Source organism: Pseudomonas sp. GW823-FHT02C02, from assembly GCF_058797635.1.
Map to the genome: position 1 here is coordinate 112805 of NZ_JBXAJV010000011.1, position 54914 is coordinate 167718.

Below are 54914 nucleotides of genomic sequence, written 5' to 3' on the forward strand. Positions count from 1 at the left end.
ACAACCTGCGCATGAATTGGGATGTGGTGCGTGACGTGGTTGCCGCTGAAGATGGCTTGCCGGTTGAAATCGCAGTGCCGAACGCTTCTACGTCGATGGTGACGAGTGCGCCGATCGATCCGCTGCAGTAAGGCTTGAAAAGAACCCGCCGACGCAGGCCGCGTCGGCGGGTTTTTTATGGCCGGCAGGAAACACCGGGCAAAAAAAAGCCGACCCAAAAATGGGTCGGCTTGATAACAACCCCGAAGGATTATTACTTGCGGCTAGCTTTGTCCAGCATGCGCAGAGCACGCTCGTTAGCTTCGTCAGCAGTCTGTTGTGCTTTTTGAGCAGCAGCCAGAGCTTCATCAGCTTTACGGTAAGCTTCGTCTGCACGAGCCTGGGAGCGAGCTGCTGCGTCTTCAGTAGCAGTCAGACGTGCTTCGGTTTCTTTCGATACGCTGCTGCAACCGGTAGCCAGAACTGCGGCCAGAGCCAGAGCAGAGAATTTCAGAACGTTGTTCATCGTGTTCCCCTTCAAGGACTTTCTATTAAGTAGCTGTCTCCTCAGAGTGAGGAAATAGCCGGCGTACATACTACCCATTACTTCTAGTAAGTAAACTGACGTGTAGCAAGAAGCAAAAAAAATTGTAGGCGTTGATTCTTTTTCGAGCAACTTTTAACTGCGTTGTTTAAAAAATATCCAGCCAGGAGGCCCGAGATGAGCGAGCCGCCGAAAAAAGTTCCGTGCACTCACCGCTGTTTTTCTCATTCTTGGCTAAAGTCCGTCTATATGGATTCGTCCATACTTTTGTTCGGATTTTGCGCCGTGGCTCTCATAATCTTTATCCATCTTGATGGTGACTTTAAGAGCGCGCGTTCGTCTTAAGTCTCAACATCCGGCAATGTTCAGGCTATCGACCCGCAGATATCTCCGGTCGAGCCGTCCCTGCGTCACCCGGAGCAGCACCCGCCACTGAGCGCGATGACGAGCGTACCTTGAGCATTTCTGCCAATGGTGCCTACTATTTGATACGTGCTCGGTTGCGCGAGATCGGTGCCGCTCTTCTCGGTGTCCATTCAGGCACGAGGTGGCGTAGATGTTCCTTCGCCGGAAAAACATCGGTAAGGTAGGGGTCAGAATTCAAGACCCGCGAGGAGTAGTGATGAGCGAGGCGTTGTCCATCCACCATGACCAGGCTGGTCATCAGTTCGAGACCAGTGTGGACGGTCATCGTGCCTACCTGACCTATATGGATCTGGGGAAACAGACCCTGGATATCTATCGCACCTTTGTGCCCAACGCACTGCGTGGTCGCGGCATTGCGGCAGCCTTGACCGAGAAGGCGTTGGAGTACGCTGAGGAAATGGGTTACACCGTCATTCCATCGTGCTCTTACGTCGAGCGCTACATGGAGCGTCACCAGCGGCATGCCGCCAAGCTGAGCCAGTAACCTTAAAATACGAACACAAAAAAACGCCGGGTTTAGCCCGGCGTTTTTGTGTGCGGCGAAACGTGATCAGGTGCGAGCGCGTTTGGGCAGCACATCCTTGAGCTTGGCGTGCATGCTGCGCAAGGTATTTTCGGTAGCGGACCAATCGATGCAGGCATCAGTGATCGACACGCCGTATTGCAGGTCGGCGAGGTCTTTCGGGATGGCCTGGCAGCCCCAGTTCAGATGACTTTCGACCATCAGGCCGATGATCGACTGGTTGCCTTCGAGGATCTGGTTGGCGACGTTCTCCATCACCAGCGGTTGCAGGGCCGGGTCCTTGTTGGAGTTGGCGTGGCTGCAATCGACCATGATGTTCGGCTTGATCTTCGCCTTGTTCAACGCTTGCTCGCAGAGCGCGACGCTGACCGAATCATAGTTCGGCTTGCCGTTGCCACCGCGCAGGACCACGTGGCCGTAGGCGTTGCCCTTGGTGGTGACGATCGACACGCCACCTTCCTGGTTGATACCCAGGAAGCGGTGAGGGCTGGAAACTGATTGCAGGGCGTTGATAGCGACCGTCAGGCCGCCGTCGGTGCCGTTCTTGAAGCCGACTGCCGAGGACAGGCCGGAGGCCATTTCACGGTGAGTCTGGGATTCGGTGGTGCGCGCGCCGATGGCCGACCAGCTGATCAGGTCCTGCAAATATTGCGGGGAGATCGGGTCGAGGGCTTCAGTTGCGGTCGGCAGGCCCATTTCGGCCAGGTCCAGCAACAATTGACGACCGATGTGCAGACCGTCCTGAATCTTGAACGAGTCGTCCAGGTACGGGTCGTTGATCAAGCCTTTCCAGCCGACGGTGGTGCGTGGCTTCTCGAAATACACGCGCATGACCAGATACAGGGTATCGGACACTTCAGCCGCAAGCGCCTTCAGGCGCTCGGCGTATTCGTGGGCAGCCTTGATGTCGTGGATCGAGCAAGGCCCGATGACAACAAACAGGCGGTGGTCGGTGCCATCAAGAATATTGCGAATGACTTCACGGCCCTTGGTGACAGTGCGCAGGGCAGCGTCGCTCAGAGGGATGTCACGCTTTAGCTGATCGGGAGTGATCAGGGTCTCGTTGGAAGCGACGTTTAGGTCGTTGATCGGTAAATCAGCCATCGTTTACTCGTCAGGTCACGGGTGCCGGCCGCCAGCGAACCCGCGCGGCGGAGCACAGCAAATTAAGCGCGTCGGGGAGCCGAACCTTAGCGCGTTACGCGCCTGCTCGACAATGGGCAGACGCTGGTTTTAGGGGCATTCTCACTAATTGAGAGCGTTGCCTAACCCAGCGCAGGCTGTGCAAATGCCTTGCGAACCGTGTCGTGAGAGAACTCGTCGGCATGCTGCTGGACCCAGTCGAGGGCCAGGGCCTGAATATCCTGCAGGTCATCGTGTGCGTCACGCAGGCGGCAATAACGTTCGATCTGGCAAACCTGCTCGCCCATTCGCGCACTGAACAGCATCTGTTCGTCGACGAAGGCAATGCCCACCAGGTAACCGCGTTTGCGTCGCAGGCACCAGGCCACATAACCCAGATAGCGCAAATCGGGATTCAACGTTGGCATGCGCACTTCCAGCGCCGTACCGTGGCGCCAGGCGCGGTGGTAATTGCAAGCCATGCCGCCGAGGCTGATAGTGTGCAGCCGTTGCCGCGAAATGCACTCATGCTTGAGCAACGTTAACTCGACGGGCACATCGTCAGGGTGAGGTAAAAAACGTCCCATGAACACAAACTCCCTGTGTCGGCCATTTGACATTGTTCCCCCCAGTATAGTGGTCGAATTGCAACTGACTGATTTCGACGCCGACCAGCGGCTGCTGGCGATGAGCGGTGTGTCGCTGGTGATTTTCACCAGTGTCGGCTGCGCCAGTTGCCGTTTTGCCCGCGAGCAATTGCCAGGACTCGATCTGGCGATCGACCGGCTGTGCTGGATCGATGCCGGAGACAATGGCGGGCTGGTCGAGCGTTATCAGGTTTTTCATTTGCCGGCGCTGTTTGTAGTGCGCGACGGCGAGTTTTTCGGGGCAGTACAGTCGCGCCTGACCAGCACCGGGCTCAATGAAGCCGTGCGCCAGGCGCTCAGTCGACATGCAGAGGAGTTGCCATGATGGGGGCAGTTGCCAAACCGACAATCGGGATTATCGGAACCGGCGCGATCGGCGGGTTCTACGGGGTGATGCTGGCGCGTGCCGGGTTCGATGTGCACTTCTTGTTGCGCAGCGAGTTTGCAGCGGTCGCCGAACGCGGGCTGCACGTTGACAGTGCGGTGCATGGCGCATTGACGCTGAACCCGGTCCAGGCCTATTCGTCTGCTGAGGACATGCCCGCTTGTGACTGGTTGCTGGTCGGCGCAAAAACCACCAGCAACGCGGACCTCGCGCCCGCCATCATCCAGGCCGCCGCGCCGAATGCCAACGTCCTGCTGTTGCAAAATGGCCTGGACGTCGAAGACAGCTTGCGTGAGTTACTTCCCGATTCCCTGCACCTGCTCGGCGGGCTGTGTTTTATCTGCGTCCATCGCGAAGGGCCTGGCGTCGTAACCCATCAAGCGCTCGGCGCGGTGAACGTTGGCTACCACAGCGGTCCCGCAGCCGATGAGCAGGCGCGAATGACGATTGTCGAAGAGGGCGCCGGACTGTTCCGCGCGGCCGGCATCGACTCTCAGGCCATGCCGAATCTGCACCAGGCACGCTGGCAAAAGCTGGTCTGGAATATCCCTTACAACGGCCTGTCGGTTCTGCTTGGGGCCAGCACCACGCCGTTGATGGCCGATGTCGACAGCCGGGAACTGATCCAGGCGCTGATGGCCGAAGTGGTTCAGGGGGCAATCGCTTGCGGTCACGACATACCGGCCGGGTATGCCGAGCATTTGTTCAAGGTGACCGAGAAAATGCCCGACTATTGGCCAAGCATGTACCACGATTTTCTGCACAAACGACCGCTGGAATTGCAGGCAATTTACGCGCGACCTCTGGCGGCGGCCAAGGCGGCGGGTTGCGAATTACCGCGAATCGAGGCCTTGTATCGCGGCTTGAGTTTTATCGATCGACGCAACACGTAAGTCGATCAACCTGAGGGGGAAGGGCATGGCAAAGACTATCGACGACAAACTGGTGCTGGCGATCTCGTCGCGAGCGCTATTCGACCTGGACGAAAGCCACAAGGTTTATGAGTCGAGCGGCGTCGAAGCCTACCGGCAATATCAGATCGAGCACGAAGACGAAATCCTCGCGCCCGGGGATGCGTTTCCGTTGGTGGAGAAACTGCTCAATCTGAACGCCAGCCTCGGTCGGGCCCGGGTCGAGGTGATCCTGGTGTCGCGCAACAGCGCCGACACCGGCCTGCGCGTATTCAACTCGATTAATCATTATGGCCTGGCGATTTCCCGCGCGGCGTTCGTTGGCGGGCGCAGTCCTTATCCGTACCTCAAGGCCTTTGGCTGCGACCTGTTTCTCTCCACCCACGCCGAAGACGTGCGCAGCGCGCTGGATGCCGGATTTGCTGCAGCAACCATTCTGTCGGGCGGTGCCAGCCGTGCAGCCAGCGATGAATTGCGCATCGCCTTTGACGGTGATGCCGTACTGTTTTCAGACGAGTCCGAGCGGATCTATCAGTCTGGCGGCCTGGAAGCGTTCCAGGCCAGCGAACGCGAATCGGCCCGCGAGCCTTTGCGCGGAGGTCCGTTCAAAGGCTTCCTCGCCGCCCTCAATCTGTTGCAACGCGAGTTTCCCGATGACGCCTGTCCGATCCGCACCGCCCTGGTGACGGCGCGGTCGGCGCCAGCCCATGAGCGGGTGATTCGTACCTTGCGCGAGTGGGACATTCGTCTGGACGAGTCGCTGTTTCTTGGTGGGCTGACCAAGTCGGCGTTTCTCGAAGCGTTCGCCGCCGATGTGTTTTTCGACGACCAGGCCGGCCATTGTGAACTGGCCCGCGAAGTGGTCGCCACCGGCCACGTGCCCCACGGCATCAGCAACGAGCAAAAAGTTTAAGCCCTCCGTTCAACACGTTACGCCGCACGTCGCACTCGCCAAGGCACTGCTAAGCTGAATCAAATCTCCGCCATGTTGGCACGCGAGGAGGTCATATGATTCATTCGATGCTGTATGCCACGGACCTCGGGCTGTACGCACCGTTGGTGATGCAGCATGCCTTGGCGCTGGCGCGGACATTCAATGCTGATTTGTATGTGGTGCACGCCGTTGAACCCATGGGGTTGTTTGCCGAATCAGTGCTGCAGAGTTACCTCGATGAGCAGGCCTTGAACGAGTTTCACAGTCAGGGCTTGAATACGGTGATCGCCAATATCGAGCAGCGGGTGCTCGACAGCTTTCGAGAGGAGTTGGGGGATGAAGGGGAGCAGGATCTGGAGCGGATCAAAGCGGTGCGGGTGCTGCAGGGTGACCCGTCACAGGTGATTCTCGACCAGGCGCAGAAACTCTCCGTGGATTTGTTGATCGTAGGTAGTCATAGCCATGGTGCAGGTGCGGAAACACCCCTGGGCCGGACCGCTGCGCGGGTGTTGCAACTGTCTCGGGTGCCGGTTTACCTGGTGCCGCTGGTTGAACGTCGCCGCCAAGGGGATCGCTAGAACAACAGATAGTGGCAATTTGACAAAAAAGTTCTAGATTTATTCTTCGAACCATTAATATAGTTATATATCGTCGCTGATGCCCGTGGCGTCTACCTTGCTTTGAGGGATTCATATGAAGCTTCAACAACTGCGCTACATCTGGGAAGTGGCGCACCACGACCTCAACGTTTCCGCTACGGCCCAAAGCCTTTACACCTCGCAACCGGGCATCAGCAAGCAGATCCGTCTGCTGGAAGACGAACTGGGCGTCGAGGTTTTTGCCCGCAGCGGCAAGCACCTGACCCGCGTCACCCCAGCCGGCGAGCGCATCATCACCACCGCCGGCGAGATCCTGCGCAAGGTTGAAAGCATCAAGCAGATCGCCCAGGAATTCTCCAACGAGAAGAAAGGCACCCTGTCGATCGCCACTACGCACACTCAGGCACGTTATGCCTTGCCGCCGGTGATCAGCAATTTCATCAAGCAGTACCCGGACGTTGCCCTGCACATGCACCAGGGTTCGCCGATGCAAATCGCTGAAATGGCCGCTGACGGCACCGTGGATTTCGCCATTGCCACCGAAGCCCTGGAGCTGTTCGGCGACCTGGTGATGATGCCGTGCTACCGCTGGAACCGCTGCGTGGTCGTGCCTCAGGGCCACCCGCTGACCAAAGTGTCCAAGCTGACTCTCGAAGCCTTGGCCGAATACCCGATCGTGACTTACGTGTTCGGTTTTACCGGCCGTTCGAAGCTCGATGAAGCCTTCAGCCATCGCGGCCTGACGCCGAAAGTGGTGTTCACCGCGGCCGACGCCGACGTGATCAAGACTTATGTTCGTCTGGGCCTGGGTGTGGGCATCGTGGCAAAAATGGCAGTCGATGCCAAACTCGACAGCGATCTGGTCATGCTCGATGCCAGCGACCTGTTCGAATCCAGCATCACTAAAATCGGTTTCCGTCGTGGCACCTTCCTGCGTGGTTTCATGTGCGACTTCATCGAGAAGTTCGCGCCGCACCTGACCCGCGAAGTCATGGCCAAGGCCATTCAGTGCCACAACAAGCAGGAGTTGGAAGAGCTGTTCGACGGCGTCGAACTGCCGGTCCACTGATCCCTTTTAAATCACCTCGGTAACAGCAAACTGTTGCCGAGCGCCCGCCACCAGAATCTCTACCTCGTCCCCTTCGAACTTGCCCAGCAGGCTTTTACCCAGCGGTGAGCGAGGGGTGATGACGGTGATCATCTGTCCGACCATATCGACTTTCAGACCCGCCGCGTCAGGCGCCAGAAACAGCCACTGCTCACGACCCTTTTCGTCTTCCAGGCCGAGCAGGGCGCCCACTTCGATCCCGCGTTGTGGGTCATACGGGCGCAAGGTCAGGTTTTGGCAAAGCACGAGTGACTGCCTGATTTCTTCGACACGCCTGGCTTGTCCGGCCGCCAGATAAGACGCCTCCAGCCCCAACGTGTCGTACTTGTTTTCGGCGATGTTTTCTTCGTGGGTCGCGGTTTCGTAAGCGGTTTGCGCGGCACGTTCGGCGATGTCGAGATCAATCCGCAGCTTGTCGAGAATCAGTTGGTGGACGGTTTGCTTATTCATGATCAGTCGCAGAATTGCAGGACATTGGCGCGGCTTTTTTCGCTCGGTGCGGTCTGGTCCTGTTGCAGCCAGAACTGGCATTTCGGATTGGACAGGTTGCGACCGCTGCTGCGGGCCTGATCCATGCGTTGCTGCTGCTCGTTCTTGCGCAGGTTCTCTTCGTACTGTTCGAACAGCGGGCTTTGCGCCGGGATGTCCGGCACCGGCTGCACTACCACTGGCGGCTTGGCCAGTTGCTCTACAGCGGCTGCGACCGGCGCGAGTTGCTCGCTGAACAGCAGGCGCGAGGCGAGCCAGCAGGTCAGCGCAATTGCGAGGAATCCAAGCCACAGACCGAGGGCAATGCTGCCGGTCAATTGCAGCGCGTTGAGCTGAATCGGCAACGGGCGGCGCGGGGCGGGACGGTAGGGCATGGCTGCCTCCTGGCGGGTGGTCGCGGGCGAATGGCGATTGTCGCACGAAGATTAATCGCCGTCGGCTCTTCTGCGTGAGGTAATTTATGCGGACAATCGGCGCCTTTGCCAACGGGAGCCTGGAATGCCTGAAATGCCTCAAGTGAAAAACCGCTGGCGCTGGGATATTTTTTGCACCGTGGTCGACAACTTTGGCGACATCGGCGTGACCTGGCGCCTGGCCCGACAGTTGGTGGCCGAGCATGCCGTGGCGGTGCGGTTGTGGGTCGATGACCTGCGGGCCTTTGAACGTATCTGTCCTGAAATCGACATCAGCGCCACGCAGCAATGGCAGCAGGGTGTGGAGGTGCGTCAGTGGCCCACCGAATGGCAACCCGCTGAAGCCGCTGATGTGGTGATCGCCGCGTTCGCCTGCCAGTTGCCGGGCCCTTACATGGACGCCATGGCTTCGCGGGAAAAGCCGCCGCTGTGGATGAACCTCGACTACCTGAGCGCCGAAGACTGGGTGACCGGTTGTCACGGTTTGCCGTCGGTGAAGTACAAGAATGTGCAGAAGTACTTCTTCTTTCCGGGGTTTCAGAAAGGCACGGGCGGCTTGCTGCGTGAAAGCGGATTGCTTGAACGTCGCAGGCAGTTTCAGCAAGACCCCGAGGCGCAGCGAGCATTCCTGCAAGGCCTTGGGATTGATCGCGCGCCCAATGCCCAACTGATCTCGCTATTTGCCTACGAAAATAGCGGCTTGGCCAGTTGGCTGGACATGATGGCCGTTGATTCGACACCCACGCATCTGTTGGTGCCCGAAGGCCGGATTCTCGGGGATGTCGCACGCTGGCTGGGCGTCGACGGATTGGCCGCCGGTGCGCTGCATGTGCGAGATCAATTGACCGTACAAATCCTGCCGTTCGTCCGACAGGATCAATACGATCACGTGCTCTGGTGTTGCGATTTCAACGCCGTGCGCGGTGAAGATTCCTTTGTCCGCGCGCAATGGGCAGGGCGGCCGCTGCTCTGGCACATCTATCAGCAGGACGAAGACATCCACCTGGACAAGCTCGACGCCTTCCTGACGCTGTACACGAAAGGCCTGTCCGAGCCTGCCGGCGAGGCGATCAGCGGTCTTTGGCGTGCGTGGAATGCGGGTCATGATATGTCCGACCACTGGCTTGCGACCCGTAAACACTGGCCCGAGCTGCAAAAACACGCCGAGACGTGGTGTCTGGAACAGGCCTTGCAGGCCGATCTTGCCGCGGCGCTGGTACAGTTTTATGTAAATTGGATATGATACGCGGCCTAGATTTTTGTAAATCCCATCCAAATTCGGATATTCGCAATGAAAACTGGTAAAGAACTGAAACCCGGTACCGTGATCCGTCTCGAAAACGATCCTTGGCTGGTTCAGAAAGCTGAATTCACCAAATCCGGTCGTAACAGCGCGATCATGAAGACCAAGCTGAAAAACCTGCTGACCGGTTACAAGACCGAGATCGTTTACAGCGCTGACGACAAACTGGACGACGTAATCCTCGACCGCAAAGAAGCGACCCTGTCCTTCATCAGCGGCGACACCTACACGTTCATGGACACCACTGACTACACCATGTACGAACTGAACGCTGAAGACATCGAAGCCGTTCTGCCTTTCGTTGAAGAAGGCATGACCGATGTTTGCGAAGCGATCTTCTTCGAAGAGCGTCTGGTTTCCGTAGAACTGCCGACCACTATCGTGCGTCAGGTTGACTACACCGAAGGTTCCGCTCGCGGTGACACTTCCGGCAAGGTGATGAAGCCTGCCAAACTGAAGAACGGTACCGAGCTGTCGGTTGCCGACTTCATCGAAATCGGCGACATGATCGAGATCGATACCCGCGAAGGCGGTTCCTACAAAGGCCGTGCTAAATAAGCACAGCTTCAGGAATGAAAAAGCCCGACCATTGAGTCGGGCTTTTTTGTGCCTGTCTGAAACACCCGCCCCTGTAGGAGCGAGGCTTGCCCGCGAAGGCGTCGTGTCATTCAACATCGATGTCGACTGACACGACGCTTTCGCGGGCAAGCCTCGCTCCTACAGGGGGCGGTGTTATTTCAGGTGTTGCTTGAGTTCTTCGGACGCTTGCAGCATCGCCGACCGTACCGCCGGCACCTGGCTCACTACGTTAAGCAAGCCGTAGTCGTGAATCATCCCGTTGTAACGAACCGATGTGACCGGCACACCCGCCTCGTCGAGTTTGCGGGCATAGGCTTCACCTTCATCGCGCAACACGTCGGCACCGGCTGTCTGCACCAGCGCAGGCGGTAAGCCCTTCAGTTGCGCGGTGGTGGCCCGCAGCGGCGAGGCGTAGATCTCGTTACGTTGTTTGGCGTCGGTGGTGTAGTTGTCCCAGAACCACTTCATCATGTTTTTGGTGAGGAAGTGACCCTCGGCAAACTGGTTGTAGGACGCGGTTTCGAAGCTGGCATCGGTCACCGGCCACAGCAGCACCTGGAACTTGATCGCCGGCGTGCCCTTGTCTTTGGCCATCAGTGCAACCACGGCTGCCATGTTGCCACCGACGCTGTTGCCGGCCACGGCCAGGCGTTTGCCGTCGACGTTGATCTCTTTACCGTGCTCGGCCACCCATTTGGTCGCGGCGTAGGCCTGGTTGATCGCCACCGGATAATGCGCTTCCGGGGACGGGGTGTAATTGACGAACACCGCTGCTGCACCCGACCCCGTCACCAGGTCGCGTACCAGACGTTCGTGGGTCGGGAAATCTCCCAGCACCCATCCGCCGCCGTGGAAGAACATGAACACTGGCAGCTCGCCCTTGACACCGGCCGGCCGGACGATGGTCAGGCTGAGCGGTTGGCCGTCGACCTGGATGGTCTTCTCGCTGACATCGGCTTTTGGCAGCGTCAGTTTCACCGAGGCTTGCGCACCCACCAGCACCGCACGGGCTTCTATGGGGGTGAGTTGTTCCATCGGTTTGCCGGTGCCGGCATTCAGAACGTCGAGGAACGCCTGGGTGTTGTGTTCAACCCCATCACCTGCGAACGCGTTACTGATGGACATAGCGAGAAGGGTGCCGGTCAAGACTTTGCTGAAAGTGTTCATGTTCATTTCCTGTTCGGGCCTGGGAGTCGGCGGTTAGACGGTGACGTGCAGGCGCACATCGACGTTGCCACGGGTCGCGTTCGAGTACGGGCAGACTTGGTGAGCCGCCTCGACCAGGCTTTGCGCGTCGGCTTGTTCAAGACCTGGCAGGCTGATGTGCAGGTCGATGTCCAGGCCGAAACCGCCAGGGATCTGGCCGATGCCGACATGGGCGGTGATCGACGCGTCGTTCGGGATGCTGCGTTTGGTCTGGCTGGCGACGAATTTCAGCGCGCCGATGAAGCAGGCGGAGTAGCCGGCGGCGAACAATTGCTCAGGGTTGGTCGCTGCGCCGCCGGCACCACCGAGCTCTTTCGGGGTGGCGAGTTTGACGTCGAGGATGTTGTCACTGGAAACCGCACGACCGTCACGGCCGCCAGTGGAGGTTGCGATTGCGGTGTAGAGAGTTTGCATGGTGTGAGCCTCGTTCAGATTTGATTTATTTGCGCTAAATGTTTGCGCGCTAAGTAAGTGCGAGATGAATGTATCGCGCTAATAGTTAGCGCGCAAGATAATTTTTTGAAAAAGTTTTGGCTTGAAGGGGGGCGCGGATTGGATGTGCTGAGTTAGAGCGGTCGCGGCAGGATTTTTTAGCGGAAGATTTTTTCGAAGGAAGCAACCCGATCAACTGGGGCACCACAAAAACAAATGTGGGAGTGAGCCTGCTCGCGATGACGGAGTGTCAGTCAGTATCAATGCTCAATGACACACTGCAATCGCGAGCAGGCTCGCTCCCACAGGGATTTGGGGGGATTGAGGGATTAAAGGCTGTCTTGCAGATTGCTACGCAGCTCTTGCAGCTCCGCTTGCAGTTTTTGCAATCTCTCAAGCGTCATTCCGCTTGCACCGAGGATGCACTGGGGAATGCTGCGTGCCTTGTCGCGCAACGCACGGCCCTGTTCGGTCAGCTCGACGATCACCACCCGTTCATCCTCTCGGCTGCGGGTGCGACTGAGCAATCCTTCGACCTCCAGGCGTTTGAGCAAGGGGGTCAGTGAGCCGGGGTCTGTCAGCAGTCGCGTGCTGATTTCGCCTACGGTCAGCCCGTCCCGCTCCCACAACACCATCATCGCCAGATACTGCGGATAGGTCAGGCCCAGCGCTTGCAGCAACGGCTTGTAGACCTTGGTCATCAGCAGCGAGGTGGAATGCAGGGCGAAACAAGCCTGATTATCCAGCAGCAGCGGGTCGCAGTTATCCGGGGTGGTGCGTTCGGTGGTCATTTCAAAGCCTTGATCAGTGATCGTCATGAATCTAGCGGGCGAATCTTTAATGCACCAGACAATTCTAGACTAATGCCGGTCCAGGGTGTTTTGCAGTGCCAGGTCCCACGGCGGAATCGGGCTGAAGCGGGTTTTCAGATACTCCAGCAATAAGCGGCTTCGGGAGTTGGGTTGTTGCTCAAGACGTAATGCATAGATGCCGGTGGTCTCCGGTGGAGGCAAGCCGTTTTCACAAAACAGCGGCAGCAACTCGCCACGCAAAAGGTACTCGCTGGCCAGCCAGGTCGGCAAATGCGCGATGCCCAGCCCCGCCAACGCCCCACAGACCAGTGCTTCGGCATTGTTGGCACTCATGCGGATGCGCGCCGGGCGATGCAGGTGCAGGTGCCCGTCGCGCTCAAAGCGCCAGGCAAAGGGTGGGGCCAGGCCGTCCCAGTCAAGGCCGTCATGTTCGATCAACTGCGCCGGTTCGGTCGGGACGCCGCGGCGTTTCAGGTATTGCGGGCTGGCACAGGCAATGCGCACCATACTTGCCAGCGGCGTGGCCACCAGACGGGTGTCGGCCATTTGACCTGCGCGCAGCACCAGATCCACCTTCCCCAGGTTCAGCCCCTGCATGTCGACAAAACTGTCGATCAAATGCAATTGCACGTCGAGGCCCGGATAGAGCATCAGGAAGTCGGCAATCACCGGCGCCAAGTGCCGTCGGCCGAACGCCGCTGGCGCATCGATGCGGATCAAGCCCTCCGGTGCACTGCTCAGGGATACGGCTTCGGCGCGGGCCAGGCGCAGTTCCGCCACAATCCGTCGCGCCCGTTCGGCGAACGCCAGGCCAGCAGGAGTAGCACGCACCGCGTGGGTGCTGCGAATGAACAACTGGCTGCCGACTGCGTTTTCCAGGCTGTCGATACGTCGCGCCACCGCCGAAGGCGTCAGCGGATGTCGCCGGGAGGCCGCGGAAAAGCTCCCCGTTTCCAGCACATCAAGGAACAGGCCGAGTTGATCGGTCAATTGATTCGGGTTCATGGTGTGTCAGCGCTTGTGCGAAGTTGGCACAGCCATTGTGCGTTGCTGTGCGTTTCCCCGCCAGCGCCGACTGCGTAGGATGAATGGCCTGATAAAAGGAAAATCGCCTGTGATTGAGTTTGTGATGTATCTGGTCTTCGGCGCCGCCCTGGGAACTCTCGGTGGGCTATTCGGCATTGGCGGTGGTTTGATCGCGATTCCGCTACTAGGCGTGCTGTTCGGGCTCGATCAGCAAATTGCCCAGGGCACGGCGTTGGTCATGGTGGTGCCCAACGTGATGCTGGCGTTGTGGCGCTATCACCAGCGCAACCGCATCGAAATGCGCCATGCACTGCCATTGGCCGCAATGGGCTTCTGCTTCGCCTGGATCGGGTCGATCTGGGCGGTAGGCATTGACGCGCAAACCATGCGCGTGGGGTTTGTTGCATTTCTGATTGCCCTGTCGACCTACAACCTGGTGCGCATGTTCACCGCCAACGCACCGGCCTCTGCACAAATGCGTTATTCCTGGCCATGGTTGGGCGTACTGGGCGCGGCATCCGGCACCATGGGCGGGTTGTTCGGGGTTGGCGGTGCGGTGGTGGCGACGCCGGTGCTGACCAGCCTGTTCGGCACCTCTCAGGTGGTGGCCCAAGGCTTGTCGCTGGCCCTGGCTCTGCCCAGCACCGGCGTCACACTGGTGACTTACGCCGTGCATCACCAAGTGGACTGGATGATCGGGTTGCCGTTGGCTGTCGGCGGGTTGATGAGCATCAGCTGGGGCGTGAAGATCGCCCACGCCATGCCGGAGCGGCTATTGCGCGGGTTGTTCTGCGGTTTCCTGGTGCTGTGCGCGGTGATGCTCGCGTTTAAAGTTTGAAGCCTTCGACGATGTGCTCGGCCAGGCACTCGGTGATCGGGGACGGGTTGTGCAGATTGCGCACCAGCATGATGCAGGCTTCCGGCAACAGCGGCAGGTCTTCGGCTTCCCCCAGGATGCGCATGTCCGGCGTGATCAGGCTTTCCAGTTGCGCAGTTACCGCGAGGCCCGCACTGACCACAGCCATTAACGCCGACAGGCTCGAACTGTTGTAGGCGATGCGGTAATCGCGCCCCATGGCGTCCAGCGCATTACACGCCCACAGCCTGCAGAAACAATCACTGTTGAACATCGCCAGGGGCAATGGCGTCTGCTCGTGGGCGTTGAAGCATTGTGCTTCGGCCCAGACGAAACGCTCCTTGCGCAGCAACTGGCCGATTTCAGTACCGGGCTCGCGGGTGACGATGGACAAGTCCAGGTCCTGGCGTTGCAACAGTTGTTTGGTTGATTCGCAGTGAACCTCGATCTGGATCAGCGGGTAGAACTTGGCGAAACGCGACAGGATCCCCGGCAGGAAACGCATGACATAATCGTCGGGCGTGCCGATGCGTACGGTGCCGACCATGTGCGGCTCGCGCAGGGTGTTGAAAACTTCGCTGTGGAGTTTGAGGATGCGCCGCGCGTAACCCAGCAATACCTGGCCCTCGGCAGTCAACTTGACCTGGCGTCCATCACGTTCGAACAGTTGGCGCTGCAACACGTCTTCTTCCAGACGCTTCATCTGCATGCTCACCGCTGACTGCGTGCGGTTGACCATTTCACCGGCACGGGTAAAACCACCCTGGTCGGCAATGGCGACAAAGGTGCGCAGCACGTCAGTATCGATACTTGGGTACGCCGACATCCATCAATCTCCGAGATGGTTACCATCAGAAACATTCGTTGGATTGATCTTAGCGCTGAGGCGAGACTTGAGCCATCCCTAAAGGAGGGCAACAAGATGAAAGGTCATAACGAGCATGTAACGGAAGAAAAATTCTCAATCCACGCGGTATCCGATCTGCTGCACAAGTTTAGTCGCTGGTACGAACTTCACCGTGAACGTGAACTGCTGGCAAGTTTGAGCGACGAAGCACTGAAGGACATTGGCGTGAGTCGTGCCGATGTCGAACATGAATCGGTCAGGCCGTTCTGGGATGATCCGATGCATAAATGATGAGGCCATCGCTACACAAACCCCTCTCTGGTGAGGTAGGTTGCGAGCAGACACGGAGGTATTCATGCCCGCAACGCTGTCCTTTTCCAACAAACAGGCTCGACGTCTGGCGCTGGCCGCCCAAGGGTTCAACGGGCGGCAACCGCCAGCGGCGATCAAACCGGTTCAGCTCAACCGGCTGATCGAACGGCTGGGCATTCTGCAGATCGATTCGGTCAATGCGTTGGTGCGTTCGCACTACCTTCCCTTGTTTTCCCGCCTCGGAAATTACTCCCCCGATTTGCTCGATCAGGCTGCCTGGAGTCAGGGCCGACGTCGCACGTTATTCGAGTATTGGGGCCATGAAGCTTCGTTGCTGCCTATGTCGATGTACCCCTTGATGCGCTGGCGCATGCAGCGTGCAACGCGTGGCGAAGACATCTACCAGCAACTGGCGCGTTTCGGTCGCGAGCAGCAGGACACGATTCGCCGAGTGCTGGCCTCGGTGCAGGAACTTGGCGCTCTGGGGGCTGGAAGTCTGTCGACCCGCCAGGAACGGGCCGGGCCATGGTGGGACTGGAGCGCAGAAAAACATGCGCTGGAATGGCTGTTCGCCGCCGGTGAAGTCACGGTCGCCGGTCGCCGCGGATTCGAGCGGTTGTATGATTTGCCGGAGCGGGTGATTCCTTCAGCGGTTCTGCAACAGCCTTTGCTCAGTGAGGCCGAGGCCCAGCGCGGGCTGTTGCTGCATGCGGCGACGGCATTAGGTGTCGGCACGGAAAAGGACCTGCGCGATTATTTTCGCCTGAACCCGGCAGACAGCCGGCCGCGTCTGGCTGAACTGATAGAGACGGGTGAATTACTGGCCTGCGAGGTTCAGGGCTGGCGTCAACCGGCCTACTGCTTGCCCGAGCCGAAAGTGCCGCGCAAGGTCGAGTCCAGTGCCTTGCTATCACCTTTTGACTCGTTGATCTGGGAGCGCAGCCGCACCGAGCGGTTGTTCGATTTCCGTTATCGACTGGAGATTTACACGCCCCAGGACAAACGGGTCTACGGCTATTACGTACTGCCGTTTTTACACAATGAACGGATTGCCGCGCGGGTTGATCTGCGTGCCGAACGAGCGTTGGGCCGGCTGGCGGTGCATGCCGTGCATGAAGAGGAGCCAGGGCTGGACGAGGTGGGGATGCTGGCGTTGGCGGGCAATCTGCGGCAAATGGCGGATTGGCTGGGGCTTGAGCAGGTTCAGCTCAATTGCCCGCGGGCGAGTGGCGCGCGCTTGCGGGTGGCGTTGGCACAGATTCAGGGTGTCTGAGCGGGCGCCTCCGCGGGCAAGCCTCGCTCCTACTGATTCAACGCAATCCTGTAGGCGCGAGGCCGTTGCCCGCGAATGGCGCGACGCGATTCAGCGCCGAACTTGCTTCAGCGTCTCGGCAATCAGGAACGCCAATTCCAGCGACTGATCGGCATTCATCCGCGGATCGCAATGGGTGTGGTAACGGTCCGACAACCCGTCTTCAGTGATTGGCCGGGCACCACCAATGCACTCGGTCACGTTCTGCCCGGTCATCTCGATGTGGATACCGCCGGCGTAACTGCCTTCCGCTTCATGAACCTGGAAGAATTGCTTCACCTCACCGAGGATCTGCGCAAAGTCGCGGGTCTTGTAACCGCTGCTGGCCTTGATGGTGTTGCCGTGCATCGGGTCCGAGCTCCAGAGCACCTGCTTGCCTTCACGCTGCACCGCGCGGATCAACGCCGGCAAGTGATCGCCAACCTTGTTCGCGCCCATGCGTGCGATCAAATTCAAGCGGCCTGGGTCGTTGTCCGGGTTCAGCACGTCGATCAGGCGAATCAGGTCTTCGGGATTCATGCTGGGGCCGACCTTTACCCCGATCGGATTATTCACGCCACGCAGGAATTCGACGTGGGCGCCGTCGAGCTGACGGGTGCGGTCACCGATCCACAGCATGTGCGCTGAGCAATCGTAGTAATCGTTGGTCAGGCTGTCGCGGCGCACGAAGGCTTCTTCGTAATTCAGCAGCAGCGCTTCGTGGGCCGTGAAGAAACTGGTTTCGCGCAGTTGTGGCGAACTGTCCATGCCGCAAGCGCGCATGAAGGCTAGGGTTTCATCGATGCGATCGGCCAAGTGGCTGTATTTTTCAGCCAGCGCCGAGTTGGCGATGAAGTCCAGGTTCCATTTGTGCACCTGATGCAGGTCGGCAAAACCGCCTTGGGCGAAAGCGCGCAGCAGGTTCAGGGTTGCGGTGGACTGGTGGTAGGACTGGAGCAAGCGCTCCGGGTCCGGTACGCGGCTTTTTTCATCGAAACCGATGCCGTTGACGATGTCGCCACGGTAGGCGGGGAGGGTTACACCGTCGATGGTTTCATCGTTGGCCGAGCGAGGCTTGGCGAACTGGCCGGCCATGCGCCCGACCTTGACCACCGGGCAACCCGCGGCGAAGGTCATGACAATCGCCATCTGCAGCAGGACTTTAAAGGTGTCGCGAATTTTTGCGGCCGAGAACTCGGCGAAGCTTTCGGCGCAATCGCCACCCTGCAACAGAAACGCGCGGCCCTGGGTGACTTCAGCGAACTGACGGCGCAACTCCCGGGCTTCACCGGCAAACACCAGCGGCGGGTAGCTGGCCAGGGTCTGCTCGACATGACGCAAATGCGCGGCGTCGGGGTAAAGGGGTTGTTGCTGGATCGGCAGGGCGCGCCAGCTGTCAGGGCTCCAGGGTTGGCTCATCACGGTCTCGGTTGTTTTACGCTCGGACGTTCATGTTATCAGCAAATTAGTGCGTGACCTGTTCCGGTTGCTTCGCGGACAATCGCGCCTTTGCCGCTTCATGTTGCGGATTATCGCGTTGCCGGGCCAGGCGACGATCAGGAGACGAAATGACTGAGGAGCGCGTCGAGCATTTGCTCGCCGAGGTACAGGATGAGTTCGGCGTGATTCGCGTGCTGGAGGTGGCCGATTACCGATTTCTCGAGTTCGGTGATGCCATCGAGCAGAGCTGCGTGTTCACGGCTGACCCGAGCTGGCTCGAGTACGATTACACCCGGGCGATGCTGATTGGCGCGCTGTGCCACGAACAGCCGGAAAGCGCGCTGTTTCTTGGCCTCGGCGCCGGCACGCTGACCCAGGCGTGCCTCAAGTTTCTGCCCCTTGAAGATGTCGAAGCCATCGAATTGCGCCCCGACGTACCGCGTCTGGCCATCGAATACCTGGGGCTCGATGATGATCCGCGTTTGTACATCCGCGTCGGCGATGCGCTGGAGTTGCTCGATACCGCTGAACCGGCGGACTTGATTTTCGTCGACCTTTATACCGATGTCGGTCCCGGTGTCGGGCATCTGGCCTGGAGCTTCCTGGAAAACTGTCAGAAACGCTTGAATCCGGGCGGCTGGCTGGTGATCAATCAATGGGCCACCGACGACGGCAAACCCTTGGGTGCTGCATTGTTGCGCGGGCTCTATCACCGGCATTACTGGGAGCTGCCGGTGAAGGAGGGCAACGTGATTCTGATCGTGCCTTCGGAGCTGGATCAGGAACTGGACATGAATGGACTGCTTGCCCGGGCCGAAGGGCTGGCGCCGCGGTTGGGGTATTCGTTGCAGTCGTTGATCAAGGCGATTCGCCCGGCGACTTGATGCAATGAGGCCTTGTGGCGAGGGAGCTTGCTCCCGCTTGAGTGCGCAGCACTCACAAGATTTGCATTGATTGCGAAGATTTTGGGGCCGCGTCGCAGCCCAGCGGGAGCAAGCCCCCTCGCCACAAAAGCAAATCTGTCAGCAGCCCTTGAAGATGCCCGGCCGCTTTTCGATCATTGACCGCACACCTTCCCGGGCATCCTCACTCGCCAACAACTTCTTCACCAACGGCGGCAATGCCTGCGCCGCCGCAGTTTCCCCTTCGTATCGCGCCTGCCGGGCAGACATCAACGTCGCCTGAACCCCCAACGGTGCCTGACGGGCTATCCGCTCAGCCAATTCAATGGCCCGTGGCAGCAGATCCTCGCTGGCCATGACTTCCTGCACCAACCCCAAGTGCAACGCTTCATGCGCATCAAATTCATCGCCAGTCAGCAGCCAGCGCATGGCATTGCCCCAGCCGGCGACTTGATGCAGGCGCAACGTGGCACCGCCGAAGGGGAAGATCCCGCGCTGCACTTCCTTCTGCGCAAATCGGGTGTTGCTGGCGCAGAGGTTGATGTCGGCGGCCAGCATCAACTCGATGCCAATGGTCAGGCAGTAGCCTTGCGCGGCGACAATCACCGGTTTGCTCACCCGGGGCCCGGCAAACACGCCCCACGGATCGCAACCGCCGAGCGGTGCCTGCCAGCCTTCGGCCAGGGCCGCACTGGCATTGATCAGGTCGAGCCCGGCGGTGAAGTGCTCGCCATGAGCGAACACCACCGCCACCCGCGCTTCGCTGTCGGCCTCGAACTCGCCGTAAGCCAGGCTCAGTGCGTTGAGCAGATCGAGGTCGAAGGCATTGCGCTTGGCCACCCGATCCAGGCCGATCATCAGGACATGGCCGTGTTTTTCACGGGTGACACGACTGGAGTCGGGCTGATTCATGGAGCATTTCCTCGGGCGGGAAGGGTGTGCCAGGCCGCGGGTCAAAACCGCTGGTCTGCGTCACAAGGATGAACCGTTTTAGCGCCATCGCCAGCAGGGCCGGGCCTTTGAAAAATAGACCGTTGCACGATTATCTGCAAAGCGTGTGACATAACGGTGTATACGTCAGTTTTCCGACAAATAATGCTCCCTTTTTGGGCGATTTCCGGTATAGTGCGCGCCGGCCTTTAACCGGGCCGCGTTTAGGTAGCGCAATTTCCCGAAGTCAGCTTCGGCTGCACGTCCGCACAGCGGACTCTCCCTTGACGAATCTTTTTCATTCATTCGTTTTCGCAAATCCCCGCCGACAAAGCAGCCAGGGCGACTCTTGAGTCTTACACGGCATGCGCAGCTTTGGAGCATGGGTCTTTGCGGATGCACTTAGAGGCAGACCCATGACCCAGGAAACCGGCGGCTTCGCCGCTTTTAATCTTAATCCGAACATTCTTGCAGCCGTCATCGCGACTGGCTACGAAGAGCCTTCGGCTATTCAGCAGCAATCGATCCCGATCATCATGGCCGGTCACGACATGATTGGTCAGGCGCAAACCGGTACGGGTAAAACCGCCGCGTTCGCCCTGCCGATCCTGCACCGCATCGATCCTGCTAAGCGCGAGCCGCAAGCCCTGATCCTGGCGCCAACCCGTGAGTTGGCGCTGCAAGTAGCAACCGCTTTCGAAACCTACGCCAAGCAAATGCCGGGCGTTACCGTTGTGGCCGTTTACGGCGGCGCCCCGATGGGCCCACAACTGAAAGCAATCCGTAATGGCGCACAGATCGTTGTCGCCACACCGGGCCGTCTGTGCGACCACCTGCGTCGTGACGAAAAAGTCCTGTCGACCGTGAACCACCTGGTTCTGGACGAAGCGGACGAAATGCTCAAACTGGGTTTCATGGACGACCTCGAAGTTATCTTCAAGGCTCTGCCGCCAACCCGTCAGACCGTGTTGTTCTCGGCCACCCTGCCGCAGTCGATCCGTGCCATTGCCGAACGCCATCTGCGCGATCCGCAACACGTGAAGATCCAGACCAAGACTCAGACCGTTACCGCGATCGAACAGGCTCACCTGTTGGTTCACGCTGACCAGAAGACCTCGGCTGTATTGAGCCTGCTGGAAGTGGAAGACTTCGACGCCCTGATCATGTTCGTGCGCACCAAGCAAGCGACCCTGGACCTGGCCAGTGCCCTGGAAGCCAAAGGCTACAAAGCCGCTGCGCTGAACGGTGACATTGCTCAGAACCAACGTGAGCGCGTGATCGAATCCCTCAAGGATGGCCGTCTGGACATCGTTGTGGCGACCGACGTTGCTGCTCGTGGCCTGGACGTTCCGCGCATCACTCACGTATTCAACGTTGACATGCCGTACGATCCAGAGTCCTACGTTCACCGTATCGGCCGTACTGGCCGTGCCGGTCGCGAAGGTCGTGCACTGTTGCTGGTGACTCCGCGTGAGCGCCGCATGCTGCAAGTGATCGAGCGTGTAACCGGTCAGAAAGTTGCCGAAGTCCGCCTGCCGGATGCTCAGGCCGTTCTCGATGCCCGCATCAAGAAACTGACCAACAGCCTGTCGCCACTGGTAGCTGATGCTGAATCGACCCACGGTGATCTGCTGGATCGCCTGACTGCCGACATCGGTTGCACCCCGCGTGCACTGGCCGCTGCTCTGCTGCGCAAGGCAACCAACGCTCAGGCGCTGACCCTGGCCGCGATCGAGAAAGAACGTCCACTGGTGCCGAACAACGCGCCGCGTGGCGATCGTCCAGAGCGCACCGGTGATCGTCCGGACCGTGGTGATCGTGAGCGTCGTGCTCCGGTTCCATTGGCCGAAGGTCGTGCTCGTTGCCGTACTGCGTTGGGTGCGCGCGATGGCATCGCTGCCAAGAACCTGCTGGGCGCTATCCTCAACGAGGGTGGCCTGGCTCGCGAAGCAATCGGTCGCATCCAGGTGCGTGACAGCTTCAGCCTCGTCGAGCTGCCGGAAGATGGTCTGGAGCGTCTGCTGACCAAGCTGAAGGACACTCGCGTTGCCGGTAAGCAGTTGAAGCTGCGTCGCTATCGCGAAGATTGATCCGCTCTCGGGCTGATTGATCGAACATAAAAAATCCCCGACTGGTTCGGGGATTTTTTTTGCCTGCTGTTTCTGCCCGGCTTTTGAGCGGAGTCGCCCCCATCGCGAGCAGGCTCGCTCCCACATTGGAATGCGTTTCCCTGTGGGAGCGAGCCTGCTCGCGATGAGGACGACTCGGTCTACCTGTCAGCCAAAGCGGTAAATATCCATGCCCAGCGCACCCATGGTGAAACCCTGATGCGCAATGCTGAACTCACCCCCGGCCGCGCGGGCAAAGTACAGCGGCAGCAGATGCTCGTCACTCGGATGGTTCCGCACAGCATTCGGAGCTTGCTGACGATAGTCGTGCAACGCGGCTTCGTCGTTCGCTTCGAGTTTCTCGATCATCCAGTCGCGGAACGCCTTGGCCCAGGGTTCGACGCTTTCCGGGCCGGCGTGCCAGTCCAGTTCGCGCAGGTTATGGGTGATGCTGCCGGAGCCGATCAACAACACGCCGTGTTCGCGCAGGCTGGCCAAGGCATGGCCGACCCGGGTTTGCAGGGCAGGGCCGCCACGGGTGGGCAGCGAGACTTGCACCACCGGGATGTCGGCCTGCGGATACATCAACGACAAAGGCACCCAGACGCCGTGGTCGAAGGGGCGTTTGGTATCGATCCGTGCCGGCAGGTTGTCGGCCTGCAGTAACTCGACCACCTCGCCAGCCAGTTGAGGATTGCCGGGCGCCGGGTATTGCACTTCGAACAGTGCTTTCGGGAAGCCGCCGAAATCGTGCCAGGTTTCAGGCCGGGGATTGCCACTGACCAGCAAATCGTTACTTTCCCAGTGTGCAGAGACGATCACGATGGCTTTCGGTTTCGGCATTTCGGCGGCCAGGCGAGCGAGGGCGGGCCCGCTGGCACCCGGTTCCAGTGCCAACATGGGCGAGCCATGGGATATGTACAGGCTGGGGAACATGAAAGAGCTCCTGAGGGGTAAGATGGCAGCATCTTCAGTCAGATCATTGATCTAAATCTAATATAAGTTTTAGGGTCTTTTGATCGAATTTTCGGGATTAATTATGCAGCCGGAGTTTTGGCACAAGCGGTGGACGTCGAATCAGATCGGCTTTCACCTGCCGGAAGTGAATCCATATCTGCAACGTTACTGGCCGCAGCTGGGCCTGGAGGAGGGCGCGCGCGTCCTGGTGCCGCTATGTGGGAAAAGCCTGGATCTGCTCTGGCTGGCGAAATGCGGTCACGAGGTGTTGGGCATCGAATTGTCGGAAAAGGCGGTGGAAGACTTCTTCCACGAGCATCAATTTGATCCGGACGTCAGCGACCAGGGGCCTTTCACGGTCTATCGGGCGGGTTCGATCGAGGTCTGGTGCGGCGACTTCTTCGCGTTGACGGCCGGCGATGTCGCCGATTGCAGCGCGCTGTATGACCGCGCGGCATTGATCGCGTTGCCGCCGACGATGCGTGAGCAATACGCCGAGCATTTGAAGCGGATTCTGCCGAAGGATTCGCTGGGGCTTTTGATTACTCTGGATTACGACCAGGCACAGAAGGAAGGCCCACCGTTTGCCGTGCCCGATGACGAAGTGCAACGGTTGTTCGGGGCAACCTGGGAGCTGAAGATTCTGGAAGACCAGGACGTATTGGGCGAGAGCTGGAAGTTTATCGAAAGTGGCGTTACTCGGCTTGAAGAGCGGGTTTATCGGGTTTCCATCCGATAGATTTGTAGTGGCTTCACTGGACCATCGCAAGCTTGCTCGCGATGGGGCCCGAATGAACACCGCAAAAATCAGCAGACAAAAAAAGGCCCGCATTCACTGCGGGCCTTTTCTTTTAAGGCGTAGTGCGAGAGCTATCAGCCCCGACGACGCAACGCGTCAATACGCTCTTCCAGCGGCGGGTGGCTCATGAACATACGAGCGAACCCTTGTTTGATGCCGCCGTTGATGCCAAAGGCATTCAGCGTATCCGGCATGTGCACCGGCAGGCCCTGTTCGGCACGAAGGCGTTGCAAGGCACCAATCATTGCGCTGGTACCGGCCAGACGTGCACCGGCTTCGTCGGCACGGAACTCACGTTTGCGCGAGAACCACATGACGATGGAGCTGGCCAGAATGCCCAGGACCAGTTCGGCGAAGATCGTCGCGATATAGTAGGCGATGCCCTGGCCTTCTTCGTTCTTGAAGATCACCTTGTCGACAAAGTTGCCGATGATCCGGGCGAAGAACATCACGAAGGTGTTCACCACGCCCTGGATCAACGCCAGGGTGACCATGTCACCATTGGCTACGTGGCCGATCTCGTGGGCCAGGACCGCTTTCACTTCATCCGGCGAAAAACGTTCGAGCAGACCCTGGCTGACCGCGACCAGTGCGTCGTTCTTGTTCCAGCCCGTGGCGAACGCGTTGGCCTCGTAGGCGGGGAAAATCCCGACTTCGGGCATCTTGATCCCGGCTTCGCGGGACAGTTGCTCGACGGTTTGCAGCAGCCATTGCTCGTGACGTGTGCGCGGCTGGCTGATGATTTGGGTGCTGGTGCTCATCTTCGCCATCCACTTGGAGATGAACAGCGAGAACAGGGAACCGGCGAAACCAAAGACCGCACAGAAAATCAGCAGCTGATTGAGGTTGAGATCAACCCCGTTGGCCGCCATGAACCCGTTGAAGCCGAAAAGGCTCAGGGTGATGCTGGCAATCAGCACGACCGCCAGGTTAGTGGCCAAAAACAGCAGGATGCGCATCATGGTTGTAGAAATCTCCTCATGCTAAAGATGTAGCGTACTGCGGGGTATATAAGGTGCTGCACCGGGCTATTCAACCGAGTGACTATTTCAAACTGTGTCCTACAGCAACAGTCTAGCTGCTTGCAGGGCAATTCCGACGGCGATGCGGGAGGTGTTTGACAGCCAATTCGCCTCTCAGGCCCCGTCGTTGTTAGACGCGGCCCCAAAACGTGGCTTCAGTAAGCGACAGGAGCAGTGATGGCTGACAGGGGGCAAAGATATGTTGCTGAATTAATCACCGTGCGACCGATGCACGTGTCGCACGGTGAAGTTCAGTTTACTGGCGGTAGGATTTGAGGAAGTTACCGATCCGGCCAATGGCCATGTCCAGTTCGTCCACCCGTGGCAAGGTCACGACACGGAAGTGATCCGGCCAAGGCCAGTTGAAGGCCGTGCCTTGCACCACCAGCAGTTTTTCGGAGAGCAGCAGGTCGAGCACGAACTTCTCGTCATTGTGGATCGGGCAGACTTTCGGATCGATCCGCGGGAACGCATACAACGCCCCCATCGGCTTCACGCAACTCACGCCCGGAATATCGTTAAGCAGTTCCCAGGTGCGATTGCGCTGTTCCAGCAAGCGACCGTGCGGCAACACCAGGTCATTGATGCTCTGGTAACCGCCGAGAGCGGTCTGGATTGCATGCTGACTCGGCACGTTGGCACACAGGCGCATGTTGGCCAGCATGTCGATGCCTTCGATGTAGCTCTGGGCGTGGTGCTTCGGACCGGAAATGGCGATCCAGCCGGAACGGAAACCGGCCACGCGATACGACTTGGACAGACCGTTGAAGGTCAGGCACAGCAGGTCCGGCGCCAGGGAGGCGGTGCAGATGTGCACGGCATCGTCGTACAGGATCTTGTCGTAGATCTCGTCGGAGAACACCACCAGATTGTGCTGGCGTGCCAGTTCCAGCATGCCCAGCAGCACTTCTTTCGAATACACGGCGCCGGTCGGGTTGTTCGGGTTGATGATCACCAGGGCCTTGGTGTTCGGGGTGATCTTGGCCTTGATGTCGGCCAGGTCCGGCCACCAGTTGGCCTGCTCGTCGCACAGGTAATGCACCGGGTTGCCGCCGGACAGGCTCACGGCAGCCGTCCACAGGGGATAGTCAGGCGCTGGCACCAGCACTTCGTCGCCATTGTTCAGCAATGCCTGCAACGACATCACGATCAGCTCGGAAACGCCGTTGCCCAGGTAGATGTCTTCAATGCCGACACCTTCCACCTGCTTTTGCTGGTAGTACTGCATGACAGCCTTGCGCGCGCTGAACAGGCCTTTGGAGTCGCTGTAACCCTGAGCGGTCGGCAGGTTGCGGATCACGTCCTGGAGGATTTCGTCCGGCGCTTCGAAACCAAAGGGCGCCGGGTTGCCGATGTTCAGCTTGAGGATGCGATGACCTTCCTCTTCCAGGCGTTTGGCGTGCTTGAGCACTGGGCCGCGAATGTCGTAGCAGACGTTGGCGAGCTTGTTCGATTTGCTGACCTGCATGGCGATGTGTTCCCGAAAATGAACGATCCAGGCGGCGTATGAACTACCGTACTGGGAATCCTGCGTATTCACACAGGCCTGACGCCTTGAGATGCAGCACCCATAAATCCGTTTGAATGCGCGTGGTCTGGCTGCCAGACTGGCGTTTGACGAGGCGCAATCATACGTGCCGCCCGATCCGTGGAAAAGGTACAGATCGGGCTTTTTCAGCTGCTGAGGTGTGACGATGGAAAAGTTGGATAAAACCCTGGAAGAATGGAAGGCGATGCTCGATCCAGAGCAGTACAACGTTTGCCGTCTCAAGGGCACCGAACGGCCGTTCTCCGGCAAATACAACGACACCAAAACTGACGGTGTCTATCACTGCATCTGCTGCAACGAGCCGCTGTTCGACTCCAAAACCAAATTCGACTCCGGCTGCGGCTGGCCGAGCTTCTACGCGCCGATCGGCGACAGCGCCATGGTCGAGATCCGTGATGTCAGCCACGGCATGATCCGCACTGAAGTGGTTTGCGCCAAATGCGACGCGCACCTGGGGCACGTGTTCCCGGATGGCCCGCCGCCGACCGGTCTGCGTTATTGCATCAATTCGGTGTGCCTGGACCTGGTATCGCGCGAGTAATGCGAGCCATGTAGGAGCGAAGCTTGCTCGCGAAGGCGTCTCAACATTCAGCACCGATGGTGACTGACCCGACGCCTTCGCGAGCAGGCTTAGCTCCTACAGATATCCGGAGATATCCGGCGCCCCCGCACATTTAAATTGCACACAATTCAATTGCTCGCTATGTTCATGGCTTGTTCCGTCAATTCGAGCCAAACCCATGAGCGACAACCTGCTGACCATCCCGGTGACCACCATCAAAGGTGATCAGAAAACCCTGGCCGATTTCGCCGGCAAAGCCGTCCTGGTGGTCAACACCGCCAGCAAGTGCGGTTTTACCCCGCAATACAAAGGCCTCGAAGAATTGTGGCAGACCTACAAGGATCAAGGCCTGGTGGTGCTCGGCTTTCCCTGCAATCAGTTCGGCAAGCAGGAACCGGGTAACGAAGGGGCGATTTCCGAGTTCTGCGAGTTGAACTTCGGTGTCACCTTCCCGCTGTTCAAGAAGATTGACGTCAATGGTGCCGGTGCTCATCCGCTGTTTGTGCAATTGAAGAAACGTGCACCGGGCGTGCTCGGCTCCCAGGGCATCAAATGGAACTTCACCAAGTTCCTGATCGGCAAGGACGGCCAGTTGGTCAAGCGCTTCGCTCCGGCAACCAAGCCGCAGGACCTGAGCCGCGAGATCGAAGCCCTGCTCAAATGAACACCCTGTCCGTCGATTCGCTGAAGCTCGACAGCCAGCTCTGCTTCAAGCTGTATGCGGCTTCTCGGGCGGTGATCCGCGCCTACAAGCCGATGCTCGATCAACTGGGCCTGACCTATCCGCAATACCTGGCGATGCTGGTGTTGTGGGAATGGCAGGAAACGGCGCCGGAGCAGCCGACGGTCAAGGCGCTGGGCGAACGCCTGGCGCTGGATTCCGGCACCCTGACGCCGTTGCTCAAGCGCCTTGAGCAGCTGCAACTGGTGCAGCGCCAGCGTTCGGCGCGCGATGAGCGAGAAGTGCACCTGAGTCTTTCGCCGACCGGCAAGGCTTTGCGTGATCAGGTCGGGCCGCTCAAGGCCCGGTTGCTGTGCGACAGCGGCGTCGATCTGGATCGCCTGCATGATCTGCGCGACGGTCTCGATCACCTGCTGGGGCAAATCAAAGCGCTGTCGTAGTCGGTATCCACAGGTCGAGCAACGCGGCCAGTTCTTCTCGGCGAAAGGGCTTGGCCAGGTAATCGCTCATGCCCGCCACACGGCAGCGTTCGCGTTCCTCGGACATGGCGTTGGCAGTCAAGGCCACGATGGGCAGTTGTGGCCAGCGCCCGCTGCGACGGATTTGTCGGCTGGCTTCATAGCCATCCATCACCGGCATGTTGCAGTCCATCAGCACCAGGTCGAATTCGCTGTGCTCAAGCTGATCCAGGGCTTCGGCACCGTGAGCGGCGACGATCACCTCGCAACCGAGTTTGCCGAGCATGCCCTTGGCCACCAATTGATTGACCGGGTTGTCCTCGACCAGCAGGACACGTCCGCGTCGTTGGGGGGTAAGGTTTTCGACCCGGGCACCGTTGATCAGGTTGCTTTCGGGCAGCAGCACCCGGCGCAATGTCTGGTACAGCGCATTGCGCGCCAAAGGACGAGCCTGCTGTTGCAGGGGCGCCAGGGCGTTGGCTTCTTCACTGGGCATGAAGCTGCCATAGGCGGTCACCAGCAAGATAGGCGCGTCGAGGGTCGGGCGCAGGCCAAACAGGCATTCGGGGCAGTCGGTGATCAGCACGTCCGGGTCGAGGCCGATGAACGAGTCATCGATGGACCGTTGCTGATAGTCGAGCCCCCAGCCGGGCAACAGGTTTTTCAGCAGTTCCGCCAGGCCGCTGTTGGCCGCGGTGACGGCAATGACCTTGCCCGGTAACGGCTGTGGGGCGATGGCCCGGGTGTGGCAGGGCAACGGCAGGTCGGCGCAGAACTGGCTGCCGAAACCCGCTTCCGAGCTGATGGTCAGCCGCCCCTGCATCGCTTCGCATAGGTTATAGGTCAGCGCCAGGCCCAGCCCGGTGCCGCCAAATTGGCGGGTTATGCCGGCGCCGGCCTGCGTGAAAGGCTGGAAGATTTTGACCTGAGCATCCTGGGCAATCCCGATACCGGTGTCGCAGACTTCGATTCTGACGCCATCTTCAAAGGTTGAAAGGCGCACATCCACCCGACCGAAACGGGTGAACTTGAGGGCGTTGGACAACAGGTTGCTGACGATCTGCCGGACGCGGGTCGGATCCCCCAGCACCAACGCCGGAAAGTGCGGATCGATCAGGCAGGTCAACTCGACGCTGGGCGCGGCGTTCTGCGACAGCAGATTGGCGGTGTCTTCGATCAGCGACCCGAGGTCGAACGGAATGTGTTCGAGTTCGAGCTGGCCGGCATCGAATTTCGACAGGTCGAGAATATCGTTGAGCAGTTCCACCAGCACTTTGCCCGAGTCATGGGCAATGGACAGCTGTTGCTGTTGTTCGGCAGTGAGCGGTCCGTCCAGCGAGAGCGCGATCATGCCCAGCAGGCCGTTGAGCGGTGTGCGGATTTCATGGCTCATATTGGCGAGAAACACCGAGCGTGCTTCGGCCATATCGAGGGCGGTGCTTCGTGCGACTTCCAGCTCCTGGTTGGATTGACTGAGCCGGGCATTGATCGCCTTGAGCTCCGCGGTGCGGGCCGAGACGATGTTTTCCAGTTGCCCGAGGTAGTCTGTCAGGCGGTTTTCGGCGTTGCGCCGCTGCTGGATTTCGGTGGCGATGTTTTCGAACTGCTGGTTGGCCACTTTGACCAGCACACCGATTTCATCGTTTTTATGTCCGCTCGGGTATTCCAGCCAGGTCGGTTCCGCGCTACGCGGATCGCGCCCGCTGAGTTCGCGGATGACCCGCACCAGCGGCTTCGTCAGCATCACGTAGAACAGCGCCAACAGGATGCCGGTCAGGATCAGGCTGCGAGCGAAGCCGTTGAGCAGCGTCACCTCGGCCCGGCGCAGGAAACGGCTGCCGAAGGCGTAGGTATCGACTTCCAGTCGCAAGGTGCCGAGTGATTCGTTCGGCAAGTGATCGAGGTAGAGGCGGTCTTCAAACTGGCGGTTGGCGCCGAACAGGAAGTCGCTGATCATCCGATAATTGCTTTGCAGGGTCGGGCGTTTGACGCTGGCCAGGACGGTGCCGTTGTTGTCAGTCAATTGCGCACCGATGATCGCCGGCGAGCGCAACAGGCCCATGGTCAGTTCCTGGGAGAGTTCGGCGTCGATGTTGTAGGCGATGCGGGACGCGGGGTTATGGCTGATTTCCAGTAAAGACAGTATTTCACGGTTGATGGAGGCGTCTTCGCTGGCATAATCGATGCCTATTTGCAGCAGACTGAGCAGCGTGCCCAGAATGAAACCGACAAGCACGGTTAGCCTGGCTTGCTTGTATGACAGCCGGTGGGTGAATTTGATATCCATGGGGTGTTGAACCACTTCCGTTTCCCTTCGCTGCTCAAGCATAGTCGATCATGCATGGATACCGATGTTCTCGCGAGCCCTTGTGCAACAAGGGATGAACCGGGTGCCGAATGCTTCGTTGCGTCGCTGCAATGCCATCATCACTGTGAACGTGCCCGAGGAGAAGACGTGGATTCCCGATTGAATGCTTTTCTTGAACGCGCCGATGCTGTCCTGGCCCGTATCGAACCGCTCTTGCCTGCTCCTCGGCAAGCCATCGACTGGACGCAATGCCTGGCCGCGCGCTGGCAACGCGAAGGCCGCAGCGGGTTTCTGCTGCCGCTGCATGTCAGCCTCGACACGCGGTTGTCCGACTTGATCGGTGTCGACCGCCAAGTGGAGCAACTGGGGCGAAATACCCAGCAGTTCCTCGACGGCATGCCCGCCAACCACGCTCTGCTCTGGGGTTCGCGCGGCACCGGCAAATCGTCGCTGGTGCGCGCATTGCTGGCCGAGCACGCCAAGGCCGGCCTGCGGTTGATCGAGATCGAGCGCGATCACCTGGCGGACCTGCCGCGCGTGGTCGAACAGATCGCCAGGCTGCCTCAGCGTTTCGTGCTGTTTTGCGATGACCTGTCGTTTGAGTCGGGTGAAGGCGACTATCGCGTGCTCAAGAGCGTGCTCGACGGCTCGCTCGAACAGGCGCCGGATAACGTCTTGCTGTACGCCACCTCTAACCGTCGCCACCTGGTGCCGGAAAAGGAAAGCGATAACGAAAACTGGAAACGGGTCGATGGCGAACTGCATCCCAGCGAGGCGGTGGAAGACAAGATCGCGCTGTCGGACCGTTTTGGATTGTGGCTGTCGTTCTATCCGTTTACTCAAGAGCACTTCCTTGACGTCGTCGAGCACTGGATCGGGCAATTGGCCGGAAAATCCGGCCTTGAGTGGCAGCGTAACGAAGAGCTGGACATCCTCGCCGTGCGCTGGGCTACGGGCCGGGGCAACCGCAATGGACGCTGCGCATATCAATTTGCCCGCTATTGGGTGGGGCTGAAGCTGTTGGAGCACAAAGCATGATCGATTTACAGAAGAGCGGCCAAGGCCTGGACGGTTACGGCATGTTATGGGCGCAGCTGGAGTCGCTACTGGCGGACGAGCGTGACTTTATCGCCAACGCTGCGCAGTTTTCGGCGTTCCTGTACAGCCAGCTCGACGACTTGAACTGGGCCGGTTTCTACCTCAATCGCGACGAAGAACTGGTGCTTGGCCCGTTTCAGGGGCAGATCGCCTGTGTGCGGATTCCTTTCGGTCGCGGAGTGTGTGGGACGGCGGCGGCGACCTTGAAGACCCAGTTGGTCGAAGACGTTCACGCGTTCCCCGGGCACATCGCCTGCGACAGCGCCTCGAACAGCGAGCTGGTCGTGCCGCTGGTCAAGGACGGTCGCCTGATTGGCGTGCTGGACCTCGACAGCCCGAGTCTGGCGCGGTTTACCGCTGACGATCAGGCCGGTATCGAGCAACTGGCGGCGATTTTCCTGCGTCTGACCGATTGCTGATCACACCCTCAATCCGGCCTTGAGCAACAGGCTTGACGGGTCGACCGCATCGATCTGCCTTGGATCGAGGAATCGGTCGGCGTATTGCAGATAGATGCCGGCGTTGATGAACAAGCCGAACAACTCCGGATCGATATGGGCGTCACGGCACATGGTGGCCATGATGCCCAGCGCTTCGCTCAAGGTTTTGGCCTTCTTGTAAGGGCGATCGGCGGCGGTCAGTGCCTCGAAAATATCGGCAATCGCCATCATCCGTGCCGGCAGACTCATTTCTTCGCGCTTCAACTGTTTGGGGTAACCGGTGCCGTCCATTTTCTCGTGGTGGCCGCCAGCGATTTCCGCGACGTTGTTGAGGTGGCCGGGGAAGGGCAAGTGGCTGAGCATCAGGATCGTCTGCACCATGTGATGATTAATGATGTAACGCTCCTCGCGGGTCAGCGTGCCTCGGGTGATGCTCAGGTTGTAGAGCTCGCCTCGGTTGTATTTGTAGCGCGGCACATCGAGCTTGAAACCCCAGGGATTGTCTTCCGGAATCAGTTCGCTTTCGGCGCGTTCGAACAGGTGCTCGGGTTTATCCGCCAACAGCGGCTCGCTGACCGGCAAGGTCGGTGCCGGGGTTCTTTCCTGGCGACGGTTTTCTTCCCAGGACACACCGATTCGATCGTCCAGGGTTCGGGTCCAGTTGCGCTGGGCAATGCTGCGCAGCCGTTGCAGATCGGCTTCGGCCATGGCCTCTGCGCCCAGATTACAGCGGGCGACGAAGGCGAAATCATCATCCAGCCCGGCCAGGTTGGCATTGCGCAATTCGGCCAGGTGCTGCTCGTCACCGCCCAAGGCGACGGCTTGCCAATAATTGATCCAGGCATCGCGCTTGAGGACTTCGAAACGGGTGCGGATTTCATGGATGCGGTCGTTCAGGGTCTCAAGCTTGGTGGCTTTGTCGACCACGTATTCAGGCGTCGTGACCTTCCCGCAGTCGTGCAGCCAGGCCGCAATGTGCAAGGCTTCCCACTCATCTTCGGTGGGTTGGTAGTCGCTGAAGGCCGGGGCCTGACTGGCGGCCGCCGCCTGGGCGAGCATCAGGGTCAGCTCCGGCACTCGCTGGCAGTGGCCTCCGGTATAAGGGCTCTTGGCATCGATCGCGCCGGCCAGCAGTTGAATGAAGGCGTCCAGCAGTTGTTTCTGTTTGGCTTGCAGGCGCTGGCTCTCAATGCTCACGGCCGCGGCGCCGGACACCGCCTGGAGAAACGCGATGCGGTCCGGGCGCAGTTTTTCCAGGTCGCTTTGTGTGCCGCTGTCGGTCAAAAGCAGGATCAGCAGGCCCACGGTTTCGTTGTGCCGATTGTGCAAGCGGATACCGATCAGGTGCACCCGGGGGCATTCCAGCGCGAGCATCACCTTCTGCAAATCCCCCGCCTGTTCGAAACCCAGATTGGTCACGATATTGTCGGCGTTCGACAACTGCTGAAGCCACTGAGGACTCTGCGGATCCTGGAGTTCGTGTCCCTGAACTCCGAATGAGGGCAATGCTTGTGACGTGCCATTGATGACCAGGCCCTGGGGCTCCATGCGATCGCTGTCACGTTCGCGCAGGTAAATAAGACCGGCCTGGGCTTGCCCGATCTTCACGGTTTCAAACAGCACCCGCTGCAGCAACGGCGCAAAGCGGGTCTCCGCGCTCAAGCTATCGGTGATCTGGAAAAAACTGCCCAGAGTGTCCTTCATCCGCGCCATCGACACGCTCAGTTGGTCAATTTCAAGCACCGGCGAACTGTGGCCGATCGGAAAGTCGAAATTGAAACTGCGCACCGCATCGGCTTCCTGCACCAGCGTGCGCAGGGGCTTGACCAGGACTCTGGAGGTCAACCATCCCACGGGCAGGCACAGCAGCAATGTCGCCAGAGTAATCAGCGCGCCTTGCCAGCGCATGCGGTAGGCATCGGCGAGCAATTCGTCCTCAGGCACCAGCAACGCCAGTTGCAGTCCCTGGGGGCCGCCCTCCGTCATGCTGCTGCGCGCCACGATCCATTGACGACCGGCGGCGTCCAGCCGATTGCTGGCAGGAGGATTGGAGAGCAGGGCGCCGAGGCCGGGGCTGAGGTCGGCAGCCTTGTTCAGGCGAGCGGTCTGGTCGTCGATGATCAGTTTGCGGCTGTCGGGGTAGGCGACCGCATTGCCCTGGGCATCGAACAGCACGATTTCGGTATGGGGCGTCACCACGTGTTTGGCCAGGGTGGCCGACAATTCGGCTAGGGTCAGGTCGGCCCCCATCACCGCGTTTTCACCACTGCGCCGGGCCAAGGTAGTGCCGACGTTGCGGGTGGAGAAAAAAACGTAGGGGTCAGTGGTGATCTGGTTCACGTCGCCGCGTGCGCTGGAGAACCAGGCACGAGTGCGGGGATCGAAAGTTTCGTCGGGGTTGTCCAGGCGGTTGATGAGTGTCAGGGATTGATCAAAAAACAGGGATTGGGAGCGGATCTGACCACTGCTGCTGTGCTCGATGCTCCAGACTTGAAACGCCGCTGAATCGGGGGCTTTCAGTTCGGTTCTCAGGGATGCCGTCCGCAAGGGGCGGACCATGAAAAAATCACCGTTGCCATAACCCAGGTACAACGATGCCAGATTGGGGTTGTCGTTGAGCGACTGGCTAAAGGGCTGGAGCAACGCCAGGCGTTGCTCCAGATCCGGAGCGCGGGTCGCCGGGTAGTCCGCCAGCAGGCTCAGCAGATGGCGAATCGGCTCGTAGGTGCCTTGCAGGTCCAGGCGAACATCCTGCTCGATGCGGTTGAAGAGCTTTTCACTGCTGGAAAGAATGATCTGCGTGGTTTGCCCGTAGTTGAAAATGCCCAGCACCGCACCGGTCAGCAATAACAGAAAGGTGAACATCACACTGATATGGATGTGCAGCGGAAACCGGCGTTGATCCGGGCGCAGTGGGCTGGGCATTGCGGGTCTCTCCATGATGTTTAACACACTGCTCAGCGTCCAAGCATAGTTAAGGCTGCATCATTCTGCTTTTCTCGTTGTGGCCTATCTGTTGCTCCAAAGCCTGTTCCAATGCCTGCTCCAGTTCGACCATCGCCCGGTCCATGGCCTTGGTGCAATTGACGACTGCTTCAGGGGGGAGCACGTCATGACAGGCGTTTTCCAGCGCCTCGCAGCTGTCGATCAATCGGCAAGCCTGGACGATTCGCGCAGCCCCCTTGATTTTGTGGGCCACCTCGATGAAAGCCTGCCGATCTTCCGTGGGGGACAACGCCAGCAACTCTTGCCGATCCAGACGGTTGCTGTTCAGCAGTTCGGACAACAGGCGCCGGTCCAGTGTCGGGCTGCCACCCGTCAGCAGATGCAGCCCTTCAAGACTGAAGGCCGGGGCGCGGACCGTTGGCGCAACGCCTTCAACCCATTGACTCAAGGCTGTCAGGCTCAGGGGTTTGAACAGGCAGTCGTCCATTCCGGCTTGTCTGCAGCGTTGTATTTCTTCCGGTTGTGCGTTGGCGGTGAAGCCCAACACGGTACAAGGCCGGCTCTGCGTTTGCTGTTCATGTTGGCGAATGGAGCGAGCCAGTTCGTATCCGTCCATGATCGGCATGTTGCAATCGACGATCACCAGATCGAACACGTTGTCCTTCCAGGCCTTCAACCCCGCTTCGCCATCCGGTGCGGCGCTGTAGCGATGCCCCAGGAACTCCAGTTGCTGACACATGAGCAAGCGATTGGCGGGATGGTCGTCGACCACCAGGACGTTCAGCACAGCCGAGGTCGGGTGGAGGGACGGTTCAGCGGTTTTCGACACCCGCTCGGCTGGCAATGTTGCAAGGTTCAGCGAGATCCTGACCTGAGTGCCGATACCAGCCTGGCTGCTCAACTGCAGGTTGCCGCCCATCATCTCGCACAGATTGCGGCTGATCACCAGACCGAGCCCCGCGCCGCCTCTGGCTGCCTGCGCGGAATGATCGGCCTGGGCGAAAGGCTCGAATAAGCGCCGTTGGTCCTGTTCGTTGATCCCGACCCCGCTGTCCTGAACCTGTAACTGCAACAGCACCCGGCCGGGTTCGTCGGTCGGATGCAGTTCGACCACAATCCGGACCTGACCCTGTTCGGTAAATTTGATGGCGTTGCTGACGAGGTTGGACAGCACCTGCTTGAAGCGCATTGGGTCCAGCAGGACATCGGAGGGTGGTTCTGCCGGGTTGAAGTCCAGCCGCAGGCGCAGATTTTTCTGGCGGGCCAGTCCGTCGAAAATCCGCACCACCGACGCCACGGTTTCTCTCAGGTTGACGCGTTCCGGGCTCAGGCTCAGGCGACCGGATTCAATTCGCGCAATATCAAGAATGTCCCCGATCAGGTTCAGCAGGTCTTTCGCCGAGTGGTAGGCCACGTCAATGGCCGGGCGATCCGGGTGGCTGTGATCGATACGCTTGAGGGTCAGTTCGAGCATGCCGATGATGGCATTCATCGGCGTGCGGATTTCATGGCTCATGGTCGCCAGAAAGGTGCTTTTGGCACGGTTGGCTTCATCCGCACGCTCTTTCGCGGCACGCAGGTCGTCGAACAGTTGTCGGCGCTCGCTGATGTCGATCCAGCCGCCAATGATGCCTTGTACTTCACCGCTGGAGTCCCGGTAGGGAAGTATCCAGTGATAAATCGTCAGTGTGCGGCCACCGATATGCAATGGCCGATCGAGAATCAGCGGAGTTCCTTCGGCCACGACGCGTTGGTAATCCGCCTGGTATTCCTGGGCTTCAAATGAGTTGCTCAAGCTGCCCTGCATGACGTTTTTACCAATCACGTCTTCGCGTTTGGCGCAGAAGACCTCCAGGTAACTGTCGTTACAGCTTTGCAGCAAGCCCTGGCGATCGCGCACGTAGATGGGATGAGGCGTGCCGTTGACCAGCGATCCCATGAACTCGAGTTGGTCGTTCAGGGCGAGCTCGGCGGCCAGGCGCTGATTGATCTGGCGACGCATGTAAGCGTTCCAGGTCATGGACATCAGCAGCAACACGCCGACACCCAGAACGATCTGATAGAACACTCGGTGATAGTTGCGCCAGGTACTTTGCGAGGCAGACGAGTAGCCTTGCCAGCGGCTGTTGATAATGCCCAGCTCTTCCGGCGCGATGCTCAGCAGGGCCTTGTCGAGGATCGAACCCAGCTCTTTGGCGTCGCGCCCGGTCGCCAGGGAGAACGCGGCTTGCCGGGTACCGATAGTGGTGCTGATTTGAAGTGCGTGCTCGAAGATTCGCGATGAGATGAAATAGTTGGCAATCACCAAAGAGCTCACCGTCCCTTGCGCCTGACCCTCGGCGAGCAATTCCACGGCGCTGAAGGTGTCCGGCGTTTCGATCAGATGGATTCGCGGGAACTCGCGGCGCAGGTAATCCGCCATAGGATTGCCTTGGGCGATGGCCAGGCGCTTGTCCGTGAGTTGCGTCAGATTTGACGGGCTGTCGGCAGCTTTGCGAGTGAGCAGGACAAAGGAGTTTTCCAGATAAGGACGGCTGAAGTTCAGCATCGCTTCACGTTGGGTGCTGGGGAGCAGGGCGGCAATCAGGTCGGCCTGATGGCTGTTGACCTGCTCGATCATCTCGTCATCGTTACGGCTGCGATGGATCTCGAAGCGCAAACCGGTGCGCAATCTGATCAGTTCGAGCAAGTCGGCGGATACGCCCCGGAAGTTACCGTCGCTGTCGAAAAAGGTCAGCGGGGCCAACGCTTCGTTGACCACGACCCGCACGACGGGATGTTGCGCCAGCCAGCGTTGTTCACGGTCGCTGAGTTGCAGTTTCTGATCGGTGAGAAGAATGTCACTGCCCGCACTCCAGCGTTTGGCGATGTTTTCTCGCTCGCTGCCAGGGGTCCCTTTGAGGATGGCGTTGATGATCCCGAGCAGAGCCTGGTTGCCCTTGTGTACGGCGAAGCTGAAACCATGGGCCTCGTGTTTACCGAAGTTGGCCATGCGGATGTTGTTCAGATACCCCTTGTTGATGATGTAATGGGTTGAAATGGTGTCGCCCAGAAAAACATCGGCCTGGTCGAAAGCCACCGCATTGATTGCATTCTGGTAGGAGGGGTAGGAAGTGATGATCGCTTTCGGGTACAGGGCTTTGACTTCGTCCAGCGGCAAGTAGTGATAAACCATGCTCAGGCGCAGTCCGGCGAGCCCGTCGCTCAGGGATCTGGTTTCGCCTTCCCGTGTCACCAGAACCGGTTGATCCACGGCATAGGGCAAGGACAGCACGATGTCCGCATTGCGGGCTTCAAAACCATTGGCGCTGCCGAGCATGTCGACCTCGCCTTTTTCCAGGGCTTTGATCGCGTCTCCCCGGGAAACGTAGCGCTGGACCTTGACTGGCAGGCCGGTGGCCTTGCCCAGGATGCCCGCGTAATCAGCAGTGAAACCTTCGTAGTCGCGGCCGCTGATGGTCAGGTCGAAAGGAGGGTAGTCGGGGGCAGAGGTGCCCAGAATCAGTTCACGCTTATTGTTAAGCCATTGTTGTTGCGATTTATCCAGTTGGACTTCCATGTGTCCGGTCATTGAGCGACTGAGCAGAGTGTACTGCTCGCTCGCCGTCGGTGCCGCGTGCGCTGAGGTGCTCAGACATAAACCCGCGACCAGCGGTATCAGATAATCCATTAAACGACTGGGCATCCTGTTTCTCACACTAACGCGTTGCGTTTTGCCATATCAATGAGTTCAACGAGTGATTTGGCCTTGAGTTTTTGCATGAGACGTTTTTTGTAAGTGCTGACAGTCTTGTTGCTCAGGAACATGCCCTTGGCAATTTCCTTGTTAGTGCGGCCTTGGGCAAAAAGTTGCAATACCATCAGCTCTCGGTCATTGACTGACTTGAACAGTTCAAGGTCGGAATATCGCTCATCGTCAGCACGGACAGGATTCAAGGCCTGGCTGGGGAAATAGTTGTAACCTGATAGTACCGCTTTAATTGCGCTCACCAGTTCACTAAGGTCTTCCTGTTTGCATACATACCCGGACGCGCCGGATTGCATGCAGCGAATACCGAAAAGTGTCGGGCACTGGGCTGTTAAAACCAGCGTTTTGAGGGGGGTACTCATTGCGTTGAAGCGGGAGAGAACTTCCAGCCCATCCAGTTTGGGGATGCTGATGTCAAGAATGACCAGGTCTGGCATGCATTCACGAACCATCTGCATGGCATCGACCCCATTATCAGTTTCGCCGACGACTTTGTAACCCTCATGTTCGAGCAACATTCGGACGGCAAGACGGATGACAGGGTGATCGTCGACAATAAAAACGGAGTTCATAATCAAATCCCATACGCGCTCAAATAAAGCGCGCACCTTAGCTCAGATAGTTGAGGGGGGGATCAACTGACAGGCCTGTAGTGGCAATATAAGATAATTCCTACAATCGAAGAAGAATCGGACTACGGATCAACTAGGTTTTGCATGAGGATCAGTCAAGGTGTTGTTTGTGCGTTTGGTGGGTCGGACAGATTGATTTGAAATGGATTAGATTGTTGTTTAAATGTTTTTTAGTGTGTCTTTGTTTGGGAACGTTTTTACAGTGAAATCAAGGTCAATAAGTTTCTAAGGTCTGATTGTTTCAGGGGTTTTATCAAATAGCCCAACAAGGGCAGCCCGTGTTCGACGGCTATTCTTTCAAGAGCGTCCAGTTCAATGGATGTCAGACTACTCAGCAAAATGGCCTGTCTGATCATTCCCATTTGGCTGGTTGGCCCTGAGCTGGAAGGGGGGGCTTCCACCAGCAAGATGCGCCAATCGTGTTCAGACATGGGTTTTTTCATGCTTCATCTGTCGAGCAGAGGGCGCGTGATTATTTCGCGATCGGACCGTTCATTCGATCAGTCGGCTCTGCACTGGGTGTAGGGCGATTCTGCTGACGCGCGGATTGAAACGAGAAATGCACGGAACGTCGATCAGCCGGTCAGGAGGCCCTGACGCGGCTGAACGATGCACGGTTATCCGTGGCTTGAGCGACCGGTCATTTCCAGTGCCATTTGACTGGCATAGCTGTCGGTCATGCCGGCGATGAAGTCGATCATTCTCAGGAACGAGGTGTGTAAAGGACCATGAGGATCGGGCGCATTGTTGCCTAGCAGGTCGAGGATGCGCCGGCTCTTGAAGGACGGTGTTCGACCGTTGTGTTGTTCCAGTGCCGCGCCACAGAATGCGTTGAGGAGGATTTCGAGGGTGGTATAAGCGCCGATTTCGTGCAGCGTCTTGCGCTTGTCCTGGAAGATCTTTTTGCGCGCCATGTCTTTGGCATTCAAGACGCAGCGCTTGGCCGGACCATGCATGTGCTCCACCAGATCGCCGGGCAGCGTGCCGGCCAGCAGCGAGTCCTGTTGCTCGACGAAGGCCCGGGCGGCGGCATTGGTCAGGTGCTCGATGGCCTTGCCCCGCAGGATCGCCAGTTTACGCCGACGCGAATCCAGCGGGCCCAGTTGGCGATAGGTTTCCGGGAGATCATCACCCACCAGGTCGAGCAGCAAAGACTCGACTTCGGCGTACTCCAGCAGGTCCATTTCCAGGCCATCTTCCAGATCGATCAGCGCGTAACAGATATCGTCCGCAGCCTCCATCAGGTACACCAGTGGATGGCGTGCCCAGCGCTGTTCCTCCAATTGCGGCAAGCCGAGCTTAAGGGCGATCTGCTCCAGCAACGGCAGTTCGCTCTGATAGCAGCCGAACTTGTGCTTTTTGTAGCCCAATGAATCGGCGTGCTTTGCCGTCCACGGGTATTTCAGATAAGTGCCCAGCGTGGCGTAGGTCAGCCGGGTGCCGCCGTCGAATTGATGGTATTCGAGCTGGGTGAGCACCCGGAAGCCTTGGGCGTTGCCTTCGAAGTTCAGGAAGTCATTGCGTTCGACGTCGCTCATGGCGTCCAGCCAGCCACGGCCGGCGGCCTGCTGGAACCAGTGACGGATCGCGTCCTCGCCGGAATGCCCGAAGGGTGGGTTGCCGATGTCATGGGCCAGGCAAGCCGATTGCACCACCATCCCCAGGTCGCTCGGTTCGCACCAGTCGGGCAAGGCGCTGCGAATGGTCTCACCGACGCGCATGCCCAGCGATCGACCCACACAGCTGACTTCCAGCGAGTGGGTCAGGCGTGTGTGGATGTGATCGTTGCTGGTGACCGGGTGGACCTGAGTCTTGCGCCCGAGGCGGCGAAAGGCACCCGAGAAGATGATGCGATCGTGGTCTTTGTGAAAAGGGCTGCGGCCGAGTTCTTCCGGGCTGTGCAGAGGCTTTCCGAGGCGTTCGCGGGTAAGCAGGGTTTGCCAATCCAAGGCTGGACTCTCCGTCAGGTGACTGAGCCTCTAGCTTCCGGGTTCGTGCCTGCGCCTGCAAGCAGTACTAGAGCCCGGCGGCGTCGATGTCGATGAGCAGCAGTCGCTCGCCGTTGTCGAAAAATTGCCCGGCGGTGAGGCAATACTGATTGCTGGTGGCATCGCGGTAGGTCGTGGACAGTGTCAGGCGCCGCTCATCCCAGCCCTCGGCCAGCAACTGATAGAAATAGGGTCGCCACGACCAGTTATGACCCAGGTAGCGGTTATCGGCCTCCCAGCCGTTGTTGCGCCATTCCAGATTGGGCGTCAACTGGGTGCCGTGACGGTCGCATTGATAGAAGCGCAATAGCCATGGAAACGCCTGCAGCTGTGGCAAGGCGCTCAGCGGCGCACGGGCCAGGGCCCAGGCTTGCAGGATCGCCATCAATTCGCAGAGTTGCTGGCGCATGATCATCAGTCGACCGCGTTCGCCCAGTTTCTGCTGAACATAACGCTGACGCAGTTGCGCGAAACGTTCGACAAAGGCGTCGGTGGCGAAGAAGTCCTCCTGCGCTCGGGCAAAGAGAAATCCTTGTACGTAACGCGAGCCGCACTCCAGGGCGAAATTGAGCTGATCTTCGGTTTCCACTCCTTCGGCAATGATCCAGCACCCGGTTTTCTCGGCCATTTGCGCCAGGGCTTTCACCACGTCGCTACTGGGGCCGCCCAATGCCGCGGCCTGAAACAGTCGCATATCGAGCTTGAGAATGTCCGGTTGCAGGGCTAGCACGCGATCAAGTTGCGAGTAACCGGCACCAAAATCATCGATGGCGATCCGTGCCCCGGCGTGTCGATAGCGTGCCACGACGTCGGCCAGGCGCTGGATGTCGCCCCCCAGTTCGGTGATCTCGAAGACGATGCGTTGCGGATCGACGTTGTGTCGGCTCAATTGCTTGAGGCTCGGTAGAGCCTGGTCCGGCCGTAAGCGGTTGATCCAGCGCGGTGATATGTTCAGGCTCAGAAACCAGTCCGATGGCGCTTCATGCAAACGGCTCAGCGCGTTATCGCGGATCTGCCGGTCAAGGCGGCGAAGGGCGATGGCGGGTGTTCGCGGGTCGGCGAACAACGGCCCCACCGAAGCCAGTTGACCGTCGGCCTGTCGCAGTCGACCCAGCGCTTCCACACCCGCGATACGGCCCGTGGCGGTATCGATAAATGGCTGAAAGCAGGCGAGCGGTTGCCCGTCGATCACGAGGCCTCCTTAGTAAGGTCTTGTTTTTGGATTGAGCTGTTCGCCGGGTAGGCACACAGGATTGAACCTCTCGATAAAGAGGTTAATCCCGGTGGTGTTGCAAGAATGCAGCCAGATAGTGGCTATTCAGTCTTTGCGCGAAGAACCCTGCATGACCAATTTGATCAGGGGGCCCAGCGTTGTGCCCAGGCGAACCAGCCGGGTCAGGCTGCCGGTACCGCCGTTCTTGGCACCTTTACCGGTCAGAAAACCGAGCAGCGTCACGGCGGCCATGCCCCAGAGCGGGGCGTGCTTGATGCCGAAGCCATCGTGCAGGTTTTTCGTCATCCCGCGTACCCGCTGCAGGGGTTGCAGCAATTGCGCGGATTCGTGACGGATTTCCTGGCGATGCATTTCCATGCGCAGGCGTATCAGCGCCTTGCGCATTTCGGTGCGAGAGCTGTTATGGGGCAATTCAGGCAGGCTCATGGCAGCAGGCGCTCCCTATCGTTGGCCAATTCTTCCAGGGTGCCGTGGAAGGGTGAGGACTCATCGAAAATCGCTGCTTTCAGGCGCATGGCGCAGAAAACTGCAGCCAGGGTGTAGAACACACAGAGTCCGATGATCGCTGGCAGACGGTAGGTGTCCCAGAACAGAATCAGCACCAGCGTCGACAAGCCCACCAGCAACAGCAACGCAAAGACCAGCGCCAGGCCTGCAAACAGCAACAGGCTTACGGTGCGCGCTTTCTGTTCCTGCAACTCGATGCCGAACAGTTCGACATGGCTGTGCAACAGTCCAAGAAAAGCGGCACCCAGGCGCCGCGATGAAGAGCTTGTGCCCGTCGCGGACGAGCTGGATTCACCGATAGACATATCAGCGCCGAGTGGCCAGCAGGCCAATCAGAAAACCGACACCCGCCGCAATCCCGACCGATTGCCATGGATTGGTCTGCACGTAATCTTCGGCAGCGGTAACGGCAGCCTGGCCGCGTTCGCGCAGGGAGTCTTCGGTCAGCTTCAACGTTTCGCGGGCACGCAGCAGGCTGTCGTGGATCTGGGCGCGCAGCTCATCGGCCTGATCGCCAGCCAGGGTTGCGGTGTGTTCCAGCAACCGCTCGGTGTCGTTGACCAGAGTCTGAAAGTCGTTCATCAGGATATCTTGAGCAGTCTTTGCTTTGATGCGGGCCATTGGTGATCTCCGTAATTGGCTTCTGAAGCGTTCGAGTATGAGCGTTATGTGAAGGTTCAGTACAAATGACTGGTACAACTTTTGCTATGTCATGGTGCATCAGCCCGCGCCGTTGCGCTGTTGCCGGGCATGATTTCAGGAAAACCCTGATTCAAACAATTAAAACTCGCGTCTAGGTTTCAGCCTTGTGCGCCAAAGCGGTTCATGGGGATCAATGCCTTGATCCTGCGAGCCGCAACTTGGTGCACAAATTCTCTGCGCGAACCGCTTTGGTGCCTTTTAGCCTTCAGGTCTGCCAACCCATGGAAAATCTGCAAAGCGCTGTGGACAGTCTGGTCCATAGCTCCAATACGTTGTTCATTCTTATCGGTGCGGTCATGGTTCTGGCCATGCACGCCGGTTTTGCCTTTCTTGAAGTCGGCACAGTTCGACAAAAGAATCAGGTCAACGCCTTGTCGAAGATCCTCAGCGACTTCGCCATTTCGACCCTGGCCTACTTCTTTGTAGGCTATTGGATTTCCTACGGGGTTACCTTCATGCAACCAGCGGCGGTGATCAATGCGGATCATGGCTACGGGCTGGTTAAGTTTTTCTTTCTGCTGACCTTCGCGGCGGCGATTCCGGCGATCATTTCCGGAGGCATTGCCGAGCGCGCCAGATTCGTTCCGCAGTTGTGTGCGACGGCGCTGATCGTGGCGTTCATCTACCCGTTCTTTGAAGGCATGATCTGGAACGGCAACTTCGGGCTGCAAGCCTGGTTGCTGGAACAATTTGGCGCCAGCTTCCATGACTTCGCGGGCTCGGTCGTGGTCCACGCCATGGGCGGATGGCTGGCCCTCGCGGCGGTGTTGTTGCTCGGCCCCAGGCAAGGGCGTTATCGCGAAGGGCGGCTGGTGGCGTTCGCACCGTCGAGCATTCCCTTCCTGGCATTGGGTTCGTGGATCCTGATCGTCGGTTGGTTTGGCTTCAACGTCATGAGCGCCCAAACGCTGCAAGGCGTCAGCGGATTGGTCGCGGTGAACTCGCTGATGGCCATGGTCGGCGGCACCGTGGCGGCACTGATCGTCGGACGCAACGACCCGGGGTTTCTGCATAACGGTCCACTGGCCGGGTTGGTGGCGATCTGCGCAGGTTCCGACCTGATGCACCCGGTGGGCGCGCTGGTCACCGGTGTGATCGCCGGGACCCTGTTCGTCTGGTGCTTCACCGCGGCTCAAGTCAAATGGCGCATCGACGATGTGCTGGGTGTCTGGCCGTTGCATGGTTTGTGTGGTGTCTGGGGAGGACTCGCCTGCGGCATCTTCGGTCAGAGTGCATTGGGTGGTCTGGGTGGGGTGAGCCTGATCAGCCAGTTGATCGGCACCTCGTTGGGTGTGATCGTCGCGTTGCTCGGTGGTTTTGTGGTGTACGGCGGGATCAAGGCGTTGCATGGTCTGCGCCTGAGCCAGGAAGAGGAGTATTACGGTGCGGACTTGTCGGTGCACAAGATCGGCGCCGTGAGCCAGGACTGATTCACTTTTCTTCATCGTCGCTCCCGGGATAAAAACCGTGCAGCAGACGATAACGGTCATGCCGTATCTGGTCGGCCCGCTCCTGTACCTGATGCGCGGGTAAACCCAGCATGATCAGGGCGTGGGAGGCGAGCATCAGGCTCGATTCCAACAGCTCGGGCACGACTTCGCTGGCGCCGGCCGCTTTCAACTCGGTCAGTTGGCTGTCGTCTCGAGTGCGCACCAGGATCGGAATCTTCGAGTTCAATCGGCGCGCTTCCTGGAGAATCAAGAGCGCGATGTCGGTCTGGTCCACGGCAATCACCAGCAGCCTGGCTCGCGCCAGCCCGACCGCGAGCAGCAGTTCACCGCGCCGCGAGTCGCCGTAATGCACACAGGTTTCATCCACGGCAGCTTCCTGGACACGCACCGGATCGGTGTCCAGCGCAAGGTAAGGTTGGCGCGCGTTGCGCAACGCGCGGCCGATCGACTGACCCACGCGACCGTAGCCACAAATCACAACGTGGTTGTGCAAGTCGGCGTTAAGCGCGCTGATTTCTGCCAGTTTTGCTTCTTCGTTGGGCTTGCGATGCAGGCGTGTCGCAATGTGGGGGGCGGCGCGCAGCAACAACGGTGTCACCAGCATCGAGCAGAATGTCGCGGCCAGCAGAAGACCTCCGAAGTCGGCGGGCATCAGTTTGTTTTGCTGCATCTGCGCCATCAAGGCAAAGCAGAACTCGCCACCCTGAGCCAATGCAAGGCCGCTGCGCCAGGCGGTTTCGCCGTCGCTGCCGCGCCATTTGACCAGCAGCGCGACCACTGTGCCCTTGATGAGCAGTAACCCAAGCGTCAGGCCGAGAACCATAAGGCCGTGGCTGACAAACAGCTGCAAGTCGATCAGCATGCCGATGCTGACGAAAAACAACCCGAGCAAGATGTCGCGGAACGGCCGGATGTCCGCCTCGATCTGGTGCCGATAGTGGCTTTCCCCCAGCAGCATGCCGGCGAGAAATGCACCCAGGGCAGGGGAGAGACCGAGCAGGTGAGTCAGCCACGCGGTCAGCAAAACGATGACCAGCGCCAGCAGCACGAACAGCTCCGGGGAGCGGGCGGCGGCAACTTCATGGAACAGGCGGGGCAACAACCATCGACTGGCCAGCAGCAAACCACCGAACAGCACCAGAGTCTTGCCCAGCGTCAACGGCAATGCCCAATACCAGGCTTGATCGCTGTTGCCGGCGAACACCGGCACCAGGGTCAGCAACAGCACCGCCACCACATCCTGGAACAGCAACACGGCGATGGCATTCTGGCCGTGACTGCTGAATATCTCGCCGAGGCTGCTCAGCTCCTTGCTGACTATTGCCGTAGAAGACAGCGACAGACCGGCACCGAGTAACAACGCGGGCGTCGTCGGCATGCCGAACAGCATCAGCAATGCCCCCATCAAAATCCCGGACACCAACACTTGCAGGCTACCAAGGCCGAACACCACCCGACGCAGCTCGATCATCTTCGACAGGGAAAACTCCAGCCCAAGGGAGAACAGCAGAAACACCACGCCCAACTCGGCCAGGTCTGGCAACTCTTCGCTTTCATTCACCCAGTTGAACGCCGTCGGCCCGATCATCAGCCCTACGCACAGGTAGCCCAGCACCGGAGGCAAACGCAGGCGCTGGAACAATGCAATCACCACCAGGGAGGAGGCGAGAATGATCAAGAGGTTGGCGAACACGAAAAACTCCGGTGAGGGGCTGGCTACTCAAGCGTAGAAGTAAAAAAAACCTGAGCATCACGTAATTGGCCGCTGGAGCGACTGATATGCGTCAGGGTTTTACCGCCGCCCATTGCGATTTGTGCTCAAGGGCAGAAAATTCACTGGCTCGACGGCTTTTCGGAGCAAGCCTAGAATAGGTTCTTAATTTTTTAGGTTGAGCGCTCATGCTTCCTGAATGTCAGTTGTTCGGCACCCTTGGGTGCCACCTCTGTGAAGTGGCCGAAGCCATGCTGATGGAGTTTGTCGAACGTGGTCTGCTGGTGGAGCTGGTAGATATCGCTGAAGATGAAACATGGTTCGAAGCTTACAGCCTGCGTATCCCGGTGCTACGGCGGGTCGATACCGGCGCTGAACTGGGCTGGCCATTCAATGCCGACGAGGTGGTGGCGTTCCTGCGTTAAGCGGTTTTGTGGTTGGCGATGTCCCGTTTGTCGAACTTTGCGAATGATCCCCTTGGCTTAACCGATGCTCTTCGGATACTGTATGCGCATACAGTTATTCGTAATATTGCCGTTCGCCCCTGGTTTTCAGGTTCGAGCAGGCAGTATCGGGCGTGAGAGGGGAAGATCGTGGTCAATGTCGAACAATTGAAAAACAGCGTGAACCGGATGTCGGTTGATGTTGTGCGCGAGGCGGTCCTCGAATTGCGTCTGGATGGTCTGGTCACGGAAGGAAAAACACCCTTCAACAAACTGCACTTCAACACCTGCTTTGCCGAAATCGAAGCGTTGTTCCAGCGCGCGGGTTATCACCGCCAGCTCGATGTCGTGGGTTATCAGGGCTTGTTGTACGCGCTTTATGATCCAGGCCGCTGGGAAGCGGTCGATGTGCTGCGCTGGCTCAAGGAGTTCACCGAAGCGGCGGCGCGCAAGCAGATGCCGGCGTGAGGATTCTCTTCTAGGTTCGTTCCGGCCACTGTTGGATAATGCTGGCCTGTATTGAGGGTCAGAGCGTTTGTATGTCCACTTCATCTTTTTCTGCTTCGCACAACCAGGCCAGCACGCTCTATTTGCCGCCGGGTCCGTGGCAGACCGTGCTCGATTGCCTGTGCGACCACTTCAGCGCTATTGGTCGTGAACAATGGCTGGACAGGATTGCTCGTGGTCGCGTGCTTGACGGGCACGGTCAACCGATCGCTCTGGATCTGCGTTACAAGGAAGGCCTGCGGATTCATTACTTTCGTGAGGTGCCGGACGAAAAACCGATCCCGGTGGTCGAGTCGATCCTGTATGCCGACGAGCATCTGGTGGTGGCGGACAAGCCGCATTTTCTGCCAGTGACGCCTGCCGGGGAATACGTGGAGCAGACGTTGTTGCGGCGGCTGATCCGTCGCCTGGATAACCCGAATCTTGTGCCTTTGCATCGCATTGACCGGCACACGGCGGGACTGGTGTTGTTCTCAGCGAATCCTGAGAGTCGCTCGGCTTACCAGTCATTGTTTCCTACACGGAATATCGAAAAACGCTACGAAGCAATCGCCCGCGCATTGCCTGAACTCACCTTTCCATTGGTTCATAAAAGTCGGCTGGTCGATGGCGAGCCATTCTTTCGCATGCAGGAAGGTCCGGGTACCAGCAACACCGAGACGGCAGTTGAGGTTCGTGAGAAGAACGGCGATCTCTGGCGTTATGGACTTTATCCAGTGACCGGCAAGAAGCATCAGTTGCGGGTGCACATGACTGCTTTGGGCGCCAGTATCTGCAACGACCCGTTCTACCCGCAGGTGCTCAAGGATGTCGAGGACGACTATGCCAATCCCTTGAAGCTGCTGGCTCAGGGTTTGCGGTTTGTCGACCCGATCACAGGTCAACCACGTGAATTCGAGAGCACCATCACCCTGCAATGGTGATCACAGTGCATCAGGCACGAAAAAGCCCGCATCAAGCGGGCTTTTCTGTATCCGGTGGTGCCGTAACGATTACAACTCTTTAACGGTACGAACCTGATCCTTGTTGATGCGTGTGTGTTTGCCATCAAGCTGTTCGAACTCGTAGAAACCCGATTCGTCATCGTATTTTGGCGCGTCGACGGCCTGGATTTCGCGACCGTCATTCAAGGTGATCACTGTAGGCGATGCGCAACCGGCGAGGGTTGCAAGGCCCAGTGCGAGCATGAGAGTGGCGAGGGTCCGTTGAGTCATGAGTGTGTCTCCGAATATGAATTCTTTTGGTTACTGAGCTTGAGACGTATGCAACGCGCGCAAGTTCCTTCTCGTGTCAGTCTGACACAGTGTTGTGTGCACTTAACAGCTCCGGCGTGTTGAGGTTGGCCAGGCGAGGATCGTTATCGGGACATTGCAGGGCGGTAGCGCCCAATTTGCGCATGAGGCGTCCCGGACTGCGTTCGCCCTCATTCCAGGCTCTTTCAAACGCTGCCGAAAGCGCCACCGGGATGATGCACAGCAACGGCTCCCAGTGTTCGTTATGGCGCAGCATCAGCGGTTTGTCCGGATGCTGGCGGGCGGTTTCGCGCATGCTCTGGAGCAGGGCCGCATCGATGCGCGGCACATCGCACGGCAACACCAGCAGACAGGCGTGGCGGGCGGCCCTGAGGCCGGCGCGAATACCGGCCAAGGGTCCCGGGAAGTCGCCTTCATCGTCATGGACCAACTGGTCGGCAAAAGGCGCATATTTTTCCAGGTTCCTGTTGCAGGAGATGATCAGATCATCACTCAGCGCGCGGGTCTTGCGATGCAGGTGCGCGATCAGTGGCTCGCCATGCCATTCCAGCAAACCCTTGTCCTGGCCGCCCATGCGTTGGCCTCGACCACCGGCCAGGAGCAGAATGGAGCAGGGCGGCAAATGTGTACTCAAGGTCATGGCACGTCTCCATGGGGGCGGCGAAAAAACGGGGCGCTGTGATATAACACCGGGCTGTTTATCCTACAACTGGACGAGCCTATGAAAGCCAAGGCTGAAGTACCTTTCGCGCCGCTCAACATCGCGGTGTTGACGGTCAGCGATACCCGCACCCTGGAAACCGATACGTCAGGGCAGCTTTTCGTCGACCGCTTGAGCGCTGCCGGCCATCACCTGGCCGCTCGGGTTTTGCTTAAAGATGATCTCTACAAAATTCGCGCGCAAGTCGCCAACTGGATTGCCGAGGATGTCGTGCAGGTGGTGTTGATCACCGGCGGTACCGGGTTCACGGGGCGCGACAGCACACCGGAAGCGGTGAGCTGTCTGCTTGACAAGCAAGTCGACGGTTTCGGCGAGTTGTTCCGGCAGATTTCGGTCGCGGACATCGGCACTTCGACTGTTCAGTCCCGGGCCCTGGCGGGTTTGGCCAATGGCACGCTGGTCTGCTGTTTGCCGGGTTCGACCAATGCTGTGCGCACTGGCTGGGATGGCATTCTCGCCGAACAGCTGGATTCGCGGCACCGTCCCTGCAATTTCGTCGCTCACCTTAAACAGGCGGCACCCTGTGAATCCCGTGGGTAAGCCCGGCAAAGCCGGTAGCTTGATGGCGGTCGAAGTCGCGCTGGCGCGTTTGCTGGAAATGGCTGAGGCATCAACGATAGGTGAGCGTGAGCGCTTGCCGTTGGCACAGGTTGAAGGTCGCATACTGGCCGACGACCTGGTCTCGACGCTTGATCTGCCGCCCTGGCCGAACAGTGCCATGGACGGCTATGCCTTGCGCGTCGCTGACTGGACGGGCGAACCCTTAATGGTCAGTCAGAAGATTTTCGCCGGCCAGGCACCCGAACCATTGAAGCCAGGTACCTGCGCCCGAATCTTTACCGGTGCGCCTGTACCGGCAGGTGCCGATTGCGTCGAGATGCAGGAGAACGCCGAGGTTCAGGCGGACGAGCGCGTTCGTTTTCTCGAGGCAATGGCCCCGGGTCAAAATATTCGCCCGCAAGGCCAGGAAACTACCGTTGGCGAACTTGTTTTGCCGGCGGGCACCCGTCTGGGACCTATCGAGCAGGGCCTGGCGGCGTCGCTGGGATGTGCTGAGCTCAACGTGGTTCGCAAAGTTCGTGTCGCAGTCCTGTCAACCGGAGATGAATTGATAGAGCCGGGCCAGCCCCTCGGGCCGGGACAGATTTACAACAGTAATCGCGTGTTGCTGTGCAGTTGGTTGCAGCGCTTGGGCTGTGAAGTGATCGATGCCGGAATTCTTCCCGATGATTTAGCGGCCACTCGCGCCCGCCTTGGGGAGTTGAAGGATGTCGATTTGATCCTTTCTACCGGCGGCGTGTCGGTGGGAGAAGCCGATTTTCTGGGCATTGCCTTGCGCGAAGAGGGCGAGTTGACCCTGTGGAAACTCGCCATCAAACCAGGCAAGCCGCTGACGTTCGGTCATTTTCGCGGCGTCCCCGTGATTGGTTTGCCCGGCAACCCTGCGTCGACGCTGGTTACATTTGCGTTGTTGGCCAGGCCCTATCTTTTGCGCCGCCAGGGTGTGAAAGAGGTCGAGCCATTAAAGTTTCAGGTGCCTGCAGGATTCGACTGGCCAAAGGCTGGTAATCGCCGAGAGTATTTGCGTGGACGCCTGGAGAATGGTCGGGCAATCATCTACAAGAATCAGAGCTCCGGGGTGCTCCGCAGTGCCGCTTGGGCTGATGGTCTGGTTGAAGTACTGGAAGACCGCACGTTGATCGAAGGCGATGACGTGAACTTCATTCCTCTGAGCGAAGTCCTGAGCTGATTCTGGCGAAAGTCTTGCCACGCAAGCCCGGTAGATCGTGCCGGAGCTTGCGTGTATGGCTAGCGTTTAACGAACCAGAAGTGACACGACCTGATCAAAGCGGCTGTTGGCGACCCAGCCCAGCAGCCCCAGGACCACGGCTGTTCCACCCGCAGAATAGGCCAGCCTGTGTTTGATGGATTTAACATCGCCACGGACCTCTTCCATGTCTCTTCGGATGTATTTGAGGTGTGTCTCGAGTTCAATGACGCGAGGTTCCATATCAACTCCTCCGGCGGATTTTGCGCTGTTATTGAATTCAGCCTGATGATTGGCGCGATTGCCTGCCGATGGCGCGACCTGACTGATCGGCAACCTGATGTCATTGCTTTGCATGGGCTGAAACGCTCCTTGCCTTCAAGCCCTTTGGATGGCCGACACTGGTGTTGATTGCGCTTTGTGTGGCCCTTGAAGAAGGTCTACTCATGGTTTTCACATCCCTGTGTATTGAATGTTGATGACTGATGCCGCGGACCTCAAGGTGTACCAATCGCCAAGGTTGGTCAATTGAGCCGATTCCGCACATGTTGTAAGAAAATTTCCCGCGCTGTAGGACCACAAGGCTGTACGGCTCAAAAAAATTCAAATCCCTGCGACTTTTATAGGCGGTGGTGAGGTCAACATCTCTCATACGAAGTCCAAACATGGGAGCGGCAATAATGAGTGAGCGCAAAGCGCTGTTGATTCTGCATGGCAAGCAGGCGCTCAACGAGGAGGTCCGTGCGGCCGTCGACGTTAAACGCCAGCAGGGCTGGGAGTTGGCCGTCCGACTGACCTGGGAGGCGGGTGACGCGCAGCGGCTGGTGGAAGAAGCCTTGAGCGCGGGCTATACGCAACTGATTGCCGGCGGCGGTGATGGCACCTTGCGTGATATCGCCGAGGCCATGGCAGCGCATTCGACGCAGGCCAGTCTGGTGCTGATGCCGCTGGGCACCGCGAACGATTTTGCGCGTGCCGCCGGTGTGCCGCTCGAACCCGCTCTGGCGCTGGACCTTCTGGAGGTTGCACCGCAAGCGATCGATCTGGGCGAGGTGGGCGGTCAAGTCTTTCTGAACATGGCCACCGGCGGCTTTGGCAGTCAGGTCACGGCGAATACCTCGGAAGACTTGAAGAAAGTCCTCGGGGGCGCGGCGTATCTGTTCACCGGGTTGTCGCGCTTCAGCGAACTGCATGCTGCCTACGGCGAGTTGCAGGGGCCGGACTTTCAATGGAGTGGTGAGCTTTTGGCGTTGGGTATCGGCAATGGCCGGCAGGCTGGCGGTGGTCATGTACTGTGCCCGGAGGCGCTGGCTGACGATGGGCTGCTGGATATCAGCATTTTGCCGGCGCCGCAGGAAGTGGTCGGTACGTTGAAAACGCTGCTGGCCGATGGCTTCGGCATCGACAACATGTTTGTGCGAGCTCGCCTGCCATGGGTCGAGATCAAAGTTGCGGAAGGCCTCTACATCAATCTGGATGGCGAACCTATCGAGGGCGAGAGCCTGCGATTCTCGGCGCGTCCAGCGGCATTGCGCGTGCATTTGCCGCAGAATTCGCCTCTGCTGAGCGCTTCGAAAACGGTCAGTCGTCCAGGCTGATGATTTGCTCGCGCACGGCAAACAGCACCAGGCCGGCCACGTCGTAGATCTGCAGGCGCTTCATGATCTGCGAGCGGTGGGTTTCAACGGTTTTGATGCTGAGGCCCAGGCCATTGGCGATTTCCCGGGTGGATTTGCCCCGAACAATCAGTCGCAGGATTTCCAGCTGGCGGGCCGTCAGGTTGTGTGAGTCCGCAGCCTCGGGTTGATGCTTCTGGTTACGGATCAGTGCCTGGTTGATAACTGTGTGGGCAATGGCCGGGCTCAGGTAACGCTCGTTGTTGCGCAAGGCATCCAGGGCATGTTCCAGCTCGGTGGCCGTGGTGTCTTTGAGCAAATAGCCATGAGCGCCGGACTCAAGCGCCTGCATGATCAGGGCCGGGTCGGTGTGCATCGACAGGATCAACACCTTGCTTTGCGGGCGGACCTGCTTGAGTCGCTGCAAGGCTTCAAGGCCGCCGGTCTGCTTCATGGAGATATCCAGCAGAACGATGTCAGGGGACAGCTTCTCGACCATCTCGAGTAGCTGCGAGCCGTCATTGGCCTCACCAATGACCGCGTAGCCGGGAATATCCAGCACCAGAGCGCGCACGCCTGCCCTGATAAGCGAGTGGTCATCCACCAGAAGTAAGTTACAAGTCAATGCATAACCTTATTCGTACTGGCCCGTTCGAGCGCACGGGGCGCCCAGGGAAAGAGTGCTTCGATTTGAGTGCCTTTGCCCGGCTCGCTGGTCACGACCAGGGTACCGCCCAGTTGATCGATCCGTTCCACCATCCCGGCCATCCCGCGTTGCCCCTCTCGACCGGGGTCTGCGGCTGGTGCGAACCCCAGGCCGTCGTCGCTGATCAGCAGCGCCAAACCCTGGGGCATGCGTTGCAGGCGGATCAGCAGGTTATTCGCTTTGGCATGGCGAAGAATATTGGTCACCGCTTCCTGGGTGATTCGAAAGGCGGCCACCGCCATTTCTTCCGGTACGCCGGTCAGGCGTTGATGGCATTCCAGGCTCCAGTGAATTGAAGTATTGGCCAGGGTCTTGAGCAAATGCGCACGCAGGCTGGCTTCAAGTCCGAGGCTGGCCAACTGCCTGGGATTGAGAATGGCCGAGACATCGCGAACCTTGGCAAGGGTTTCGTCCAGTGTGTCGCAGAGCACCGTGCACTGGCCTTGCATGTCTTCAGGCATCCGGCGTTTGAGCCATTCACTTTGAAGTTTTGCCGCGGTCAGCAACTGGCCGATGTCGTCATGTAGTTCCCTGCTGAGACGATGACGTTCATTTTCCTGGACCTCAAGTAGACGATCGGCTAGTTCTTGTGGCTGAAATTTTATTGATTTGCTCGACAGGAAATGTTGTACCCAGACGCAGCCAAGTGCCGCCATGTTCAGTACCAGCAGACTCATCGGCACTGAAGCAGACAAGCTGAAAACCAGCAGGCTGCCAAGTGCCGAGGCGGTGCACAGCAAAAGCGTTAACCGCCGCGCATTTTTTTGGGAGGGGAGCCGTGGGGTGAATGACTTGAGGCTGGCGTACATAGCGGATGGAGCCAATGGATGTTCGCTGCGGGCAGACCGGCCATCGTGGATGACGGGTCTCTGTCTGAAATCTGTAGTGACTCGTCTCTAGCCGTGCAATCCAGGGCGGGGGCTGACAGCACCTTCAAATTCGGCCTGCACTCGTCTGGAGTCACTTTGACATTAGAATGGCG

The 54914-nt window shown here is 58.8% G+C and carries 57 protein-coding genes and 1 pseudogene (1 of these 58 cut by a window edge); 27 read left to right on the forward strand and 31 right to left on the reverse strand.

Annotation, left to right across the window (positions count from 1 at the left end):
* Positions 1-131, forward strand: partial view of a L,D-transpeptidase family protein gene (locus tag AC1ROI_RS20205; RefSeq protein WP_010461344.1) — the 3' portion only. Its footprint begins 841 nt before the window's first position; the window shows 131 of its 972 coding nt (coding positions 842-972); its start codon lies beyond the left edge, outside the window; its stop codon occupies positions 129-131.
* A 122-nt stretch (positions 132-253) separates the two neighbouring features.
* Here the strand turns inward: AC1ROI_RS20205 and oprI are convergent, their stop codons facing one another.
* On the reverse strand, positions 254-505 hold the full coding sequence (gene oprI, locus AC1ROI_RS20210) for an outer membrane lipoprotei OprI (protein ID WP_002553018.1): 252 nt from the start codon (positions 503-505) through the stop codon (positions 254-256).
* A gap of 640 nt (positions 506-1145) precedes the next feature.
* Here oprI and AC1ROI_RS20215 point away from each other — a divergent pair.
* Positions 1146-1433, forward strand: coding sequence for a GNAT family N-acetyltransferase (locus tag AC1ROI_RS20215; protein WP_010461341.1), 288 nt, complete (start codon positions 1146-1148; stop codon positions 1431-1433).
* A gap of 66 nt (positions 1434-1499) precedes the next feature.
* On the opposite strand, the gene AC1ROI_RS20220 is transcribed toward AC1ROI_RS20215, so the two are convergent.
* Entirely contained in the window at positions 1500-2576 is a 1077-nt protein-coding gene (locus tag AC1ROI_RS20220) for a 3-deoxy-7-phosphoheptulonate synthase (protein WP_010461339.1), read from the reverse strand.
* 161 nt (positions 2577-2737) lie between these two features.
* Positions 2738-3181, reverse strand: a complete 444-nt coding sequence (locus tag AC1ROI_RS20225) for a PilZ domain-containing protein (RefSeq protein WP_010461337.1) — start codon at positions 3179-3181, stop codon at positions 2738-2740.
* Between AC1ROI_RS20225 and AC1ROI_RS20230 the strand changes: the two genes are divergently transcribed.
* From AC1ROI_RS20230 to cysB, 5 genes are all read left to right on the forward strand, one after another.
* Positions 3180-3566, forward strand: a complete 387-nt coding sequence (locus AC1ROI_RS20230; RefSeq protein ID WP_102594030.1) for a thioredoxin family protein — start codon at positions 3180-3182, stop codon at positions 3564-3566. The two genes, AC1ROI_RS20225 and AC1ROI_RS20230, sit on opposite strands and share 2 nt — an antisense overlap.
* Positions 3563-4519, forward strand: coding sequence for a putative 2-dehydropantoate 2-reductase (locus tag AC1ROI_RS20235; RefSeq protein ID WP_042932241.1), 957 nt, complete (start codon positions 3563-3565; stop codon positions 4517-4519). The genes AC1ROI_RS20230 and AC1ROI_RS20235 overlap by 4 nt, the downstream gene beginning before the upstream one ends.
* A 25-nt stretch (positions 4520-4544) precedes the next feature.
* Positions 4545-5450: a 5'-nucleotidase gene (locus AC1ROI_RS20240; RefSeq protein ID WP_010461331.1), complete on the forward strand. Its 906-nt coding sequence runs from the start codon at positions 4545-4547 to the stop codon at positions 5448-5450.
* A gap of 95 nt (positions 5451-5545) precedes the next feature.
* On the forward strand, positions 5546-6049 hold the full coding sequence (locus AC1ROI_RS20245; RefSeq protein ID WP_010461329.1) for a universal stress protein: 504 nt from the start codon (positions 5546-5548) through the stop codon (positions 6047-6049).
* Between the two features lie 115 nt (positions 6050-6164).
* The gene (gene cysB / locus AC1ROI_RS20250; protein WP_010461327.1) at positions 6165-7139 is read left to right on the forward strand and encodes an HTH-type transcriptional regulator CysB; all 975 of its coding nucleotides are present in this window, start codon (positions 6165-6167) and stop codon (positions 7137-7139) included.
* A 6-nt stretch (positions 7140-7145) separates the two neighbouring features.
* Here the strand turns inward: cysB and AC1ROI_RS20255 are convergent, their stop codons facing one another.
* On the reverse strand, positions 7146-7628 hold the full coding sequence (locus AC1ROI_RS20255) for a GreA/GreB family elongation factor (protein WP_010461326.1): 483 nt from the start codon (positions 7626-7628) through the stop codon (positions 7146-7148).
* A gap of 2 nt (positions 7629-7630) precedes the next feature.
* Positions 7631-8041: a hypothetical protein gene (locus AC1ROI_RS20260; protein WP_010461324.1), complete on the reverse strand. Its 411-nt coding sequence runs from the start codon at positions 8039-8041 to the stop codon at positions 7631-7633.
* Positions 8042-8165: 124 nt separating this feature from the next.
* Here AC1ROI_RS20260 and earP point away from each other — a divergent pair, with 124 nt between their 5' ends.
* Positions 8166-9323 (forward strand): elongation factor P maturation arginine rhamnosyltransferase EarP, encoded by a 1158-nt coding sequence (gene earP, locus AC1ROI_RS20265; RefSeq protein ID WP_102594031.1) that lies wholly within the window; start codon positions 8166-8168, stop codon positions 9321-9323.
* 48 nt (positions 9324-9371) lie between these two features.
* A complete protein-coding gene (locus AC1ROI_RS20270) occupies positions 9372-9941 on the forward strand; it encodes an elongation factor P (protein ID WP_007943632.1) in 570 nt (189 codons plus the stop codon).
* Positions 9942-10115: 174 nt separating this feature from the next.
* On the opposite strand, the gene AC1ROI_RS20275 is transcribed toward AC1ROI_RS20270, so the two are convergent.
* The 4 genes from AC1ROI_RS20275 to AC1ROI_RS20290 all read right to left on the reverse strand — a co-directional run bounded on the left by AC1ROI_RS20275 (position 10116) and on the right by AC1ROI_RS20290 (position 13417).
* On the reverse strand, positions 10116-11129 hold the full coding sequence (locus tag AC1ROI_RS20275) for an alpha/beta hydrolase (protein WP_010461316.1): 1014 nt from the start codon (positions 11127-11129) through the stop codon (positions 10116-10118).
* Between the two features lie 33 nt (positions 11130-11162).
* The gene (locus AC1ROI_RS20280) at positions 11163-11582 is read right to left on the reverse strand and encodes an organic hydroperoxide resistance protein (protein ID WP_010461312.1); all 420 of its coding nucleotides are present in this window, start codon (positions 11580-11582) and stop codon (positions 11163-11165) included.
* 347 nt (positions 11583-11929) lie between these two features.
* Positions 11930-12391, reverse strand: a complete 462-nt coding sequence (locus AC1ROI_RS20285; RefSeq protein ID WP_042932887.1) for a MarR family winged helix-turn-helix transcriptional regulator — start codon at positions 12389-12391, stop codon at positions 11930-11932.
* A 69-nt stretch (positions 12392-12460) separates the two neighbouring features.
* Positions 12461-13417: a LysR family transcriptional regulator gene (locus AC1ROI_RS20290; RefSeq protein ID WP_083374703.1), complete on the reverse strand. Its 957-nt coding sequence runs from the start codon at positions 13415-13417 to the stop codon at positions 12461-12463.
* Positions 13418-13541: 124 nt separating this feature from the next.
* Here AC1ROI_RS20290 and AC1ROI_RS20295 point away from each other — a divergent pair, with 124 nt between their 5' ends.
* Entirely contained in the window at positions 13542-14276 is a 735-nt protein-coding gene (locus tag AC1ROI_RS20295) for a sulfite exporter TauE/SafE family protein (protein WP_042932884.1), read from the forward strand.
* Here AC1ROI_RS20295 and AC1ROI_RS20300 read toward each other — a convergent pair.
* Complete coding sequence (locus AC1ROI_RS20300) at positions 14266-15120, reverse strand: LysR family transcriptional regulator (protein ID WP_010461304.1); 855 nt, start codon at positions 15118-15120, stop codon at positions 14266-14268. The genes AC1ROI_RS20295 and AC1ROI_RS20300 overlap by 11 nt on opposite strands.
* A 96-nt stretch (positions 15121-15216) precedes the next feature.
* On the opposite strand from AC1ROI_RS20300, the gene AC1ROI_RS20305 reads away from it, so the two are divergent.
* The gene (locus tag AC1ROI_RS20305) at positions 15217-15432 is read left to right on the forward strand and encodes a DUF1127 domain-containing protein (protein ID WP_010461302.1); all 216 of its coding nucleotides are present in this window, start codon (positions 15217-15219) and stop codon (positions 15430-15432) included.
* Between the two features lie 64 nt (positions 15433-15496).
* Positions 15497-16726 carry a winged helix-turn-helix domain-containing protein gene (locus tag AC1ROI_RS20310; protein ID WP_102594032.1) on the forward strand — a complete coding sequence of 410 codons (1230 nt, stop codon included), beginning with the start codon at positions 15497-15499 and terminating at the stop codon, positions 16724-16726.
* A 90-nt stretch (positions 16727-16816) separates the two neighbouring features.
* Here the strand turns inward: AC1ROI_RS20310 and AC1ROI_RS20315 are convergent, their stop codons facing one another.
* Complete coding sequence (locus tag AC1ROI_RS20315; protein WP_083374701.1) at positions 16817-18163, reverse strand: class II 3-deoxy-7-phosphoheptulonate synthase; 1347 nt, start codon at positions 18161-18163, stop codon at positions 16817-16819.
* A 149-nt stretch (positions 18164-18312) separates the two neighbouring features.
* On the opposite strand from AC1ROI_RS20315, the gene AC1ROI_RS20320 reads away from it, so the two are divergent.
* Complete coding sequence (locus AC1ROI_RS20320) at positions 18313-19068, forward strand: spermidine synthase (RefSeq protein ID WP_010461296.1); 756 nt, start codon at positions 18313-18315, stop codon at positions 19066-19068.
* 138 nt (positions 19069-19206) lie between these two features.
* Here the strand turns inward: AC1ROI_RS20320 and AC1ROI_RS20325 are convergent, their stop codons facing one another.
* Positions 19207-19998, reverse strand: a complete 792-nt coding sequence (locus tag AC1ROI_RS20325) for a crotonase/enoyl-CoA hydratase family protein (protein WP_102594033.1) — start codon at positions 19996-19998, stop codon at positions 19207-19209.
* Positions 19999-20432: 434 nt separating this feature from the next.
* Here AC1ROI_RS20325 and AC1ROI_RS20330 point away from each other — a divergent pair, with 434 nt between their 5' ends.
* A complete protein-coding gene (locus AC1ROI_RS20330; RefSeq protein ID WP_008146183.1) occupies positions 20433-22106 on the forward strand; it encodes a DEAD/DEAH box helicase in 1674 nt (557 codons plus the stop codon).
* 186 nt (positions 22107-22292) lie between these two features.
* Here the strand turns inward: AC1ROI_RS20330 and AC1ROI_RS20335 are convergent, their stop codons facing one another.
* Complete coding sequence (locus tag AC1ROI_RS20335; RefSeq protein ID WP_102593947.1) at positions 22293-23060, reverse strand: DODA-type extradiol aromatic ring-opening family dioxygenase; 768 nt, start codon at positions 23058-23060, stop codon at positions 22293-22295.
* Between the two features lie 103 nt (positions 23061-23163).
* On the opposite strand from AC1ROI_RS20335, the gene AC1ROI_RS20340 reads away from it, so the two are divergent.
* Entirely contained in the window at positions 23164-23820 is a 657-nt protein-coding gene (locus tag AC1ROI_RS20340; protein ID WP_102593946.1) for a thiopurine S-methyltransferase, read from the forward strand.
* A 134-nt stretch (positions 23821-23954) separates the two neighbouring features.
* On the opposite strand, the gene htpX is transcribed toward AC1ROI_RS20340, so the two are convergent.
* A complete protein-coding gene (gene htpX / locus AC1ROI_RS20345) occupies positions 23955-24842 on the reverse strand; it encodes a protease HtpX (protein WP_010461286.1) in 888 nt (295 codons plus the stop codon).
* A gap of 316 nt (positions 24843-25158) precedes the next feature.
* Entirely contained in the window at positions 25159-26370 is a 1212-nt protein-coding gene (locus AC1ROI_RS20350) for a pyridoxal phosphate-dependent aminotransferase (RefSeq protein WP_010461284.1), read from the reverse strand.
* A gap of 226 nt (positions 26371-26596) precedes the next feature.
* Here AC1ROI_RS20350 and msrB point away from each other — a divergent pair, with 226 nt between their 5' ends.
* The 3 genes from msrB (at position 26597) to AC1ROI_RS20365 (ending at position 28135) form a co-directional block, all read left to right on the forward strand.
* Positions 26597-26992, forward strand: a complete 396-nt coding sequence (gene msrB, locus AC1ROI_RS20355) for a peptide-methionine (R)-S-oxide reductase MsrB (protein WP_077747914.1) — start codon at positions 26597-26599, stop codon at positions 26990-26992.
* Positions 26993-27191: 199 nt separating this feature from the next.
* Positions 27192-27677, forward strand: a complete 486-nt coding sequence (locus AC1ROI_RS20360) for a glutathione peroxidase (protein ID WP_010461280.1) — start codon at positions 27192-27194, stop codon at positions 27675-27677.
* Positions 27674-28135 (forward strand): MarR family winged helix-turn-helix transcriptional regulator, encoded by a 462-nt coding sequence (locus AC1ROI_RS20365; RefSeq protein ID WP_010461278.1) that lies wholly within the window; start codon positions 27674-27676, stop codon positions 28133-28135. Before AC1ROI_RS20360 ends, AC1ROI_RS20365 begins: the two co-directional genes overlap by 4 nt.
* Here the strand turns inward: AC1ROI_RS20365 and AC1ROI_RS20370 are convergent.
* Positions 28119-30440, reverse strand: a complete 2322-nt coding sequence (locus AC1ROI_RS20370; protein WP_077747913.1) for a hybrid sensor histidine kinase/response regulator — start codon at positions 30438-30440, stop codon at positions 28119-28121. The genes AC1ROI_RS20365 and AC1ROI_RS20370 overlap by 17 nt on opposite strands.
* Before the next feature lie 168 nt (positions 30441-30608).
* On the opposite strand from AC1ROI_RS20370, the gene AC1ROI_RS20375 reads away from it, so the two are divergent.
* Positions 30609-31499, forward strand: a complete 891-nt coding sequence (locus AC1ROI_RS20375; protein ID WP_010461274.1) for an ATP-binding protein — start codon at positions 30609-30611, stop codon at positions 31497-31499.
* On the forward strand, positions 31496-31978 hold the full coding sequence (locus AC1ROI_RS20380; RefSeq protein ID WP_010461273.1) for a GAF domain-containing protein: 483 nt from the start codon (positions 31496-31498) through the stop codon (positions 31976-31978). The genes AC1ROI_RS20375 and AC1ROI_RS20380 overlap by 4 nt, the downstream gene beginning before the upstream one ends.
* On the opposite strand, the gene AC1ROI_RS20385 is transcribed toward AC1ROI_RS20380, so the two are convergent.
* From AC1ROI_RS20385 to AC1ROI_RS20425, 9 genes and pseudogenes are all read right to left on the reverse strand, one after another.
* The gene (locus AC1ROI_RS20385) at positions 31979-34924 is read right to left on the reverse strand and encodes an HD domain-containing phosphohydrolase (protein WP_102593945.1); all 2946 of its coding nucleotides are present in this window, start codon (positions 34922-34924) and stop codon (positions 31979-31981) included.
* Positions 34925-34973: 49 nt separating this feature from the next.
* Positions 34974-38630 carry a transporter substrate-binding domain-containing protein gene (locus tag AC1ROI_RS20390; protein WP_102593944.1) on the reverse strand — a complete coding sequence of 1219 codons (3657 nt, stop codon included), beginning with the start codon at positions 38628-38630 and terminating at the stop codon, positions 34974-34976.
* An 8-nt stretch (positions 38631-38638) separates the two neighbouring features.
* Complete coding sequence (locus AC1ROI_RS20395) at positions 38639-39265, reverse strand: response regulator transcription factor (RefSeq protein ID WP_010461270.1); 627 nt, start codon at positions 39263-39265, stop codon at positions 38639-38641.
* Between the two features lie 257 nt (positions 39266-39522).
* Positions 39523-39693: pseudogene (locus tag AC1ROI_RS20400) on the reverse strand (response regulator); the annotation flags it as partial.
* A 249-nt stretch (positions 39694-39942) separates the two neighbouring features.
* On the reverse strand, positions 39943-41274 hold the full coding sequence (locus tag AC1ROI_RS20405; RefSeq protein ID WP_010461269.1) for a deoxyguanosinetriphosphate triphosphohydrolase: 1332 nt from the start codon (positions 41272-41274) through the stop codon (positions 39943-39945).
* A gap of 67 nt (positions 41275-41341) precedes the next feature.
* Positions 41342-42505 (reverse strand): EAL domain-containing protein, encoded by a 1164-nt coding sequence (locus tag AC1ROI_RS20410; protein WP_010461267.1) that lies wholly within the window; start codon positions 42503-42505, stop codon positions 41342-41344.
* A 126-nt stretch (positions 42506-42631) separates the two neighbouring features.
* Positions 42632-42973, reverse strand: a complete 342-nt coding sequence (locus tag AC1ROI_RS20415; protein WP_010461265.1) for a hypothetical protein — start codon at positions 42971-42973, stop codon at positions 42632-42634.
* On the reverse strand, positions 42970-43359 hold the full coding sequence (locus AC1ROI_RS20420) for a phage holin family protein (protein WP_042932237.1): 390 nt from the start codon (positions 43357-43359) through the stop codon (positions 42970-42972). Before AC1ROI_RS20420 ends, AC1ROI_RS20415 begins: the two co-directional genes overlap by 4 nt.
* Before the next feature lies 1 nt (position 43360).
* Positions 43361-43675: an ElaB/YgaM/YqjD family protein gene (locus AC1ROI_RS20425; RefSeq protein WP_010461262.1), complete on the reverse strand. Its 315-nt coding sequence runs from the start codon at positions 43673-43675 to the stop codon at positions 43361-43363.
* 302 nt (positions 43676-43977) lie between these two features.
* Between AC1ROI_RS20425 and AC1ROI_RS20430 the strand changes: the two genes are divergently transcribed.
* A complete protein-coding gene (locus AC1ROI_RS20430) occupies positions 43978-45186 on the forward strand; it encodes an ammonium transporter (protein ID WP_102593942.1) in 1209 nt (402 codons plus the stop codon).
* 1 nt (position 45187) lies between these two features.
* On the opposite strand, the gene AC1ROI_RS20435 is transcribed toward AC1ROI_RS20430, so the two are convergent.
* A complete protein-coding gene (locus tag AC1ROI_RS20435) occupies positions 45188-46900 on the reverse strand; it encodes a cation:proton antiporter (protein ID WP_010461257.1) in 1713 nt (570 codons plus the stop codon).
* 206 nt (positions 46901-47106) lie between these two features.
* Here AC1ROI_RS20435 and AC1ROI_RS20440 point away from each other — a divergent pair, with 206 nt between their 5' ends.
* The 3 genes from AC1ROI_RS20440 to AC1ROI_RS20450 all read left to right on the forward strand — a co-directional run bounded on the left by AC1ROI_RS20440 (position 47107) and on the right by AC1ROI_RS20450 (position 48791).
* A complete protein-coding gene (locus AC1ROI_RS20440) occupies positions 47107-47343 on the forward strand; it encodes a glutaredoxin family protein (protein WP_010461255.1) in 237 nt (78 codons plus the stop codon).
* A 168-nt stretch (positions 47344-47511) separates the two neighbouring features.
* Complete coding sequence (locus AC1ROI_RS20445; RefSeq protein WP_010461253.1) at positions 47512-47829, forward strand: transcriptional regulator; 318 nt, start codon at positions 47512-47514, stop codon at positions 47827-47829.
* A 71-nt stretch (positions 47830-47900) separates the two neighbouring features.
* A complete protein-coding gene (locus AC1ROI_RS20450; protein WP_077747908.1) occupies positions 47901-48791 on the forward strand; it encodes a pseudouridine synthase in 891 nt (296 codons plus the stop codon).
* Between the two features lie 69 nt (positions 48792-48860).
* Here the strand turns inward: AC1ROI_RS20450 and AC1ROI_RS20455 are convergent, their stop codons facing one another.
* A complete protein-coding gene (locus AC1ROI_RS20455; RefSeq protein WP_010461249.1) occupies positions 48861-49082 on the reverse strand; it encodes a YgdI/YgdR family lipoprotein in 222 nt (73 codons plus the stop codon).
* A gap of 76 nt (positions 49083-49158) precedes the next feature.
* Positions 49159-49761, reverse strand: coding sequence for a molybdenum cofactor guanylyltransferase MobA (mobA, locus tag AC1ROI_RS20460; RefSeq protein WP_010461248.1), 603 nt, complete (start codon positions 49759-49761; stop codon positions 49159-49161).
* A gap of 81 nt (positions 49762-49842) precedes the next feature.
* Between mobA and moaB the strand changes: the two genes are divergently transcribed.
* On the forward strand, positions 49843-50382 hold the full coding sequence (moaB, locus tag AC1ROI_RS20465) for a molybdenum cofactor biosynthesis protein B (RefSeq protein ID WP_010461247.1): 540 nt from the start codon (positions 49843-49845) through the stop codon (positions 50380-50382).
* On the forward strand, positions 50366-51592 hold the full coding sequence (locus tag AC1ROI_RS20470) for a molybdopterin molybdotransferase MoeA (RefSeq protein WP_102593940.1): 1227 nt from the start codon (positions 50366-50368) through the stop codon (positions 51590-51592). The genes moaB and AC1ROI_RS20470 overlap by 17 nt, the downstream gene beginning before the upstream one ends.
* Before the next feature lie 66 nt (positions 51593-51658).
* Here AC1ROI_RS20470 and AC1ROI_RS20475 read toward each other — a convergent pair whose 3' ends face one another.
* Positions 51659-51967, reverse strand: a complete 309-nt coding sequence (locus tag AC1ROI_RS20475; RefSeq protein WP_102593939.1) for a hypothetical protein — start codon at positions 51965-51967, stop codon at positions 51659-51661.
* A gap of 323 nt (positions 51968-52290) precedes the next feature.
* On the opposite strand from AC1ROI_RS20475, the gene yegS reads away from it, so the two are divergent.
* Positions 52291-53208 carry a lipid kinase YegS gene (yegS, locus tag AC1ROI_RS20480; RefSeq protein WP_102593938.1) on the forward strand — a complete coding sequence of 306 codons (918 nt, stop codon included), beginning with the start codon at positions 52291-52293 and terminating at the stop codon, positions 53206-53208.
* On the opposite strand, the gene AC1ROI_RS20485 is transcribed toward yegS, so the two are convergent.
* Complete coding sequence (locus AC1ROI_RS20485; protein WP_010461240.1) at positions 53192-53851, reverse strand: response regulator; 660 nt, start codon at positions 53849-53851, stop codon at positions 53192-53194. The two genes, yegS and AC1ROI_RS20485, sit on opposite strands and share 17 nt — an antisense overlap.
* Complete coding sequence (locus tag AC1ROI_RS20490) at positions 53848-54741, reverse strand: sensor histidine kinase (protein ID WP_102593937.1); 894 nt, start codon at positions 54739-54741, stop codon at positions 53848-53850. The genes AC1ROI_RS20485 and AC1ROI_RS20490 overlap by 4 nt, the downstream gene beginning before the upstream one ends.
* Between the last annotated feature and the right edge of the window lie 173 nt (positions 54742-54914).

What these genes read in the sequence shown, in the direction of transcription:
- AC1ROI_RS20255 (WP_010461326.1), bottom strand. Translation starts at nt 7,628, where the DNA reads ATGAATAAGCAAACCGTCCACCAACTGATTCTCGACAAGCTGCGGATT.
- htpX (WP_010461286.1), bottom strand. Translation starts at nt 24,842, where the DNA reads ATGATGCGCATCCTGCTGTTTTTGGCCACTAACCTGGCGGTCGTGCTG.
- AC1ROI_RS20455 (WP_010461249.1), bottom strand. Translation starts at nt 49,082, where the DNA reads ATGACTCAACGGACCCTCGCCACTCTCATGCTCGCACTGGGCCTTGCA.
- AC1ROI_RS20310 (WP_102594032.1), top strand. Translation starts at nt 15,497, where the DNA reads ATGCCCGCAACGCTGTCCTTTTCCAACAAACAGGCTCGACGTCTGGCG.
- AC1ROI_RS20260 (WP_010461324.1), bottom strand. Translation starts at nt 8,041, where the DNA reads ATGCCCTACCGTCCCGCCCCGCGCCGCCCGTTGCCGATTCAGCTCAAC.
- AC1ROI_RS20235 (WP_042932241.1), top strand. Translation starts at nt 3,563, where the DNA reads ATGATGGGGGCAGTTGCCAAACCGACAATCGGGATTATCGGAACCGGC.
- AC1ROI_RS20285 (WP_042932887.1), bottom strand. Translation starts at nt 12,391, where the DNA reads ATGACCACCGAACGCACCACCCCGGATAACTGCGACCCGCTGCTGCTG.
- AC1ROI_RS20425 (WP_010461262.1), bottom strand. Translation starts at nt 43,675, where the DNA reads ATGGCCCGCATCAAAGCAAAGACTGCTCAAGATATCCTGATGAACGAC.
- AC1ROI_RS20280 (WP_010461312.1), bottom strand. Translation starts at nt 11,582, where the DNA reads ATGCAAACTCTCTACACCGCAATCGCAACCTCCACTGGCGGCCGTGAC.
- AC1ROI_RS20305 (WP_010461302.1), top strand. Translation starts at nt 15,217, where the DNA reads ATGAAAGGTCATAACGAGCATGTAACGGAAGAAAAATTCTCAATCCAC.
- AC1ROI_RS20225 (WP_010461337.1), bottom strand. Translation starts at nt 3,181, where the DNA reads ATGGGACGTTTTTTACCTCACCCTGACGATGTGCCCGTCGAGTTAACG.
- AC1ROI_RS20390 (WP_102593944.1), bottom strand. Translation starts at nt 38,630, where the DNA reads ATGCCCAGTCGTTTAATGGATTATCTGATACCGCTGGTCGCGGGTTTA.
- earP (WP_102594031.1), top strand. Translation starts at nt 8,166, where the DNA reads ATGCCTGAAATGCCTCAAGTGAAAAACCGCTGGCGCTGGGATATTTTT.
- AC1ROI_RS20385 (WP_102593945.1), bottom strand. Translation starts at nt 34,924, where the DNA reads ATGCCCAGCCCACTGCGCCCGGATCAACGCCGGTTTCCGCTGCACATC.
- AC1ROI_RS20275 (WP_010461316.1), bottom strand. Translation starts at nt 11,129, where the DNA reads ATGAACACTTTCAGCAAAGTCTTGACCGGCACCCTTCTCGCTATGTCC.
- mobA (WP_010461248.1), bottom strand. Translation starts at nt 49,761, where the DNA reads ATGACCTTGAGTACACATTTGCCGCCCTGCTCCATTCTGCTCCTGGCC.
- AC1ROI_RS20300 (WP_010461304.1), bottom strand. Translation starts at nt 15,120, where the DNA reads ATGTCGGCGTACCCAAGTATCGATACTGACGTGCTGCGCACCTTTGTC.
- AC1ROI_RS20270 (WP_007943632.1), top strand. Translation starts at nt 9,372, where the DNA reads ATGAAAACTGGTAAAGAACTGAAACCCGGTACCGTGATCCGTCTCGAA.
- AC1ROI_RS20365 (WP_010461278.1), top strand. Translation starts at nt 27,674, where the DNA reads ATGAACACCCTGTCCGTCGATTCGCTGAAGCTCGACAGCCAGCTCTGC.
- AC1ROI_RS20440 (WP_010461255.1), top strand. Translation starts at nt 47,107, where the DNA reads ATGCTTCCTGAATGTCAGTTGTTCGGCACCCTTGGGTGCCACCTCTGT.
- AC1ROI_RS20380 (WP_010461273.1), top strand. Translation starts at nt 31,496, where the DNA reads ATGATCGATTTACAGAAGAGCGGCCAAGGCCTGGACGGTTACGGCATG.
- AC1ROI_RS20335 (WP_102593947.1), bottom strand. Translation starts at nt 23,060, where the DNA reads ATGTTCCCCAGCCTGTACATATCCCATGGCTCGCCCATGTTGGCACTG.
- AC1ROI_RS20245 (WP_010461329.1), top strand. Translation starts at nt 5,546, where the DNA reads ATGATTCATTCGATGCTGTATGCCACGGACCTCGGGCTGTACGCACCG.
- cysB (WP_010461327.1), top strand. Translation starts at nt 6,165, where the DNA reads ATGAAGCTTCAACAACTGCGCTACATCTGGGAAGTGGCGCACCACGAC.
- AC1ROI_RS20395 (WP_010461270.1), bottom strand. Translation starts at nt 39,265, where the DNA reads ATGAACTCCGTTTTTATTGTCGACGATCACCCTGTCATCCGTCTTGCC.
- AC1ROI_RS20420 (WP_042932237.1), bottom strand. Translation starts at nt 43,359, where the DNA reads ATGTCTATCGGTGAATCCAGCTCGTCCGCGACGGGCACAAGCTCTTCA.
- AC1ROI_RS20330 (WP_008146183.1), top strand. Translation starts at nt 20,433, where the DNA reads ATGACCCAGGAAACCGGCGGCTTCGCCGCTTTTAATCTTAATCCGAAC.
- oprI (WP_002553018.1), bottom strand. Translation starts at nt 505, where the DNA reads ATGAACAACGTTCTGAAATTCTCTGCTCTGGCTCTGGCCGCAGTTCTG.
- AC1ROI_RS20220 (WP_010461339.1), bottom strand. Translation starts at nt 2,576, where the DNA reads ATGGCTGATTTACCGATCAACGACCTAAACGTCGCTTCCAACGAGACC.
- AC1ROI_RS20450 (WP_077747908.1), top strand. Translation starts at nt 47,901, where the DNA reads ATGTCCACTTCATCTTTTTCTGCTTCGCACAACCAGGCCAGCACGCTC.
- AC1ROI_RS20295 (WP_042932884.1), top strand. Translation starts at nt 13,542, where the DNA reads ATGTATCTGGTCTTCGGCGCCGCCCTGGGAACTCTCGGTGGGCTATTC.
- AC1ROI_RS20475 (WP_102593939.1), bottom strand. Translation starts at nt 51,967, where the DNA reads ATGCAAAGCAATGACATCAGGTTGCCGATCAGTCAGGTCGCGCCATCG.
- AC1ROI_RS20340 (WP_102593946.1), top strand. Translation starts at nt 23,164, where the DNA reads ATGCAGCCGGAGTTTTGGCACAAGCGGTGGACGTCGAATCAGATCGGC.
- AC1ROI_RS20430 (WP_102593942.1), top strand. Translation starts at nt 43,978, where the DNA reads ATGGAAAATCTGCAAAGCGCTGTGGACAGTCTGGTCCATAGCTCCAAT.
- AC1ROI_RS20360 (WP_010461280.1), top strand. Translation starts at nt 27,192, where the DNA reads ATGAGCGACAACCTGCTGACCATCCCGGTGACCACCATCAAAGGTGAT.
- AC1ROI_RS20415 (WP_010461265.1), bottom strand. Translation starts at nt 42,973, where the DNA reads ATGAGCCTGCCTGAATTGCCCCATAACAGCTCTCGCACCGAAATGCGC.
- AC1ROI_RS20290 (WP_083374703.1), bottom strand. Translation starts at nt 13,417, where the DNA reads ATGAACCCGAATCAATTGACCGATCAACTCGGCCTGTTCCTTGATGTG.
- AC1ROI_RS20215 (WP_010461341.1), top strand. Translation starts at nt 1,146, where the DNA reads ATGAGCGAGGCGTTGTCCATCCACCATGACCAGGCTGGTCATCAGTTC.
- AC1ROI_RS20240 (WP_010461331.1), top strand. Translation starts at nt 4,545, where the DNA reads ATGGCAAAGACTATCGACGACAAACTGGTGCTGGCGATCTCGTCGCGA.
- AC1ROI_RS20325 (WP_102594033.1), bottom strand. Translation starts at nt 19,998, where the DNA reads ATGAATCAGCCCGACTCCAGTCGTGTCACCCGTGAAAAACACGGCCAT.
- moaB (WP_010461247.1), top strand. Translation starts at nt 49,843, where the DNA reads ATGAAAGCCAAGGCTGAAGTACCTTTCGCGCCGCTCAACATCGCGGTG.
- AC1ROI_RS20350 (WP_010461284.1), bottom strand. Translation starts at nt 26,370, where the DNA reads ATGCAGGTCAGCAAATCGAACAAGCTCGCCAACGTCTGCTACGACATT.
- AC1ROI_RS20230 (WP_102594030.1), top strand. Translation starts at nt 3,180, where the DNA reads ATGAACACAAACTCCCTGTGTCGGCCATTTGACATTGTTCCCCCCAGT.
- AC1ROI_RS20320 (WP_010461296.1), top strand. Translation starts at nt 18,313, where the DNA reads ATGACTGAGGAGCGCGTCGAGCATTTGCTCGCCGAGGTACAGGATGAG.
- AC1ROI_RS20370 (WP_077747913.1), bottom strand. Translation starts at nt 30,440, where the DNA reads ATGGATATCAAATTCACCCACCGGCTGTCATACAAGCAAGCCAGGCTA.
- yegS (WP_102593938.1), top strand. Translation starts at nt 52,291, where the DNA reads ATGAGTGAGCGCAAAGCGCTGTTGATTCTGCATGGCAAGCAGGCGCTC.
- AC1ROI_RS20490 (WP_102593937.1), bottom strand. Translation starts at nt 54,741, where the DNA reads ATGTACGCCAGCCTCAAGTCATTCACCCCACGGCTCCCCTCCCAAAAA.
- AC1ROI_RS20315 (WP_083374701.1), bottom strand. Translation starts at nt 18,163, where the DNA reads ATGAGCCAACCCTGGAGCCCTGACAGCTGGCGCGCCCTGCCGATCCAG.
- msrB (WP_077747914.1), top strand. Translation starts at nt 26,597, where the DNA reads ATGGAAAAGTTGGATAAAACCCTGGAAGAATGGAAGGCGATGCTCGAT.